Annotated in this window: 59 protein-coding genes, 1 tRNA gene and 6 pseudogenes (1 of these 66 running past the window's edge); 43 read left to right on the top strand and 23 right to left on the bottom strand. The window is 32.0% G+C overall.

The features are described 5' to 3' along the window. Nucleotides 1-242: 242 nt before the first annotated feature. From AC0L5U_RS09630 to AC0L5U_RS09645, 4 genes and pseudogenes are all read left to right on the top strand, one after another. A pseudogene (locus AC0L5U_RS09630) lies at nucleotides 243-1432 on the top strand (pyridoxal phosphate-dependent aminotransferase). Further along, complete coding sequence (gene murB, locus AC0L5U_RS09635) at nucleotides 1432-2445, top strand: UDP-N-acetylmuramate dehydrogenase (RefSeq protein WP_473416039.1); 1014 nt, start codon at nucleotides 1432-1434, stop codon at nucleotides 2443-2445. Before AC0L5U_RS09630 ends, murB begins: the two are co-directional and overlap by 1 nt. Nucleotides 2446-2537: 92 nt before the next feature. Next, on the top strand, nucleotides 2538-3071 hold the full coding sequence (locus tag AC0L5U_RS09640; RefSeq protein WP_473416040.1) for an RNA polymerase sigma factor: 534 nt from the start codon (nucleotides 2538-2540) through the stop codon (nucleotides 3069-3071). 8 nt (nucleotides 3072-3079) lie between these two features. Next, nucleotides 3080-3868: an anti-sigma factor domain-containing protein gene (locus tag AC0L5U_RS09645; protein ID WP_473416041.1), complete on the top strand. Its 789-nt coding sequence runs from the start codon at nucleotides 3080-3082 to the stop codon at nucleotides 3866-3868. Nucleotides 3869-3996: 128 nt separating this feature from the next. On the opposite strand, the gene aqpZ is transcribed toward AC0L5U_RS09645, so the two are convergent. Then, nucleotides 3997-4686, bottom strand: coding sequence for an aquaporin Z (gene aqpZ, locus AC0L5U_RS09650; RefSeq protein ID WP_473416241.1), 690 nt, complete (start codon nucleotides 4684-4686; stop codon nucleotides 3997-3999). A 150-nt stretch (nucleotides 4687-4836) separates the two neighbouring features. Between aqpZ and AC0L5U_RS09655 the strand changes: the two genes are divergently transcribed. From AC0L5U_RS09655 to AC0L5U_RS09695, 9 genes are all read left to right on the top strand, one after another. After that, nucleotides 4837-5043 (top strand): membrane or secreted protein, encoded by a 207-nt coding sequence (locus tag AC0L5U_RS09655; RefSeq protein ID WP_473416042.1) that lies wholly within the window; start codon nucleotides 4837-4839, stop codon nucleotides 5041-5043. A gap of 3 nt (nucleotides 5044-5046) precedes the next feature. Then, entirely contained in the window at nucleotides 5047-6162 is a 1116-nt protein-coding gene (locus tag AC0L5U_RS09660) for a glycosyltransferase (RefSeq protein WP_473416043.1), read from the top strand. Continuing rightward, nucleotides 6153-6698 (top strand): RNA polymerase sigma factor, encoded by a 546-nt coding sequence (locus AC0L5U_RS09665; RefSeq protein WP_473416044.1) that lies wholly within the window; start codon nucleotides 6153-6155, stop codon nucleotides 6696-6698. The genes AC0L5U_RS09660 and AC0L5U_RS09665 overlap by 10 nt, the downstream gene beginning before the upstream one ends. Nucleotides 6699-7041: 343 nt before the next feature. Beyond that, nucleotides 7042-7518, top strand: coding sequence for a hypothetical protein (locus tag AC0L5U_RS09670; protein ID WP_473416045.1), 477 nt, complete (start codon nucleotides 7042-7044; stop codon nucleotides 7516-7518). 71 nt (nucleotides 7519-7589) lie between these two features. Next, on the top strand, nucleotides 7590-7793 hold the full coding sequence (locus AC0L5U_RS09675; protein WP_473416047.1) for a hypothetical protein: 204 nt from the start codon (nucleotides 7590-7592) through the stop codon (nucleotides 7791-7793). A 14-nt stretch (nucleotides 7794-7807) separates the two neighbouring features. Further along, complete coding sequence (locus tag AC0L5U_RS09680) at nucleotides 7808-8269, top strand: hypothetical protein (RefSeq protein WP_473416048.1); 462 nt, start codon at nucleotides 7808-7810, stop codon at nucleotides 8267-8269. Between the two features lie 67 nt (nucleotides 8270-8336). Then, nucleotides 8337-8600, top strand: coding sequence for a hypothetical protein (locus AC0L5U_RS09685; protein ID WP_473416049.1), 264 nt, complete (start codon nucleotides 8337-8339; stop codon nucleotides 8598-8600). A gap of 278 nt (nucleotides 8601-8878) precedes the next feature. Next, nucleotides 8879-9757: a lipoyl synthase gene (gene lipA / locus AC0L5U_RS09690; RefSeq protein WP_473416050.1), complete on the top strand. Its 879-nt coding sequence runs from the start codon at nucleotides 8879-8881 to the stop codon at nucleotides 9755-9757. A gap of 109 nt (nucleotides 9758-9866) precedes the next feature. Next, nucleotides 9867-12065, top strand: coding sequence for an ATP-binding protein (locus tag AC0L5U_RS09695; protein ID WP_473416051.1), 2199 nt, complete (start codon nucleotides 9867-9869; stop codon nucleotides 12063-12065). Here the strand turns inward: AC0L5U_RS09695 and AC0L5U_RS09700 are convergent, their stop codons facing one another. Together AC0L5U_RS09700 and lpxK are read right to left on the bottom strand one after the other, a co-directional pair. Beyond that, entirely contained in the window at nucleotides 12066-12287 is a 222-nt protein-coding gene (locus AC0L5U_RS09700; RefSeq protein ID WP_473416052.1) for a tetraacyldisaccharide 4'-kinase, read from the bottom strand. A gap of 82 nt (nucleotides 12288-12369) precedes the next feature. Beyond that, a complete protein-coding gene (gene lpxK / locus AC0L5U_RS09705; RefSeq protein ID WP_473416053.1) occupies nucleotides 12370-13068 on the bottom strand; it encodes a tetraacyldisaccharide 4'-kinase in 699 nt (232 codons plus the stop codon). Nucleotides 13069-13114: 46 nt separating this feature from the next. Here lpxK and AC0L5U_RS09710 point away from each other — a divergent pair. The 8 genes and pseudogenes from AC0L5U_RS09710 to AC0L5U_RS09745 all read left to right on the top strand — a co-directional run bounded on the left by AC0L5U_RS09710 (nucleotide 13115) and on the right by AC0L5U_RS09745 (nucleotide 20829). Further along, a pseudogene (locus AC0L5U_RS09710) lies at nucleotides 13115-14207 on the top strand (Nif3-like dinuclear metal center hexameric protein). 2 nt (nucleotides 14208-14209) lie between these two features. Continuing rightward, nucleotides 14210-14989, top strand: coding sequence for a zinc ribbon domain-containing protein (locus AC0L5U_RS09715; RefSeq protein ID WP_473416054.1), 780 nt, complete (start codon nucleotides 14210-14212; stop codon nucleotides 14987-14989). Nucleotides 14990-15567: 578 nt separating this feature from the next. Further along, nucleotides 15568-16227: a peptide-methionine (S)-S-oxide reductase MsrA gene (gene msrA / locus AC0L5U_RS09720; protein ID WP_473416055.1), complete on the top strand. Its 660-nt coding sequence runs from the start codon at nucleotides 15568-15570 to the stop codon at nucleotides 16225-16227. A gap of 190 nt (nucleotides 16228-16417) precedes the next feature. Next, entirely contained in the window at nucleotides 16418-16954 is a 537-nt protein-coding gene (locus tag AC0L5U_RS09725; protein ID WP_473416057.1) for a hypothetical protein, read from the top strand. 143 nt (nucleotides 16955-17097) lie between these two features. Further along, on the top strand, nucleotides 17098-17904 hold the full coding sequence (locus tag AC0L5U_RS09730; RefSeq protein ID WP_473416058.1) for a leucine-rich repeat domain-containing protein: 807 nt from the start codon (nucleotides 17098-17100) through the stop codon (nucleotides 17902-17904). Further along, nucleotides 17868-18896, top strand: a complete 1029-nt coding sequence (locus AC0L5U_RS09735) for an alpha/beta hydrolase (RefSeq protein WP_473416059.1) — start codon at nucleotides 17868-17870, stop codon at nucleotides 18894-18896. Before AC0L5U_RS09730 ends, AC0L5U_RS09735 begins: the two co-directional genes overlap by 37 nt. 144 nt (nucleotides 18897-19040) lie before the next feature. Beyond that, on the top strand, nucleotides 19041-20156 hold the full coding sequence (locus tag AC0L5U_RS09740; protein ID WP_473416060.1) for an FG-GAP repeat domain-containing protein: 1116 nt from the start codon (nucleotides 19041-19043) through the stop codon (nucleotides 20154-20156). A gap of 103 nt (nucleotides 20157-20259) precedes the next feature. Further along, a complete protein-coding gene (locus AC0L5U_RS09745) occupies nucleotides 20260-20829 on the top strand; it encodes a hypothetical protein (RefSeq protein WP_473416061.1) in 570 nt (189 codons plus the stop codon). A gap of 65 nt (nucleotides 20830-20894) precedes the next feature. On the opposite strand, the pseudogene AC0L5U_RS09750 reads toward AC0L5U_RS09745, so the two are convergent. The 3 genes and pseudogenes from AC0L5U_RS09750 to AC0L5U_RS09760 form a co-directional block, all read right to left on the bottom strand. Continuing rightward, nucleotides 20895-21694: pseudogene (locus tag AC0L5U_RS09750) on the bottom strand (class I SAM-dependent methyltransferase). A gap of 131 nt (nucleotides 21695-21825) precedes the next feature. Next, on the bottom strand, nucleotides 21826-22041 hold the full coding sequence (locus tag AC0L5U_RS09755; RefSeq protein WP_473416242.1) for a CDGSH iron-sulfur domain-containing protein: 216 nt from the start codon (nucleotides 22039-22041) through the stop codon (nucleotides 21826-21828). 15 nt (nucleotides 22042-22056) lie between these two features. After that, a pseudogene (locus AC0L5U_RS09760) lies at nucleotides 22057-22215 on the bottom strand ((4Fe-4S)-binding protein); the annotation flags it as partial. Between the two features lie 145 nt (nucleotides 22216-22360). On the opposite strand from AC0L5U_RS09760, the gene kynU reads away from it, so the two are divergent. From kynU to AC0L5U_RS09795, 7 genes and pseudogenes are all read left to right on the top strand, one after another. Beyond that, nucleotides 22361-23632 (top strand): kynureninase, encoded by a 1272-nt coding sequence (gene kynU / locus AC0L5U_RS09765; RefSeq protein ID WP_473416243.1) that lies wholly within the window; start codon nucleotides 22361-22363, stop codon nucleotides 23630-23632. Next, nucleotides 23625-25023: pseudogene (locus AC0L5U_RS09770) on the top strand (FAD-dependent oxidoreductase). Before kynU ends, AC0L5U_RS09770 begins: the two are co-directional and overlap by 8 nt. A 1-nt stretch (nucleotide 25024) precedes the next feature. Continuing rightward, nucleotides 25025-25807 (top strand): SDR family oxidoreductase, encoded by a 783-nt coding sequence (locus tag AC0L5U_RS09775; RefSeq protein WP_473416062.1) that lies wholly within the window; start codon nucleotides 25025-25027, stop codon nucleotides 25805-25807. 147 nt (nucleotides 25808-25954) lie between these two features. Further along, a complete protein-coding gene (locus tag AC0L5U_RS09780; RefSeq protein WP_473416063.1) occupies nucleotides 25955-26488 on the top strand; it encodes a 3-hydroxyanthranilate 3,4-dioxygenase in 534 nt (177 codons plus the stop codon). 77 nt (nucleotides 26489-26565) lie between these two features. Continuing rightward, on the top strand, nucleotides 26566-27648 hold the full coding sequence (locus AC0L5U_RS09785; protein ID WP_473416064.1) for an amidohydrolase family protein: 1083 nt from the start codon (nucleotides 26566-26568) through the stop codon (nucleotides 27646-27648). A gap of 48 nt (nucleotides 27649-27696) precedes the next feature. Further along, nucleotides 27697-27936 carry a hypothetical protein gene (locus tag AC0L5U_RS09790; RefSeq protein WP_473416065.1) on the top strand — a complete coding sequence of 80 codons (240 nt, stop codon included), beginning with the start codon at nucleotides 27697-27699 and terminating at the stop codon, nucleotides 27934-27936. A gap of 69 nt (nucleotides 27937-28005) precedes the next feature. After that, nucleotides 28006-28650, top strand: a complete 645-nt coding sequence (locus AC0L5U_RS09795; RefSeq protein WP_473416066.1) for an O-methyltransferase — start codon at nucleotides 28006-28008, stop codon at nucleotides 28648-28650. Nucleotides 28651-28809: 159 nt separating this feature from the next. Here AC0L5U_RS09795 and tatA read toward each other — a convergent pair whose 3' ends face one another. From tatA to AC0L5U_RS09820, 5 genes are all read right to left on the bottom strand, one after another. Next, on the bottom strand, nucleotides 28810-29097 hold the full coding sequence (gene tatA, locus AC0L5U_RS09800; RefSeq protein WP_473416067.1) for a twin-arginine translocase TatA/TatE family subunit: 288 nt from the start codon (nucleotides 29095-29097) through the stop codon (nucleotides 28810-28812). 71 nt (nucleotides 29098-29168) lie between these two features. After that, nucleotides 29169-31472, bottom strand: coding sequence for a M1 family metallopeptidase (locus tag AC0L5U_RS09805; RefSeq protein ID WP_473416069.1), 2304 nt, complete (start codon nucleotides 31470-31472; stop codon nucleotides 29169-29171). Between the two features lie 108 nt (nucleotides 31473-31580). After that, a complete protein-coding gene (locus AC0L5U_RS09810) occupies nucleotides 31581-31958 on the bottom strand; it encodes a DUF6702 family protein (RefSeq protein WP_473416245.1) in 378 nt (125 codons plus the stop codon). A gap of 187 nt (nucleotides 31959-32145) precedes the next feature. Then, on the bottom strand, nucleotides 32146-32937 hold the full coding sequence (locus tag AC0L5U_RS09815; RefSeq protein WP_473416071.1) for a hypothetical protein: 792 nt from the start codon (nucleotides 32935-32937) through the stop codon (nucleotides 32146-32148). A gap of 136 nt (nucleotides 32938-33073) precedes the next feature. Next, nucleotides 33074-33874 carry a carboxypeptidase-like regulatory domain-containing protein gene (locus AC0L5U_RS09820; RefSeq protein WP_473416073.1) on the bottom strand — a complete coding sequence of 267 codons (801 nt, stop codon included), beginning with the start codon at nucleotides 33872-33874 and terminating at the stop codon, nucleotides 33074-33076. A 142-nt stretch (nucleotides 33875-34016) separates the two neighbouring features. Between AC0L5U_RS09820 and pepE the strand changes: the two genes are divergently transcribed. Next, nucleotides 34017-34724 carry a dipeptidase PepE gene (pepE, locus tag AC0L5U_RS09825; protein WP_473416074.1) on the top strand — a complete coding sequence of 236 codons (708 nt, stop codon included), beginning with the start codon at nucleotides 34017-34019 and terminating at the stop codon, nucleotides 34722-34724. 178 nt (nucleotides 34725-34902) lie between these two features. Here the strand turns inward: pepE and AC0L5U_RS09830 are convergent. Then, nucleotides 34903-34978: transfer RNA gene (locus AC0L5U_RS09830), tRNA-Gly, on the bottom strand. A gap of 48 nt (nucleotides 34979-35026) precedes the next feature. Further along, nucleotides 35027-35452, bottom strand: coding sequence for a GNAT family N-acetyltransferase (locus AC0L5U_RS09835; protein WP_473416076.1), 426 nt, complete (start codon nucleotides 35450-35452; stop codon nucleotides 35027-35029). 55 nt (nucleotides 35453-35507) lie between these two features. Between AC0L5U_RS09835 and AC0L5U_RS09840 the strand changes: the two genes are divergently transcribed. Together AC0L5U_RS09840 and AC0L5U_RS09845 are read left to right on the top strand one after the other, a co-directional pair. Continuing rightward, nucleotides 35508-35954 carry a GNAT family N-acetyltransferase gene (locus tag AC0L5U_RS09840; RefSeq protein WP_473416077.1) on the top strand — a complete coding sequence of 149 codons (447 nt, stop codon included), beginning with the start codon at nucleotides 35508-35510 and terminating at the stop codon, nucleotides 35952-35954. Nucleotides 35955-36048: 94 nt separating this feature from the next. Continuing rightward, complete coding sequence (locus tag AC0L5U_RS09845; protein ID WP_473416078.1) at nucleotides 36049-36819, top strand: M48 family metalloprotease; 771 nt, start codon at nucleotides 36049-36051, stop codon at nucleotides 36817-36819. Between the two features lie 66 nt (nucleotides 36820-36885). Here the strand turns inward: AC0L5U_RS09845 and AC0L5U_RS09850 are convergent, their stop codons facing one another. Beyond that, nucleotides 36886-37281, bottom strand: a complete 396-nt coding sequence (locus AC0L5U_RS09850; RefSeq protein WP_473416079.1) for an ankyrin repeat domain-containing protein — start codon at nucleotides 37279-37281, stop codon at nucleotides 36886-36888. Between the two features lie 239 nt (nucleotides 37282-37520). On the opposite strand from AC0L5U_RS09850, the gene gpmI reads away from it, so the two are divergent. The 4 genes from gpmI to AC0L5U_RS09870 are packed head-to-tail and all read left to right on the top strand — an operon-like array spanning nucleotide 37521 to nucleotide 41082. Further along, nucleotides 37521-39035, top strand: coding sequence for a 2,3-bisphosphoglycerate-independent phosphoglycerate mutase (gene gpmI, locus AC0L5U_RS09855; protein WP_473416080.1), 1515 nt, complete (start codon nucleotides 37521-37523; stop codon nucleotides 39033-39035). Between the two features lie 52 nt (nucleotides 39036-39087). After that, nucleotides 39088-39501: a BT0820 family HAD-type phosphatase gene (locus AC0L5U_RS09860; RefSeq protein ID WP_473416081.1), complete on the top strand. Its 414-nt coding sequence runs from the start codon at nucleotides 39088-39090 to the stop codon at nucleotides 39499-39501. Beyond that, entirely contained in the window at nucleotides 39498-40316 is an 819-nt protein-coding gene (gene map, locus AC0L5U_RS09865; protein WP_473416082.1) for a type I methionyl aminopeptidase, read from the top strand. Before AC0L5U_RS09860 ends, map begins: the two co-directional genes overlap by 4 nt. A gap of 1 nt (nucleotide 40317) precedes the next feature. Next, a complete protein-coding gene (locus AC0L5U_RS09870; protein WP_473416084.1) occupies nucleotides 40318-41082 on the top strand; it encodes a class I SAM-dependent methyltransferase in 765 nt (254 codons plus the stop codon). On the opposite strand, the pseudogene AC0L5U_RS09875 reads toward AC0L5U_RS09870, so the two are convergent. Next, a pseudogene (locus AC0L5U_RS09875) lies at nucleotides 41083-42083 on the bottom strand (FAD:protein FMN transferase). Further along, on the bottom strand, nucleotides 42084-42461 hold the full coding sequence (locus AC0L5U_RS09880; protein WP_473416085.1) for a Na(+)-translocating NADH-quinone reductase subunit F: 378 nt from the start codon (nucleotides 42459-42461) through the stop codon (nucleotides 42084-42086). Between the two features lie 169 nt (nucleotides 42462-42630). Between AC0L5U_RS09880 and AC0L5U_RS09885 the strand changes: the two genes are divergently transcribed. The 7 genes from AC0L5U_RS09885 (at nucleotide 42631) to AC0L5U_RS09915 (ending at nucleotide 50142) form a co-directional block, all read left to right on the top strand. Continuing rightward, nucleotides 42631-43281 carry a porin family protein gene (locus AC0L5U_RS09885; protein WP_473416086.1) on the top strand — a complete coding sequence of 217 codons (651 nt, stop codon included), beginning with the start codon at nucleotides 42631-42633 and terminating at the stop codon, nucleotides 43279-43281. A gap of 179 nt (nucleotides 43282-43460) precedes the next feature. Then, a complete protein-coding gene (locus tag AC0L5U_RS09890; protein WP_473416087.1) occupies nucleotides 43461-44618 on the top strand; it encodes a hypothetical protein in 1158 nt (385 codons plus the stop codon). 55 nt (nucleotides 44619-44673) lie between these two features. Next, nucleotides 44674-45453: a hypothetical protein gene (locus AC0L5U_RS09895; RefSeq protein WP_473416088.1), complete on the top strand. Its 780-nt coding sequence runs from the start codon at nucleotides 44674-44676 to the stop codon at nucleotides 45451-45453. Nucleotides 45454-45560: 107 nt separating this feature from the next. Then, a complete protein-coding gene (locus AC0L5U_RS09900; protein WP_473416089.1) occupies nucleotides 45561-46130 on the top strand; it encodes an RNA polymerase sigma factor in 570 nt (189 codons plus the stop codon). A 3-nt stretch (nucleotides 46131-46133) separates the two neighbouring features. Next, a complete protein-coding gene (locus AC0L5U_RS09905; protein WP_473416090.1) occupies nucleotides 46134-46877 on the top strand; it encodes a tetratricopeptide repeat protein in 744 nt (247 codons plus the stop codon). Nucleotides 46878-46889: 12 nt separating this feature from the next. After that, a complete protein-coding gene (locus AC0L5U_RS09910; protein WP_473416091.1) occupies nucleotides 46890-48071 on the top strand; it encodes a tetratricopeptide repeat protein in 1182 nt (393 codons plus the stop codon). A 79-nt stretch (nucleotides 48072-48150) separates the two neighbouring features. Further along, complete coding sequence (locus AC0L5U_RS09915; protein WP_473416092.1) at nucleotides 48151-50142, top strand: CHAT domain-containing protein; 1992 nt, start codon at nucleotides 48151-48153, stop codon at nucleotides 50140-50142. Between the two features lie 36 nt (nucleotides 50143-50178). Here the strand turns inward: AC0L5U_RS09915 and AC0L5U_RS09920 are convergent, their stop codons facing one another. Both AC0L5U_RS09920 and AC0L5U_RS09925 read right to left on the bottom strand, forming a co-directional pair. Beyond that, nucleotides 50179-52074: a T9SS type A sorting domain-containing protein gene (locus AC0L5U_RS09920; protein WP_473416093.1), complete on the bottom strand. Its 1896-nt coding sequence runs from the start codon at nucleotides 52072-52074 to the stop codon at nucleotides 50179-50181. Nucleotides 52075-52154: 80 nt separating this feature from the next. Beyond that, nucleotides 52155-53021 carry a DUF4846 domain-containing protein gene (locus tag AC0L5U_RS09925; RefSeq protein ID WP_473416094.1) on the bottom strand — a complete coding sequence of 289 codons (867 nt, stop codon included), beginning with the start codon at nucleotides 53019-53021 and terminating at the stop codon, nucleotides 52155-52157. Nucleotides 53022-53133: 112 nt separating this feature from the next. Here AC0L5U_RS09925 and AC0L5U_RS09930 point away from each other — a divergent pair, with 112 nt between their 5' ends. Continuing rightward, nucleotides 53134-53583: a Na(+)-translocating NADH-quinone reductase subunit F gene (locus AC0L5U_RS09930; RefSeq protein WP_473416095.1), complete on the top strand. Its 450-nt coding sequence runs from the start codon at nucleotides 53134-53136 to the stop codon at nucleotides 53581-53583. Nucleotides 53584-53682: 99 nt separating this feature from the next. Here AC0L5U_RS09930 and nqrF read toward each other — a convergent pair whose 3' ends face one another. The 5 genes in view from nqrF to AC0L5U_RS09955 are tightly spaced (at most 43 nt apart) and all read right to left on the bottom strand, a layout consistent with a single transcriptional unit that may run on beyond the window. Further along, nucleotides 53683-54990: an NADH:ubiquinone reductase (Na(+)-transporting) subunit F gene (nqrF, locus tag AC0L5U_RS09935; RefSeq protein WP_473416096.1), complete on the bottom strand. Its 1308-nt coding sequence runs from the start codon at nucleotides 54988-54990 to the stop codon at nucleotides 53683-53685. A gap of 1 nt (nucleotide 54991) precedes the next feature. Further along, nucleotides 54992-55711 (bottom strand): NADH:ubiquinone reductase (Na(+)-transporting) subunit E, encoded by a 720-nt coding sequence (gene nqrE, locus AC0L5U_RS09940; protein WP_473416097.1) that lies wholly within the window; start codon nucleotides 55709-55711, stop codon nucleotides 54992-54994. 43 nt (nucleotides 55712-55754) lie between these two features. Further along, on the bottom strand, nucleotides 55755-56399 hold the full coding sequence (locus AC0L5U_RS09945) for an NADH:ubiquinone reductase (Na(+)-transporting) subunit D (protein ID WP_473416098.1): 645 nt from the start codon (nucleotides 56397-56399) through the stop codon (nucleotides 55755-55757). A gap of 1 nt (nucleotide 56400) precedes the next feature. Further along, a complete protein-coding gene (locus AC0L5U_RS09950) occupies nucleotides 56401-57147 on the bottom strand; it encodes a Na(+)-translocating NADH-quinone reductase subunit C (RefSeq protein ID WP_473416099.1) in 747 nt (248 codons plus the stop codon). A gap of 2 nt (nucleotides 57148-57149) precedes the next feature. Beyond that, a protein-coding gene (locus tag AC0L5U_RS09955) for an NADH:ubiquinone reductase (Na(+)-transporting) subunit B (protein WP_473416100.1) crosses the window boundary here: on the bottom strand, nucleotides 57150-57671 show its 3' end. The gene runs 705 nt beyond the window's last position; 522 of the gene's 1227 nt are visible here — the last part of the coding sequence; its start codon lies off the right edge, out of view — the gene reads right to left on this strand; it ends in the stop codon at nucleotides 57150-57152.

The raw sequence follows: 57671 nt of genomic DNA on the forward strand, positions 1-57671 counted from the left end.
ATATTTACCTATTAAAAACTATAAAACCTAAGCAAATAGCTTAGGTTTTTTTGTGTCATTAACTTTTTTTGAGTTTCAACATAATCTAAAAAAACATATAAACACCAGTATTTCCCTCTAAAAAACTTAATCCTTTATATGTTTCAATTTACAAATCTTTAGAGTTACCTTGCAAGATACAGTTGTTTTTTAAAAAAATTTTAAGATAATTTTCTCAACTTTGCATACCTAATAAAAAATAAATGCCGTCTATATCAAAAAAAGGGCAGAACATGCCCGAATCTCCAATACGTAAACTGGTACCTTTTGCTGAAAAAGCAGAAGCTGATGGTAAACATGTATACTATTTAAATATTGGTCAGCCAGATATTAAAACACCAGAAGTTGCATTAAAAGCTGTTAGAGAGAATACTATTGAGATTTTATCATACTCTCGTTCTGAAGGTTCAGACTCCTTTAGAAAAAAATTGCAGCGTATTATGACTCTCATAATATTAATGTATCGCACAATGATATTATAGTCACTACGGGGGCAAGTGAGGCTATCTCATTTATTTTTGGCAGTATTATGGATCCCGGAGATGAAGTGATTATTTGCGAACCTTTTTATGCTAACTACATAGCCTTTGCAACTGGAACAAGTGTTACGGTTAAACCTATAGTTTCTAATATTGAAGATAACTTTGCACTACCAGCAATTGAAGAATTTGAAAAATTAATTACTTCTAGAACCAAAGCTATCATGATTTGCAACCCTGGCAATCCAACAGGATATTTGTATTCAAAAGATGAAATTGAGCAATTGGCAAATCTTGTAAAAAAGCATGATATGTTTTTAATTTCAGACGAAGTATATCGTGAATTTGCTTATGACGGATTTTCGCATTATTCAATTTTAGAATTAGAAGATTTAGATGAGCATACCATAATGATTGATTCTGTTTCTAAACGTTACAGTATGTGTGGCGCAAGAATAGGCTGTTTAGTGACTAGAAATGAAACTATTAGAAGTACAGTTTTAAAATTTGCTCAAGCGCGACTAAGTCCGCCAACATATGCTCAAATTGCTAGTGAAGCGGCATTAAGTACACCGCAAAGTTACTTTGAAGACGTAAAAGACGAATACATAGAGCGAAGAAACACGCTAATTTCAGAATTGAACAAAATAGAAGGTATTACAGTAGCCACACCAAAAGGTGCTTTTTACTGTATTGTTGAATTACCAATTAAAAACACAGATCATTTTGCTCAATGGCTTTTAGAATCGTTTAGCCTCGAAAATGAAACTGTTATGGTTGCTCCTGCTGGTGGATTTTATTCAACTCCTGGCTTGGGTGCTAACCAAATTAGAATTGCTTACGTATTAAAAAAAGAGCTATTAATTAAAGCTGTTAACATTATAAAACAGGCCTTAAAAGTTTACAAAAACTAATGCAAGTTGAGCAAAATATATCTTTAAAGTACTATAACACATTCGGTATTGATGTAACTGCAAAACACTTTGTTTCTGTTTCTAATATTGAAGATCTTGAAAGTATTCTTGCTTTAAAAGACTATCCTGATAAACTAATTTTAGGTGGAGGCAGTAATATGCTACTTACCCAAAATCAGGATAAACTTGTAATTCACATTAATCTTAAAGGTATTAATGTTGAAAACGAAGATGAAGATTTTGTATTTGTGAGAGCCAATGCTGGCGAAAATTGGCACGAATTTGTAATGTGGTGCTTAGCCAAAGATTATGGTGGCTTAGAAAATTTATCTTTAATTCCTGGAAATGTTGGTACTGCACCTATTCAAAATATTGGCGCATATGGTGTCGAGTTAAAAGACACTTTTGTGTCTTGTGATACCATTAGCATTGCTTCGAAAAAAACCAAAACATTTTTAAAAGATGATTGTAATTTCGGATATAGAAATTCAATTTTTAAACTTGAAGAAAAAGGAAACTATATTATATCTTCAGTACTTTTTAAATTATCAAAAAGAAATCATACACTACATATGAATTATGGCGCCATAACCTCTGAGTTAGAGTATCAAAAAGTTGAAAAGCCTAAAATTCAAGATATTTCTAATGCAGTTATTGCCATAAGAGAAAGTAAATTACCAAACCCCAAAGTAATTGGTAATAGCGGTAGTTTTTTTAAAAACCCTGTGATTTCCAAAGTTCATTTTAAAAAACTTCAAGATAATTTTAGTGATATACCTAGTTATATAATTTCAGAAACCGAAGTAAAGGTTCCTGCGGGTTGGCTTATTGAAAAAGCAGGTTTTAAGGGTAAACGCTTTGGCAATTACGGTGTCCATAAAAATCAAGCTTTAGTACTTGTTAATTATGGAGATGCTGATGGGAATGATATACTAAAGCTTTCAAAATTAATTCAAAAAACAGTTAAAAGGCTTTTTAATATTTCTATTGAAGCAGAGGTTAATATTCTGTAAGTAAATTATTTTTAAAGGTCATTCAAAAGAAATTTCTAACTTTGAAAATAATAAAACCCTAAATTTACCGATAATAACTAACACCATTTAAATTGATTTCGAACATAGAAAAAGAAATTGTTGGTTTATTAAAAACTAGCGATAAGAGAGCTATTTCTCTGCTATATGAAAATTATGCAGATGCCCTTCTAGGTGTTATAAAAAAAATAATTACGGACGACGATCTCGCTGAAGACGTACTCCAAGAAACCTTTGTTAAAATTTGGAGATATGCAAAAAAATACGATGCTACAAAGGCAAAACTATTCACATGGTTATATAGAATAGCCTACAATACTGCCATTGATAAAACAAGATCTTTAAAAAATAAAATCGAGAAGGAAGTCCAAATTGATAAATCTAGCGTATATAAGGTTACAACGAACTCTTTGAACCAAGACGTGCTAGATATAAAAAAGCATTTAGGCAGTTTGGATGAGAAGTATCAAATAGTGATAAATGCGCTATTTTTTGAAGGAATGACACAACAGGAAGCAAGTGATGAGCTTGATATTCCGTTGGGGACAATAAAATCAAGATTAAAAATAGGATTGCGAGAATTGAAAAAAATCTACGATCCTCAATAAATAAAGTCATGAATGAGAAAATAACTACTTTTTTAAATTCAGACCTATTAGATAATTATCTAATAGGTGCAACAACCATTCTAGAAACAGAAAAGGTTGAAGCTTACATTTCAAAGTACCCAGAGGTGCAGAATGCCTATAATACCTTGCAGCATAATTTAGAAATTGTTGCAAAAAGCAATGCCGTTGAAGCTCCAAAACATATTTTAGATAATATTTTAAGCGAACTAGATAATGCTCCGGTAATAGAAATGAAACCAAGCAACAAGTACAAGAAATGGTATAAATTTAGTGTTGCAGCAAGTGTTGCAGCCCTAATTTTTGCTGGAACTTCTCTTTATTTTTATAATCAAAATCAATTATTACACAATGAAACATTAATTGTGGATGAAGAAATTGGTGATTTGAGAAATGATATAGAAATGAACAACAAAAAGCTAGATGCTATTATGGCACAGTTTAAACGTTTAAACGATCCGGAAACATATAAGTATATTATGCAAGGAAATGATCGTGCTAAAAACCTAAAAACTGTAGCTTACATCAATCCTAAGGAAAAAACTTCAATGATAGATGTGGTATCTTTACCGCAATTACCAGAGGAACAATGTTATCAAATTTGGGCAGATTTACAAGGTAAAATGGTAAGTCTAGGTATTTTAACCGAAACTGACAGACAGTTAAAACGAATTCCTTTTACTGAAAATGCAAATGGTTTAAACATTACTATTGAACCAAGAGGAGGAAATACAGTAGCTTCTTTAGAAAACAGCGTTGCTGAAATAAGCTTACAATAATACACATCAACAATTCTCAAAATTGAAAAAGCCTGTTTCCTTAAGGAAACAGGCTTTTTACTCGCTATTAATAACTCTTATTAAGGGTTATTCTCTTTATACTAAAATAAAATAGTTACTTTTATTTATTATTCTTTATCAAAAAATGCTTTATGTATAAAACCTGCTACAATAGCTCCAGCAATAGGTGCTAACCAGAATAACCACAGTTGTGCAGGAAAATCTCCACCAGCAAATAATGCTTGACTAGTAGATCTAGCAGGGTTAACAGATGTATTTGAAATTGGAATACTTATTAAGTGTATTAAGGTTAAACCTAAACCAATGGCTATTGGCGCAAACCCTTTTGGAGCTCTAACATTTGTACTTCCTAAAATAATTAAAAGGAAAAATAGTGTTAATAAAAACTCAGCAATAAAAACCGACATCATACTAAAACCTCCGGGAGACAACTCTCCATAACCGTTTGATGCAAAACCACCAATATCTGTAAAATCAGATTTACCAGAAACAATAATATAAAGAACTCCAGCAGCAGCGATTGCTCCTATTAATTGTGCGATAATGTAACCTATAATCTCTTTTCCTTCAAACTTGCCTCCAGCCCATAAACCAAGGGAAACGGCTGGATTAAAATGTCCTCCTGAAATATGACCTACAGCATAGGCCATTGTTAATACAGTAAGACCAAATGCCAATGCTACACCAGCAAATCCAATACCCAATTCTGGAAAAGCAGCAGCAAAAACAGCACTACCACAACCCCCAAAAACAAGCCAAAAAGTTCCAAAAAATTCTGCAAATAGTTTTTTCATAATGTAATGTGATTTAATTAGTTAGTATTTAGATAAATCTAAATGATTAATAATGAGACACCTAATAAATTTAAAAGTCACTTATAAATAATATAAGTCTATGTGTATTATAAAATTTACTAAAAACTGTATCTTTGCAAAAAAATATTTTTAATGAAACTTTTTTTAATTACTCTTCTGCTTTTAGGTCTCGGAGTTGCTGGAATTGCAATAAAAATTTGGGCAAAAAAAGATGGTAAATTTGCGGGTACTTGTGCTAGTCAAAACCCAATGCTAAATAAAGAAGGGGAGTCATGCGGTTTTTGTGGAAAAACACCAGATCAATTTAGTGATTGTAACGAACCTCAACATTCGAAGTAGTTCATGATATTTCTTGATATTGCGCTTTACACTTTTATTGGCGTTGTTTTAATTCAAGTAATTTTCTATCTCAATATTTTCGGGAGATTTGCTTTTCTCAAACAAAAAACTTCAAATACAACTTCAAATATACCTGTATCATTAGTTATTTGTGCTAAAAATGAAGCAGAAAACTTAAAAATGTTTTTGCCTTCAGTTATCAATCAAGATTATAAAAATTTTGAAATTGTTTTGATTAATGATGCTTCTAGTGACGAAACTTTTGAGGTTATGGAAAGCTTTGCAAATCAAAATGAGTGCATAAAAATTGTAAACGTAAAGCATCTGGAAACCTTTTGGGGTAATAAAAAATACCCCTTAACACTTGGTATTAAAGCAGCTAAGCATAATTTATTGTTATTTACTGATGCAGATTGTAAACCGCTTTCAAAATTTTGGATTTCAGAAATGGTATCACATTTTACTTCAGAAAAATCAATTGTTTTGGGTTATGGTGCGTATTCTAAAATAAAAAATTCATTATTAAATAAACTGATCCGGTTTGAGACACTAACCACAGCTATTTCTTATTTTTCATTTGCAAAATTGGGTAGCCCGTATATGGGCGTTGGTAGAAACTTGGCCTATAAGAAGTCACAGTTTTTTGAGGTTAATGGATTTATGGGACATATGAATATTCGTTCTGGCGATGATGATTTATTTGTAAATGAAGCCGCGACAAACTCTAATACTGCCATTTGTTTTTCTAAAGAAAGTTTTACAACTTCGGTTCCTAAAACATCTTTTAAATCTTGGTACAAACAAAAACTCAGACACGTTTCAACAGCAAAATACTATAAGAAAAAGCATAAATTTTTATTGGCATTATTCTATATCACTAACCTACTATTTTGGGCCTTATCCATATTGCTTTTGTCTGCATGGCATGTACCAATTCTAGTGACGTGCTTCATATTATTTAGAATTATCGTTCTATATATTGTTTATGGGGTTTCTGCAAAAAAACTTCACGAAAAAGACCTATTACCTTTTCTTCCGTTTCTAGAAATCTTTCTAATTACTTTTCAATTGGCTATATTTATATCAAATAATATTTCAAAACCCAAGCATTGGAAATAGAAGATGCCATCTCTCGCGCTAAAAAAAACGACCAAAAGGCCTTTAATTTTTTATTGGATTTATATTGGGATGCTGTGTATGGTTTTCAATTGAAGAGAGTTGAAAATGAGAATGATGCTGAAGATATTACCATTCAAACATTTTCTAAGGCTTTTGATCGAATTGAAACTTTTGATGAAAATTATAAATTTAAAACTTGGCTGATTACAATTTCTAAGAATATCCACATTGATTTACTTAGGAAAGAGAAAAACTCAATTAAACACATTATTTCTAAAGATGACAATAAAGCTTTTCAGGTTTTAGATGAATCACCTTCTGTTGAAGATAAACTAATTACAGAACAGAATCTCGCTAAATTATTAAGAGATATCAAGAAATTAAAACCTCATTATCAAAAAGTTATAACCCTAAGATATTTTCAAGAGTTAAGCTATAAAGAAATTTCAAAAGAACTTAACGAGCCTATCAATAATGTAAAAGTAAAGTTACTTAGGGCTAAAAAATTACTAGCCGAAGTTATTAGAGATAAATAATTATTTGATGAATAACCAAAAACTTAATTTCTATAAAGCATCTGGAATAGCTACACCATTAAATATTTTTCTTGTTATTATTTGCTCATTAGTAACTATTCTTTTTTTAAGCTATTTCTACAGCTTAATAGTTAGTTTTATACCCATAATCTATTTAAACATTGTAATAGTTGTAATCTACGGTTTTATAGTTTCCTATACCAGTAGGATTTTCAATATCATTTTTAAAATTAGAAACCAAAAAAAGTCTATTATTATCACTTTAGTTTTAGCCCTTTTCGCTGTTTATTTTCAATGGGTGAGCTTCTTGTTTATTATTTCAAACGAAAAATTTAGTCTTTTTATGGTCTTTGAACAATTCGACTATTTTCTAAATATACTTTTTCGTCCAGATTTGGTAGTATTGAATATGATTGAAATTAACAAAGTAGGTACTTGGTCGTTGGGTTTATCTGACATAAACCTCACAGGTCTACTACTTTGGATTATTTGGATTGCTGAAGCAGCAATTATTATTTTTGGCGCATACATGAGTTTTACAAATTTTGATGAAATTCCATTTTCAGAAAGAGACAATAATTGGTTTAGAAAGGAATTTATAGATTTTGATTTTGAACATATTACCTTTAAACAGAAGTTTATAAAAAACTTTGAATTAAACCCCTCTGAATCTATTTTCGAATTATCAAGAGGAGATGGTCTAAGGCATTCTAGACTTAGTGTTTTCGGGTCTCAAACCGAAAGCAAAAGCCTTTTAACAATTGATAACGTTTTTATAACCCAAAGCGGTAGAGGGAAAAAGAGGTTACCACGGTTTTAAAACATTGTTACATTGATAATTTACACTTAAGTAAATTGAAAGAAGAATTCATACTAAAAAAGCTTCAATTTTTGATTACTAAACTAAAAAGCCTAGGACCAGGATTATTATTCGCAGGTGCAGCCATTGGTGTTTCTCATCTAGTGCAATCTACCAGAGCAGGAGCAGATTTTGGTTTAGGGTTAATTTGGGCATTGGTATTAGTAACACTCTTTAAATACCCTTTTTTCAATATGGTCCTAGATATGCTGCAGCCACAGGAGAGAGCCTACTAGATGGCTATAAAAAATTGGGCAAAGGCACTTTGATTGCATATTACCTACTTACTCTTGGAACAATGTTCGTGATACAAATGGCAGTAACTATTGTTACCGCTGGTATCGCTTCTACACTATTCTATAATTTTGAACCAATAACCATAGGAGGCCTTGATATTTCTAGTGTTCAAATATGGTCGGTTATCATTTTATGTATCTGCTTATCATTACTACTTTTAGGTAAGTATAAACTACTAGACAATCTTATTAAAGTTATTATTATTATGCTTTCCATAAGTACAGTAGTTGCTGTAACTATGGCATTATATAATAATACGACAGCACTTTCTATTGCTCAAGTTCTTCCTAAAAACAATCTAGAAATAGCGTTTTTAATTGCGTTTATGGGATGGATGCCAGGACCATTAGATATTTCTGTTTGGCATTCACTATGGACTTTAGAAAAAGAAGAACCAAGATTCATTTTCAACTAAAGGTGCGCTTTTCGATTTTAATGTAGGCTACATTGGCACTATAATATTAGGTATAGGCTTTTTGTTATTGGGTGCTTTAGTAATGTTTAGTAGTGACGAAAATTTCAGTAATTCGGCAAGCATTTTCGCAGGACAATTAATTGATATGTATACTACAAACTTAGGAGAGTGGTCATACATAATAATTGGTATTGCAGCCTTTACTACTATGTTTAGTACTACATTAACAACTCTAGATGCATCGCCGAGGGCTATGGATAGAACTTCAGAATTACTTTTAAACAAACCTTTTAAGTTTGGTTATATTTTTGGATCATTCTTTTATGCCTAGGGACAATTTATATATTTCTCTTTCTTGGTTCAGAAATGGGTTTATTAATTAAAATTGCAACTATCTTATCATTCATCACAGCCCCTTTCTATGCCATAATAAATTACAAACTTATTTCCAGTAAACATACACCCAAAACATGGAGGCCATCTAGAAACTTACACATTTTAAGTTGGTTAGGAATCATCTTTTTAATTGCGTTTAGTGTTTGGTATCTCACAACACTATAAAACGCTTTTAAAAGAATACTTTGTATCTTTGCCTTTCATTTTTTTAGGATGCAAAAAGAAACAATTTCTAACATACTACCAGAGAGACAACCCAAACCAAAATGGTTGCGTGTTAAATTACCAACTGGAAAAAAATATACCGAATTAAGAGGTTTAGTTGATAAATATAAACTCAATACTATTTGTACTTCGGGAAGTTGTCCAAATATGGGGGAATGTTGGGGAGAAGGTACTGCAACCTTTATGATACTTGGAAATGTTTGTACTCGATCATGTGGATTTTGTGGTGTAAAAACTGGAAGACCAGAAACTGTGGATTGGGATGAACCCGAAAAAGTAGCTCGTTCCATAAAAATAATGCAAATAAAACATGCTGTTTTAACGAGCGTTGATAGAGATGATTTAAAAGATATGGGGAGCATCATGTGGGCAGAAACTGTAAATGCAGTTCGTAGAATGAATCCAGAAACAACTCTAGAAACCTTAATTCCAGATTTTCAAGGCATTGAAAGACATATTGATAGAATAATCAATGTTGCTCCAGAAGTGGTGTCTCATAATATTGAAACCGTAAGAAGATTAACAAGAGAAGTACGGATTCAAGCGAAATACGATAGAAGCATGGGTGTTTTAAAGTATTTAAAACAACAAGGGCAAAGACGTACAAAATCAGGAATTATGCTAGGTTTAGGCGAAACCAGAGAGGAAGTTATTGAAACCTTGCACGATTTAAAAGCGAATGATGTTGATGTTGTAACTATCGGTCAATACCTTCAGCCTAGTAAAAAGCATTTGCCCGTTAAACGATTTATTAACCCTGATGAATTTGACGAATTTAAAGAAATTGGACTAAATCTAGGTTTTAGGCATGTAGAAAGTAGTGCTTTGGTACGTTCATCATACAAGGCTCAGAAGCACATCAACTAGATAAAGTGCAATTTATCGGAAAAAAAGTGTATTTTGTCGAATAAATATTTATATTTGTCGTCATATTGAAACTAAGATGTCCCAAATCAAAAACATATATATAGTTTTAATGTTGTTATCATTCAGTATGTTCTCTCAAACTACGCTTGAGAAGGATCCTGAAATCATTCAAAATAACATTAACTATTGGATCGAGCAATCTCAAAATGATATTTCTAACTTCAAATATTTTGAGGCTCAAAAAACTTTAGACGAAGCGTTAGCGCTTGCTGAAGAAGCAAACAATAAAAAAAGCATTGGTCTAATTCATTCTATTAAAGGTAAACTTCACCTTATTATTGAAGAAGAAGATGTTGCCATAAAATCTCTTAATAAAGCTGTAGAAATGCAGCGTATTACTAACGACAATAAAAATCTTGGTCGCTCTTTTAAAACATTTGGCGATGTTTACATGGCTAAAGACAATACTTATCAAGCTCTAGATTCATATAGAGCAGCAAAATCTAAATTTCAAGAAGAACAACTAGACTCAGAATTAGCTGAAACACTTCTGGCAGAAGGTAATGCATACTTTAAATTAAAAAACTACAGAAAAGCAAGAGAACTAGTTGAGCAAGCTTTAGTTATTGCAAGAAAAAAAGAGCTTAACAAAATTTTAAGTAGCGCTTTAGTTTGTCACGGAAAAGTATATAATGCTTTAAACGAACCAGAAAAAGCATTAAATTTCACAAAAGAAGGACTCGATTTGGCCTCTAGTAATGGCTACAGTAAGATTAAAAATAATGCCTATTTAGTACTTAGCTCTATTTATGAAAACTCACAAAGTCATCAGCTTGCCAATAATTACTTAAAATCTCATATTAATTTATCAGATTCTTTAAGAGCTATCAAACAAGCAAATCTTTCACCAGAAAAGCGTATTCAGTTTTTAATTAACGATCAAATTGAAAATAACAAAAAGCAAAAAGCAGAATTAGAAGAAGCCAATAGTAAAAATGATTTAAGCACACTTATCTCTATTTTAAGTGTTGCTTTAATTACTATTTTGTCACTTTTAACATTGTCACTTTATAAGAATAATAACATCAGGCTTAAGACTAATAATATGCTTCATAAAAAGAACAATGAGCTTATTATTGCCAAAGAAAAAGCAGAACTGGCTTCAAAAACAAAAGCAAATTTCTTATCAACAGTAACACATGAGTTAAGAACACCTCTTTATGCGGTTACTGGTTTAAGTAATATGCTTTTAGATGAAAATCCAAAACCTGAACAAATTCAGCATTTAAAATCATTGAAATTTTCAGGAGATTATTTGTTGACTTTCATTAACGATATTCTTCAAATTAACAAAATTGAAGCTAATAAAGTTGAAATTGAGCCAGAACCATTTAGTCTTAAAAAGAAAATTAATAATATTGTTCTTGCATTAAACAATTCAGCATTAGACAATAATATCACAATTCATTTTGAATACGACAAAGACTTACCCGATAATTTTATTGCAGACCAATTAAAGATTTCTCAAATTCTTATTAATTTAATAGGTAACTCCATTAAGTTTACTAAAGATGGAGATATTTGGATACGAGTTTACAAAATTGGTCAAAAGGATGATATTTACGAACTCCGCTTCGAAGTAGAAGATAACGGTATTGGTATTACCAAAGAAAAACAAGACCATATGTTTGAAAGCTTCTCTCAGGGATCTATTCAAATTAATCGTAAATACGGTGGAACTGGTCTTGGATTATCAATTGTAAAAGGATTAATTGATATCTTAAAAGGTAAAATTTATATGCAAAGTGAATTAGGAAAAGGCACTACTTTTTTCTTTGAAATTCCTTTAGAATATAATGCAGATAAGGAAAAAGCAGCGGAAAAAGCAGTCAAAAAATTAGATACTAGACCTAGTAATATAGACCTAAGTACCGTGAAGATTTTAGTTGTTGAAGACAACAAAATTAACCAAATGATAACGAAAAAGATTCTCAACAAAATGGATCTTTATTGTGAAATTGTGGATAATGGTGAAGCTGCCGTTGATAAGATTAAAGCCAATAAGTACGATATTATACTAATGGATATCCATATGCCAGGAATTAGTGGTATTGAAACAACAAAAATTGTAAGAACTTTTGATAAAGAGCTTACTATCTTTGCCCTTACTGCCGTTACAATTGAAGACAAAATGCATGAGTTTGAAGAAGCAGGGTTTACTGACATTATCCCTAAACCATTCAAACAAGAAGAGTTTGAAAAGAAACTGTTTAATGCACTTTCTAGCAAAAATACAGCAACTGCTTAATTAAGATTTTACAAAATTTAGAATTGCAGTATCAAATTGTTTTGAATCTGAAATTGATACAGTTATTGGTAAATAAAACAATTTACTTTCTAGAGATTTATATTGTTTTAATCGCATAAAATCTTTTTCTGTGGTAAGTATAAAACTTTTAGATTCAAATGAAGAAATGTTATTTGCAGAAAATTCATGATGATCTTTAAAGTTTAAATGCTCAAACTTCAAATTTTTATTTTTAAATATTTGATTAGGGGAATTGCATTAGCAATACCCGTAACTAAAGTAAACTCTGGGAGTTGATCTAATTTTAGTGATGAATGTTCAGAAACAACCGCTTCAGCATAAGAAATAGAACTAAAAAAACCTGTTGATGATTTCTTGCTTTAATTCTCCTTAAAAAAGCCTGTTTCTCATAATAACTAATGGTTGTAGGACATTTTGTAACAACAATCACATCTGCCCTTTTAACCCCACTTCTCGGTTCTCTTAAATCACCAGTAGGTAATACAATATCGTTAAAAAACGGATTCTTATAAGTAGTTAACATAATATTAAAACCTGCTTTTACTTTTCTATGTTGAAATGCGTCGTCTAGTAAAATTACCTCTGGATAATCTTCTAACATTCTTAAAAGAGTAATTCCCTCGTTTCTATTAGCGTCAACAGCAACCAAAATTTCATTCTTAAATTTTGAATAAAACTGGAAAGGTTCATCGCCTAAAACATCAACAGTAACGTTTTTATTATTCATTTGAAAACCTTTAGATTTTCTTCCATATCCCCTACTCAAAGTCGCAACTCTATAATCTTCCTTTAAAAGACGAATTAAATATTCAATCATCGGCGTTTTTCCTGTACCACCAACACTTAAATTACCCACACATATCACAGGAAAATCAAAAGAATCCGATTTTTTTATACCAAAATCATAAAGTTTATTCCTAAACCATGTAATTATATAGTAAATTGGAACAATTGGAAATAATATTTTTCTCAGAAGCTTCATTTAAGCGAAAGTATAATATTTTATCTTTGAACCAAACAAATTAATTATGATTGTACAAGACGTCATAAATCATTTAGAAGAACTAGCACCATTATCTTATGCTGAAGATTTTGATAATGTGGGGCTTTTAATAGGCGACAAAAACACAAAACTAACTGGAGTTTTAGTCACTTTAGATACGCTAGAAGCCGTTGTAGACGAAGCCATTTCAGAAAATTGCAATCTTATTGTAAGTTTCCACCCTATTATTTTTAACGGTTTAAAAAAATAACCACTAAAACATACGTAGAGCGTGTTGTACTAAAAGCTATAAAAAATAACATTGCTATTTATAGCATGCATACAGCTTTAGATAATGCGTACAAAGGTGTAAACCATATCATTTGTAATCAATTAGAACTCAAAAACAAACGCATTTTAATTCCGCAAAGCGAAACTATTAAAAAGTTAACCACTTACGCTCCAAAGGCTGAAGCAAAAAGCCTTAGAACTGCTTTATTCAATACAGGCGCAGGGAGTATTGGTAACTATGATAATTGTAGTTTTAATGTTGAGGGTAAAGGTACTTTTAAAGGAAATGATATTTCCTCACCAACAAAAGGAAAAAAAGGAGAAATACATACAGAAGCCGAAACCAAAATCACAGTAACATTTGCTAAACACCTGGAATCTAAAATACTGCAAACCTTTTCAATACGCATTCTTACGAAGAAGTTGCATACCAAGTGGTTACTATCGAAAATAAAAACCAGCACATCGGAATGGGTATGATTGGAGAATTAGAGAAATCAATCTCAGAAACAGATTTTTTACATCATGTAAAAACTAAAATGAAAACCGGTTTTATTCGTCATTCTTCATTTTTAAATAAAAACATAAAAAAAGTAGCAGTTTTAGGAGGTTCAGGAAGTTTTGCTATTAATGCTGCAAAAGCCGCTGATGCAGATGCTTTTATTACGGCCGATTTAAAATATCACGACTTTTTCACAGCTGAAAACAGCATTCTTTTAGCCGATATTGGACATTATGAAAGTGAGCAATTCACAAAAAATGGTTTAGTAGAGCATCTTACAAAAAAAATTACTAATTTTGCAGTCGTTTTATCAAAGACAAATACCAATCCTGTTAAGTATTTTTAAGTATGGCTAAAAAGAAAGAAGTTAGTGTAGAAGATCGTTTAAGAGCATTATACGATTTACAACTTATAGATTCACGCATTGACGAAATCCGTAATGTACGTGGAGAACTGCCTTTAGAAGTAAGAGATTTAGAAGATGAAGTTGCTGGATTAAGCACAAGACTAGAGAAACTTGTAAACGGTTTAGAGGTTATAGACAATGATATTTCTTCTAAAAAGAATTTAATCGAAGAGTCTAAATCACTCATTAAGAAATATGGCGAGCAACAAAAAAATGTTAGAAATAACAGAGAATTTAACTCCCTTTCTAAAGAAGTAGAATTTCAAGAATTAGAAATTGAATTGGCCGAAAAGCATATCAAAGAATTTAAGGCACAAATAGAGCAGAAAAAAGAAGTTATTTCTGCTACAAAAGACCAATTAAAAGAGCGTGAAACACACTTAAAACATAAAAAAAGTGAGTTGAATGCTATTTTAGCTGAAACCGAAAAAGAAGAGCAAGCGCTTATCGGAAAATCTGATGCTTACAAAGCTCAAATTGAAGAGCGTCTGGTAAAAGCATACAATAGAATTCGTAAAAATGTAAAAAACGGATTAGCTGTTGTAGCTATTGAAAGAGGTGCTGCTGGCGGGTCTTTCTTTACTATTCCACCGCAAGTTCAGGTAGAAATTGCAGCTCGTAAAAAAGTAATTACAGATGAGCATAGTGGACGTATTTTAGTAGATGCAGCTTTAGCCGATGAGCAAAAAGCTAAAATGGAAAAAATGTTTTCAAAACTGTAAAACAATCCATAAACATATAGAAAAGAGCCTTCATTTTTAGTGAAGGCTTTTTTTATGCACTTGTAGTTTGAATTATTGAATTTATGAACACAAATGATTCACTATATATTTTGCATTGTGTCATTCTTACGAAGTCAGGAATCCACTAACAAATATTTAGCTCTAATAAAGTTATCTAGCCAATTTGCATAAAAGCAAAGAGATGCACTTTAAATATCTTACGAGGGTTAGTTTTCAGTAGGCAGTATTTAGTAAAGAGTTTTGTATTATTTAAAGATGTTTAGACAATTGAAAAACCTTTGAATAAAAAAATAAAGCTGTAGAAAATCAACACTCAAGTTCGGACACAGTCCGAATCATAAATCCGCAGAAATAATGAGTGAAATAATGTAGTTGCTAAGCGCAGCTTCAAGCGCGTGATTCTGAGAGCGAATACACTTAAATAATTTCCTTAAATTTATTTAATTTTTTGGTTTGGCATTTATCTCGAAATATTTACAAGACATTATAATTAGTTTTACACATAACAGTTTAAGGTTTTGTATTTTTATACGTCTATTAAAAGAAAAAAATATCCCATGAAAAAAATCATCCTCCTTTTAGTTCTAGCACTTATATTTAGCTGTAAAAACTCAGCACAAAACAATAAAGAACAAGAAGCGGTAACAAAAGCTAAACCAATTGAAGTCCCAATTAAAAACGGAAAAGCCAGAGCATATTTTGCAAGCGGTTGTTTTTGGTGCGTTGAAGCTGTTTACGAAAGCATAAAAGGCGTAGACGAAGTGATAAACGGCTATTCAGGCGGGCATTCAAAAAATCCAAGCTACCAAGCCAGTAATACAGGGCGTACAGGACACGCCGAAGCAGTAGAAGTCATTTACGACCCAAAAGTAGTTAGTTTTGAAACTTTAGTAGACGCCTATTTCGCATCACAAAATCCAACTCAAGTAAACGGACAAGGGCCAGACAAAGGTTCTCAATACCGCTCTATTATTTTTTATCAAAACGAAACACAAAAGAAAATAATTTTAGAGAAAAAAGCAGCCTTAGCAAAAAAACTAGACGCTAAAATTGCAGCAGAAATATATCCATTTCAAAAATTTTGGAAAGGAGAAGAGTATCATCAAAACTATGAGCGCTTACATCCAAATAATGGGTACATCCGTAATGTGTCAATTCCAAGATTAAAACGGTTTCAAGCTAAGTTTCCTAAAGAATTACTGAAAGAAAATCATTAAGTCGGGTTGGTTTTCAAACCAAAATACTTTAAAAACCCTAGTAGCTTTCAATTGATTTTTTTGTTTTTTCTTACAAAAAATTCAATTATTTTTACAGGATTACAACGACAAAAAAGGTTTTATATCCTTACTTATTTACGGGATATGAAACATAAAAGTAATTATATAACGAGTTGTAGTACATTTGAGAATGAAGAACACCTTAACAATTTTCTTGCTTTTGATTTTAGCTTTAAGTTGCTCAAAAAATGATTTCGAAAACACCAATATCGATTTTGAGTTGGATAAAGAAACGTATCGGTCAAATGACAACTTTAAATTGACCATAAAAATTTACCCAACCGAGGTAGAAAAAACTATTCGATTTTATAAAAATTTAAGCAATATTAAAATTTCATTTTTATCTAAAGCAGAAGGATTTGAATTTCATCACGAATTAAAAAAACGATTTATTGAAGGTCCACCTATATTTGGAGACGACAGCGAATATATTGATGAATATAGCATTTCAAAGGAAAAACCTTTTGAAAAAATATTTTTGGGAACCATATCTGAATCGGTAAACGAAATTGTATTTGAAATACCTGAATTGAACATAAAGAACAAAATAGATAAATACTTTATACTTAAAAATCCAATTATTTTAATAAAAGGAAATTGCAGAACTGTTTATGGAGGAAAGGACAAACCTTTTATGTCAAAGGAAATAAAAGTAGTATTGGAATAAAAAACGTACTACAACAAAGTATATAAAAAATTGCTATTTTGTGCTTAACCAATATGAGTTGCTTTGTTTGCTTGTATCTGATTTTCCTACGGAAAATCCTCGCACACAACTTTTCATATACGTAACCGTTGCCAACAATTAAAATGAACGACAGATATAAAAATCATCAATTTTTTTCACCAGAACATATTTACGATTATGTGAACATACAACAGTATGATAATCCAAAAATAAACTCTGAAAATATCCGAATTGGTAGTTTATCTTTTCAATGGCACGTTTCAACCAAAAAAGAAAAAGAAAGAGTAAAAAGCGAATGGGTAAAAATGATTCCCTCGCTGGAAAAAGTAAAACGAATTTCTATCGCTTTTGGAATTAATCAAGAGTTTCTTGACATTTTTTGTGAGTTACCAAATCTTACTGACTTAATAATTGACGGTTCAAAAGCAACTGACTTAAATCCAATTTTAAAACTGACAAAACTAAAAAGATTGGAATTAGAGAGGTTTACTCAATTAAAAGATATTTCGCCAATAACGAAAATTGAACTGACTCATTTAAGAATTGAAAACTCTTTTAAAATAGATAATTATGAAAAAATAGGAGAAATATTTTCTCTTATTGGACTTTCATTAAACGGAGATGCTTTTGCACCAAGGAATTTGCGACTTAAAAGTTTAGAACCTTATGAAAAACTTATAAACCTAAAACATTTGGATTTGAATTCCTCTTCTGTAATAGATAAGAATTCTTATAAGAGTTTGTTATCGATTAAGAATTTAATCAGGTTTGATATTTTGGTAATTGTACCTAAAGAAATTAAAGAAGAAATATTACAGAAACATAAAAAACTGAACTCTGGAAATTTTGTAGATTGGGATGATAAGAACAAAAAAATCTATGATGACAAAGATTGGGAAATAAAAAAATTAGAAGAACTGAAAAAATAACTGTTGGCAACACCGTATATAATTTATTGCTGGCTTCTTACCTAATTGCGAAAGTCCTAGCGGACTTTCTATCTGTGATTTATTTGCTAAATTCGTTGCTAAACCACGCAACTAATCTTATACAACAACGTTACCAACAATTAATAATGATGAAAAATTCTTTGACTTTGACAATCGTAATTATAATGTTTAGCAGCGTGATTTGCTTTGCTCAAGAGACAGTACTTTACAAACAAATCGATTCTACCAAATTATTTTTAGAAATATATTATCCAAATAATATGGGAGAAGGAAAAGAATATCCTGCAATGATTTTCTTTTTTGGTGGAGGATGGATAGGTGGCGATAAGTCTCATTTCTTAAATCATGCTAAGTATTTTTCCAAAAGAGGAATTGTTTGTTTTCTTGCTGATTATCGAACGAAAACCAAAAATAAGACAACACCCCTTGAATCGCTAAAAGACGCTAAATCTGCTATTAGATATATAAAAACAAATGCTTCTGATTTTGGTATTGATTCAAACAAAATAATAGCTTCCGGTGGTTCATCTGGAGGTCATCTTGCAGCTGCAACAGCATTAATAAACGGTTATAGTGAAGATACTAATAATCAAACTACCGATTGTAAACCAAATGCTCTTGTGCTTTTTAATCCAGTTATTGATAATGGACCAGGTGGTTATGGCTATGAAAGAATTGGAAAGGAGTACAAAAAGTTCTCACCCCTACATAATATAAATGAGGGAGCTCCACCTACAATTATATTGGTTGGAACTAAAGACAAGCTCATCCCAGTAGAAATAGTAGAATATTACAAAACCGTAATGGAAAAAGTTGGGAGCAGATGCGATTTGAAACTGTATGAAGGAAAAGGTCATGGATTTTTCAATTATAGCAATTTTGAATATTACAAAAAAACACTAATTGAAGCTGATAAATTTTTATTATCACTTGGATATCTGAAAGAAGAACCTATTATTAAAATAGAATAATAACAGTTGGTAATAATGGCTATAAGTAATTGCTCGTTCTCACCTACTTTGGAAATCCCTGCGGAATTTCCAACTTGGTGTGTACTTGCAAAGTTAAATACTAAACCACGTAACTTTCCATATACAAACACGTTAGGCACAATTATGAAAAAAATACGAACACCAATAATATTACTTACTTTATTGACGATCTCGTTAAATGGATTTGCTCAAGAAGTGACATTTTTTAATGCTGACGGATTTTTTTCCATCGGAACGCAATCAAATCGAACTGCCTCAATAACGTTATCAGACATTGACCAGGATGGAGATTTAGATGCACTCGTAGCTAATGGAAGACATTGGGCGGAACAAAACTATATTTACTACAATGATGGAAAGGGAGGTTTTAAAGTAGCCCAACCTATTGGAAGATTTCTTGATGCTACCTATTCTGTGAAAAGTGCTGATTTAAACAATGATGGGTTTATGGATATTGCCGTAGCCAATGACAACAATCCCAATAAAATATACTTTGGTTTATCCAATCAAAACTTTAACAATGAAACCAATTTTGGTTCAATATCACCTTCAAGAAATCTTGAAATAGCAGATATTGACAATGATGGAGATTTTGACCTAATATTATCAAACAGAAAAGCCGAAAACGAAATTTGCCTGAACAACGGAAAGGGCAACTTTGAAAACATCATCACTTACGGCAACCAAACAGACCAAACTATTCAAACTAAAGTTATAGATATAAACAAAGACGGATTTTTGGACTTAATTACAGCAGAAAGACAGAGTAGGAATAAAGTTTATATAAATGACGGTAATCAGAATTTTTCAAAAGTAATAGAATTCGGCAATGAAGAAGACGAATCCCGTTCTATCGACGTCGCAGATTTGGACAATGACGGATTTTTAGACATCGTAGTAGGAAATTTAGGCTCTAAAAACAGCATCTATTTCGGAAACAAAAAGTTAGTATTTAATCGAATTTATGATTTAAAAACTGAACATTCAACTTCATCGATTAAAGTAGTTGACTTGAATAAGGACGGATATCTTGACATCGTTGAGGGAAATTCAGAAGAGCGAAATTATGTCTATTTAGGTCAAGAAAATGGCGAATTTATAGAAATTGGTCTACGAGAAGACATAGAAGACGATACTTATAACATAGAAATAGGAGATTTAAATAACGATGGATTTCCTGATATAGTGGAGTCGAATTCCGGAAGTTGGAATTTATATTACAGAACTCGAAAAAAATAACTGTGGCTACAACATATATAACACATTGCCAAAATTTGGCTAACTTTAAACCCTCCCCTACTAATAAACTTCAGTTTCGACTGAAAAATATAAAACTACTAATATGGCAACGTGCCATATACAATGCCGTGGTGGTAATATCCAAAACGACGTAATTTTGAACTTTTTTAAAAATACTATTTTAATAATCTTAATCTTTTACTTGACAAATTGTGCTAGTAGAAATGAATTTGGGATAGTTAGACCAAATAAGATTAAATTTTCCAACAAAAATTGCATTGATAAAAGAGTTTTTGAGAAAGTAGATACAAGCGTAATATATTTATCGGAATTAAAAACTTATGATAATGGAAAAACATTTAAGAATGGATATAAATTCTATGCTGATAACAAAATAGCATTTTTTATCAATATAAAAATTGACAGCATAAATTCATTAAATCCAAAAAAAGCGCAAATGGGATTCTATTCTACGTGTTTTGAAACAAATAACATTCAAATTGCTTATTATCATGTGCAATCTGGAGTTTTTAAATCAAAAGAAGAGTTTGAAATAATAAATGATACATTAATTGTAAAAACCCTAAAAAGTCCACAAACATCTGAACGAATTGAAAAGTATTATAAACTAAAATTGGCAACTAAGGAATTAATTTATAAACCTGACTGGTAAATAAAAAATACTACTTACAACATGAGTATATAACTAATAAAAAGTCTACTTTACTAACAAAAAAACTAAACCTTTGTAGCCTTTAAAGTAAAAATCAATGGATACAATTTATCTTTTGTCACAAACATACCAGATTCATTCTTTATCAAATTAGGCAACACATCATAAGGACTTTCATCAAATTCGTTTAAACACTCAATATGTAATCCAGCTTCAGTTAAAGCATTAATTACCTCGCTCAAACCATGATTCCAACCATACTCCTTACTTATCATTTTTGAATCTTGATTTGCATAAGTACCTAAATATTCTTCGTAAATGGCCTCATCTTGCATGTAGCCATATTTCATAATCGGTTTTTCACCTAAATAATCAAACATCCAAACTATTGGGTGGAATTCTGCCATGAAAAATACGCCACCCTTTTTTAAACGTTCAGCAATCATTTTACCCCAAGGTTTTAAATCGGGTAACCAACCTATCACACCATAACTGGTAAACACAATATCAAATGTATCTTTTACAAATTCCGAAGTATCCAAAACATTGCAACATACAAATTCAGCATCAAGCTTTAATTCATCATTTAATTTTTGCGCCAACTTAATGCCTTCATCACTTAAATCTACACCTGTACATTTCGCTCCTAGCCTACTCCAACTCATCGTATCTTGCCCAAAATGACATTGCAAATGCAACAAAGATTTTCCGCTTACATCTCCCAAAGCCTCCAATTCATAAGCCATTAATGAAGATTTTCCTTTTTAAAACTTTCTATGTCATATAGCTCACTTTTGGCATGAACTTTGACTTTATCATTCCAAGTAGCTTTATTAGTATTAAAATATAATTTATTTGAATCCATTTCTGTAAGTTAAACATCTATAGAGCGACCAATATCGTAATTAATTTACATAGTTTTTTCCGCATTTGCGTCTATATATATTAAAAACGCCTCAGTTAATTTCTGAAGCGTTTTTTCCTTTTTGAAAGTATTTATCCTTTAAACTCAGTTTTTACATGTGCGCCGTCACAAAAAGGTTTATTATTTGAGGCACCACATCTGCAAAAAGCAGTAGTTTTATTTTTTATTTCCTCTTTTCCATCATTATGTATCACTTTTAAAGTACCATAAACTAGTAGTGGGCCATTTTCTAAAACCTCAACTTTGGTATCGAGTGTTTCTGTTGTTTTATCATCTTCATCATTCATATAAAAACTCAATGCGCCTGTCGGGCATTGTTTTACCTGATTTACTAATATTTCGGTTTCAGCAGCATCAATCTTAACCCATGGCCTTAATTTTGGTCTAAACACATTTGGCAGTCCTCTGGCACAAATCCCTGAATGGATACATTTATCTGGTTCCCAAACAATAGTTACTTCTCCATTTGTATATTCTTTTTTCTTCCCATAACTTCAATATTTTCTTAAATATACAAAAAAATTGAGCTGAAATTTACTGAGTTTACTAGCTTCATTACTATGTTTTAAATTCTTATTTTTGTTTGAACCCGAAAACAGAAACACTTTGTCTGAATACCAATTAGGTCTAGAATTTGCATTAGATCAAGATAAAAAAGATGTATTAGCAGTTTACAGAAATCAATTTCATTTGCCGAAAGATAAAAACGGAAATGATTTGATTTACATGACAGGAAACTCTTTAGGCTTGCAACCAAAACAGACCAAGGCTTATGTAAATCAAGAATTAGAAGATTGGGCAAGTTTAGGTGTAGAAGGTCATTTTGAAGCCAAAAACCCTTGGTTGCCGTATCATGAATTTTTAACTGAAACTATGGCAAAAGTGGTAGGTGCAAAACCTATTGAAGTTGTTGTGATGAATACACTAACAGCAAACCTCCATTTTTTAATGGTATCATTTTACCAGCCTACCAAAACACGCTATAAGATCTTAATTGAAAGTGATGCATTTCCTTCGGATAAATATGCTGTTGAATCTCAATTAAAACATCATGGTTTTGATCACAAGGAAGGATTGATACTTTGGAAACCTCGAAAAAGCGAAGAGCTATTAAATTATGACGATTTAGAAGCAATTCTAAAAGAGCAAGGCGATGAAATCGCTTTAATAATGATTGGAGGCGTAAACTATTACACAGGTCAGTTTTTCGACTTAAAGCGAATTACAAAACTTGGCCATAAGTATGGATGCACAGTTGGTTTTGATTGCGCACATGGTGCAGGAAACGTACAATTAAATCTACATGATTCTGGAGCAGATTTTGCCGCCTGGTGCACTTACAAATATTTAAATTCAGGCCCTGGAAGCTTAGCAGGTTGTTTTGTACACGAACGGCATGCACATCGCAAAGACTTAAACCGATTTGTAGGTTGGTGGAGTCATAACAAGAAAACACGTTTTAATATGCGTGGCGAATTCGACCAGCTTCCAGGAGCTGAAGGTTGGCAATTAAGCAATCCACCTATTTTATCCATGGCAGCGATAAAAGCTTCATTGGATGTATTTAATGAAGTAGGTTTTGATAATTTAATAGCTAAATCAAAAAAACTAACAGGTTATTTTGAGTTTTTATTAAAGCAATTAGGAAAAGATACTATTAAAATTATCACGCCAAGTAACCCTGAAGAACGTGGATGCCAATTATCTATTCAAGTCAAAAATGCCGATAAATCTTTGCACACCAAGTTAACCGAAGCTGGAGTAATTAGTGATTGGCGAGAACCAGATGTAATTAGATGTGCACCTGTACCGCTTTATAATTCTTTTGAAGATGTATTTATGCTGGTTAAAAAAATGAAAGGTATATTAAATGAGTAAACAACAAAACATTCTGATTATCGGCGCAGGACTCTGTGGCTCCTTACTCGCACTAAGATTAGGACAAAAGGGCTATAACGTTTCTGTTTACGAAATGCGCCCAGATTTACGAAAAGTAGATATTAGTGCAGGACGTTCCATAAATTTAGCATTTTCAGACCGCGGTAACAAAGCCATGAAACTAGTAGGTCTAGAAGAAAAAGTAAAATCACTTTGTATTCCGATGAACGGACGTATGATTCATGATGAACATGGCAACACATTCCAATCAAATTATAGCGGTCGTGAGCATGAATATATCAATTCTATTTCTCGTGGCGATTTAAATGCGTTGCTGTTAGACGAAGCCGAAAAACACGAAAACGTCACTATTTATTTCAATAAAAAGTGTAAATCTGTGGACTTTGAAAAAACTACAACACTTTTAAAAGATTATAATACCAAAGATGAATTTGTAGAAGATGCGGATATTATTATAGCAACTGATGGTGCGGGTTCAGCAATGCGAAAAAGTTATTATTTAGGCAAAAAAATTCTTATTCAGTTTTTCACAAGCCTATTTAACACATGGTTATAAAGAATTAAGCATTCTACCTAAACCAAATGGCGACTATAGAATCCATAAAAACGCTTTACACATATGGCCTCGTGGCAGTTTTATGCTTATTGCTTTACCAAATTTAGATGGTAGTTTTACGGTAACGCTTTTTTTAAGTTATAATGAAGGCGAATACAATTTTAATAATTTAACAACAGAAGATAAAGTATTGGAATTTTTCCAAAACCAGTTCCCAGATGCTTTAGCTGTTATGCCAAATTTACTTGAGGACTTTTTTGAAAACCCAACGGCTCCTTTAGGAACCATAAAATGTTCGCCCTGGCATTATCAAGGTAATACGCTTTTAATGGGCGATGCAGCACATGCTATCGTGCCGTTTTACGGACAGGGAATGAATGCCTCTTTTGAAGACGTAGTTGAGTTTGACAAAGTACTAGACCAAAATTTAGGCGATTGGGAAACTATTTTTAAAGTTTATGAAAATACTCGTAAAAAAGATACAGATGCTATTGCAGATTTAGCTATTGACAACTTTCATGAAATGAAAGGGCATGTAAATCATGCTGTTTTCAAAGAAAAGCGTAAATTAGAAATGGCGTTAGAAAAAGAGTTTCCAAATACTTATTCCTCTAAATATTCATTAGTAACTTTTAATGAAGCTATTGGTTATAGAGAAGCTATGTTAAGAGGAAGAGCTCAGGATAAAGCTATTTTGAATCTGCTTTCAGACAAAAAAATTGATATAAGCGGAAATCTAAAAGACATTTTAGAAAAAGTAAAAATAGAAACAGAAGCTATTCTTGAAGATGATAGAGTCGCTAAATTGAGATAATATGAATTTAAACCTAAATAACAAAAATGCATTAGTTTGCGGTAGCACACAAGGCATAGGAAAAGCTACAGCAATTGCCTTAGCGCAAGAAGGTGTTAACGTAACTCTTGTAGCTAGAAACAGAGAAAAACTAAAGGCAGTTTTAGCAGAATTACCAAAATACAGAAATCACAGCTACATTGTTGCAGATTTTTCTAACCCAAGAGAATTACAAGAGCAAGTTATTAAGTTTATTGAGAGGGAACATGGGTTCCATATTGTTGTAAATAATACTGGCGGACCGAGAAGTGGTGCTATTCTATCTGCTAGTTTGGAAGCTTTTGAGAATGCTTTCACAATGCATTTAAAGTGCAACCATCTTTTAGCACAAGTAACTGTTCCGTTTATGAAATCCGAAGGTTTTGGTAGAATTATCAATGTAATTTCAACTTCTGTAAAAGAACCTATTCCTGGACTTGGGGTAAGCAATACAACTCGAGGTGCTGTTGGTAATTGGAGTAAAACATTATCTGTTGAAGTTGCTGAATTTGGCATAACGGTAAATAACGTACTTCCTGGTTTTACTAATACTGAGCGCTTAAATGAAATCATAAAAATTAAAGCAAATATTGAAGAAAGCTCTATTGAAGAAATGACAGAAATTATGAAAAATTACACACCTGTAAAGCGCTTTGCGCAACCTGAAGAGACTGCAAATGCTATTACATTTTTAGCTAGTGAAGCAGCTGGATATATAAATGGTGTCAATCTTCCTGTGGATGGTGGACGCACAAAATCTTTGTAAATAAACCCTCCCCAACCCTACCAAAAGGGAGGGAGAAATTAGCGCAATCTATATATCTTTTTTTATCTTTAAACTATAATTAACAACAACTCAAATCCCCGTTTTGAGTTTCCCGATAAATATCGGGATTTAGAGGGCCTTTTAACAATGAGTAAATTATTTCCTCCGATAAATTTTAAAGCTTGGATTGAAGAAAACAGACATCTTTTAAAACCTCCTGTGGGAAATAAAGTGGTTTGGAAAGATGGCGATTTTATTGTGATGGTTGTTGGTGGACCGAATAGTAGAAAGGATTATCATTATAACGAAACACCTGAGTTTTTCTATCAGGTTGAAGGCGATATTGTATTAAAAGTGATTGATAAAGGGACTCCGAAAGACATCCATATAAGAGAGGGTGAAATATTTTTATTGCCACCAAAAGTACCACATTCTCCGCAACGAGGTGCTAATACTGTTGGGTTGGTTATTGAATATCCTAGAGAAGAAGGTGTTAAAGATGCGTTGCTTTGGTTTTGTGAAAATTGTGTAACAAAGCTTTATGAAGAAGATTTTACTCTAGATAATATTGAAACGGATATGCCTAAGATTTTTGATGAATATTACGGCGATAAAAACAAACGAAGCTGCCCGAATTGTGGTGAAGTCATGCAGCCTCCGAAGAAAGTTAAAATAGATTAATTAATGATGGATCCTGAAATAAATTCAGGATAACAAATAATACAACTTAAAGATTCCTGACCTCTCAGGATAATAAAATGAAACGTAAACTCAGAATTAACGGTCATTCGCATTTACTACCTTACCCAGAAGAAATTCCAGAATTTATGCGAGAAAAAGGCATTTTTTGGGTAGACAAGGACAGGAAATTTATGCTTCAAAAGGGCTGGAAACGCCCTGTTACAGACTCTAGCTTTTTCTTAAATGAAAAACTGGAATGGATGGAACGTAACAAACTAGACCATGCTGTTGTTTTAAATTTATCACAGCTCTATGGCAATGGTTTACGTGTTGAAGAAATGAAAAAGGCATTACGCTTTCAAAATGATTTTAATGCTAAAATTCAGGATGACCATCCTAGTAAATTTACTTGTGGATTTGTAGTACATCCAGGTTTTATTAGAAGTGCTTGTTGGGAAATTGAACGTTGTGTAGAAACTCATGGCATGCGGTTATTGTGTTTACCAACACACTACATGGATACTATTGGTACTTGGCGGTGTATTTTTGATGAAGAAAACGAACCTATTTTTGAACTTGCTGACAAATACAATTTGGCAGTTGAAATTCATCCTTATGATGGCGAAAAGTTTATAAAACTAGAAAATACCTCATGGCGTTTTCATTTAATATGGATGTTAGCACAATGTGCAGATGCCTACCATTTTCTAACTTTGAATGGTTATCAAGAAAAATTTCCAAATATGCGTACTTGTTTTGCTCATGGCGGACAATTGGCTCAAATTAATTTAGGAAGACGTATTCAAGGTTTTGATGGTAGACCAGATTTATTTGAAGGCAAACACCACCCTAGAAAAGCTGTGGGGCATAAAAATATTTTCTTTGACACTTTGGTACATGATACTGGTGGCTTAGATTTATTATTACGGAATCATGGCGCTAAACAGGTTTTAATGGGGCTTGATGACCCATACCCTCTGGGAGAAATGGAAAGCGAACCTCAATCTTCTTATCCTGGAAAATTACTAGACTTGGCTATTGAAAGAAATATTATTACAGAAAGCGAATATGATGATATATGGGAAAATAATGTATTACAATGGTTGTTTGGAAATGATGAAGTTGGTAAAAAGAATTTGGTTAATAAAATATTGCCTTAAATTGTTTTAATTTTCTTTCCTATATTTAACATCTAATCAAACTAAATTATGAGAAAAATTGGATCTTACATGGCTTTTTTTGGCCTTTTTGCTATTGTTTTAAACTTTTTTGATAGAGTACCATCTTTACTAATGTGGATATATACTTGGGGAGATACTACAGCCTGGATTATAAAAATTGGACTTGTTGTTGTTGGTGCTATATTATTTTTTATGGGAGGAAAAAATGATGGTACCGAAACTGGCAATCCAAACCCTGACGTTTCTGAGCCAAAAGCAGAAAACTAATTCTACACTTATTTTCTTAGAATTTAATATAACTTTGTTTTAAATAAATTTAAAACGAAGCGTAATCTTATGAATTTTATTTCCGACGAACTTGATGATTATGTTGTAAAACACTCTGAGGAGGAGCCCGAATTATTACTACAACTGACAAGAGAAACCTATCAAAAAATATTACAACCTAGAATGTTGAGCGGACATTACCAAGGGCGTGTTTTAAGTATGATTTCTAAATTGGTTAAGCCAAAAAATATTTTAGAGATTGGAACTTACACAGGATATTCTGCATTATGCTTAGCTGAAGGTTTACATCCTAAAGGGGAACTGCACACCATTGATGTGAATGAAGAATTGGTTGATTTTCAGCGCAAGTATTTTGACAAGTCTGAAAATGGTAATCAAATTGTTCAGCATTTGGGTAATGCTTTAGAAATTATTCCGAAGCTTGATAAAACTTTTGATTTAGTTTTTATTGATGCTGATAAAGAAAATTATTCTAATTATTTTAAAATTATTATTGATAAGCTAAATTCTGGTGGTATTATTTTATCTGATAATGTGCTTTGGAGTGGAAAAGTTTTAGATACTACATTTAAAAAAGATGATACTTCTACACCTGCGCTAATTGCTTATAATAAACTTTTAAAAGATGATAAACGTGTTGAAACTGTGGTTTTGCCTATTAGGGATGGATTGACTATTAGTAGGAAGTTATAAAAAGTGGGTTTTAGCTTACAAGAATTATAAAACATATATCAAAAACACAACTTTAGCAGATAAGTGCGTTAAGGATTGAAGCGGCATCCTTTTTTGAGGCACGAGAAAAAGATATAGCGGAAAGCCTGACCCGAAAGGGTAACGCCCAAATAAAAACTATTATAATTTACGCTTAACAGAACCTGTAAAATCTTCTAGATTGTCTTTTACTTTATCAAGTTCGTTTTTTACGTCTTTAGTGATACTCGTATCTATGCCATGATTTTCGGCACTTTTTGTGATTTCATGTTTAATATCATTGGTGGCATCTTTAAGTGTGCGCATACCTTTACCCAAGCCTCGAGCAATCTCAGGAATGTTTTTTGCACCAAATACGAGAACCGCTACCACGAGTATAACCATTACTTCTGGCGTACCAATAAATAAAAATATTGCTTGTTGTATCACTTTACAAATATAGTAACTTGTTTTGTTAGAATAAAAAAAGCCGATTTTAAAAAATCGGCTTTTTGAAAGTTTTATCCTTTTACTTTTTGTTTGAATTTTTCGAACTCGCCTTGCTCTATTTTCTTTGGCCAAGAGTTATTGGTGGTGTCTACATCTGCAGTTTGTAGATTAGGGTCAATCGTTATACTTACAATTTCTTTATCACTTGCTATTGCTTTTGTGACTTCGTTATCATTAAATCTCCATATTTGTGCTGGATAAGTTTCCATTTTTTTAGAACCATCTGCATAGGTAAATTCCACGATTATGGGCATTACCAAACCGCCCGGTTTCTCAAACGTAATATTATAAAAATACTTTGGTGTTTTTATGTTTTGGCGTTCGGTTTCAGAAAAATTATCCATCAGATATTCTTTTACTGTTTTTGCTTCTGTTGCCATTTCATCTTTCATAGATTTTTTAAAATCTTCGCTACCTTCTTCAACCATATATACTAATGGTCTTAAATCTTTTTTCTTGATACCACGCTCTTTCATAACCTCTTTCATATAAGCATTTGGTTCTGAGGATACATAGTATTTTTTTACATCTTGTATACCTATATCAACCCAATCGGTGGTGTAAAACCATCCCCTCCAATACCAATCTAAGTCCATTGCTGAGGCATCTTCCATGGTTCTAAAAAAATCTTCTGGTGTTGGGTGTTTGAACATCCATCTTTGCGAATATTCTTTGAATGCATAGTCAAATAAATCACGTCCCATAACAGCTTCTCTTAATATGTTAAGTGCTGTTGCAGGTTTCCCGTAAGCATTATTTCCAAATTGATAGGTATTTAAGCCTTTAGTCATTATTGGTGCTATGTAATTTTGATCTCCACCCATATAAGGTACAATCTTTTCTGCTGGTCCTCTTCTATGTGGGAATTCGGTATCTCCTTCTGCTAGTGCATCTGGATATGCTTCAGCAAAATCAATTTGCGCTACATATTGCGCAAAGCTATTTAAACCTTCATCCATCCAAGTCCATTGACGCTCATCACTATTTACAATCATTGGGAAAAAATTATGCCCTACTTCATGTATAATAACTCCCATCATACCATAACGTACACGAGAACTATACGTGCCATCCTCTTTTGGGCGGCCGTAGTTCCAGCAAATCATTGGGTATTCCATACCTTGATTTTTAGCATGAACTGAAATGGCTTTATGGTATGGGTAATCAAACGTCATTCTAGAATATGTTTTTAATGTACTAGCTACCGCCTTTGTAGACCAATCTTCCCAAAGTGGATTTCCTTCCTTTGGGTACATTGATACTGCCATAACATCTTTATTGCCAATTTTAACGGCCATCATATCCCAGATAAATTTTCTTGATGTGGCAAAACCAAAATCACGAACATTTTCTGCTTTGAGTTTCCAAGTTTTTGTTGCTGTAGACCTGCTTTTTTCAGCAGCTTCTGCTTCGGCTTGAGTTACGATTAACACAGGTTCTTTGTATGATTTTTTGGCTTGTTCATAACGCTGCATCATCGTTTTAGAAAACACTTCTTTTCTATTGGTTAATTTACCAGTACCATCTAAAATATGATCTGCAGGTACGGTTATATTAACTTCGTAATCTCCAAATGGCAATGCAAACTCATCGCGTCCCCAAAATTGAGAATTTTGCCATCCTTCAACATCACTATATACAGCCATTCTAGGAAAGAACTGTGCTATAACGTAAGCTCTGTTTCCATCTTTAGGAAAAAATTCATAACCAGAGCGTCCTCTTTTTAAAACATGGTCGTTAATATTATACCACCATTTTATGGAGAAAGAAAATTTATCGCCACTCGCTAATGGCTTAGGCAATTCTACACGCATCATGGTGCGGTTTGTCATGTGTGGCAATCCATTACCATTAGTATCTTTAACTGCCTCTATATTAAAACCTCCATCAAATGGTTGAGATAAATAATCATCAGCAAATTGTTTAGGCAACATTACAGGATCTACAGAACTACTTTCTATTAGCGGCGATTTAGAATCTTTAGCCCTTTTGTTTTGATCTAATTGCACCCATAAATATTTTAAAACATCGGGAGAGTTATTTGTATAAGTAATAGTTTCAAAACCGGATAGTTTTGCGTTTTCATCATCTAAAACTATATCCATTTTATAATCTGCCTGCTGTTGATAATAGGCATGACCAGGAGCACCAGAAGCAGCTCTGTACATGTTTGGAGTTGAAAACTCGTCATACAATTGCTTAAATTTGTTAGTGTTTTGATGACCTTTTTGAGGTGTTGTATTTTCTTGCTCTTGTGCATTAACACTAGATGAAATAAAAACAACCGATAGAAAATAGTACAATAAGTGCTTCATTAGATAGTCTTATAATTTTTTAAAAAAAGTTTATGTGATAACAAATTTTAACAATTTAACACATAAAGCATCCAAAAATAACACTTTTAAGAAGTTTTAAACTTTAATTTAATTAAAATTTAACAGTGCAGTATCATTTTGTTTAGTAAGAATGTAACTCTTTTGTTTTGAGTTTATATTTAATTTAATTATGTTTTGTTGTTCTGAAAGTATTCCAAAGAGAGTTTGGTTTGTGATTTCAAATGCATTTATAGCTTCTACATTTTCAATTTCTAGATAAGATTTTACAATTCCTGAGTCTATTTCTTTTCCTATAAAAATAAAACTTACTTGCTTATCATTAATCTTTATTTTGATTTTAGAATTCAAATACCTTTCTATATATAAATCGTTTGTTCTTGAGTTTTCATCATCAAGGGTAATATCAGCATCGTAACGCTCTCTTAGTACACTTTCAAGATCATCAATAAAAATCCGCGTAATTATTTGTACTGATTTTTTTCAGACAAGTACTCTATTTGTGTATTACTGATATAGTACTTATGAAGAGACATAAAAGAGGATAATGTCACAAAAAGTAAAACAGGTAAGACGAATTTGTAGGGTTTCATAATTTTAATAATGTAAAGCTAATGTAATTATTTTTTGAGTTTCAAAACCTATGCCAAAACATTTAATCTTTCTCTTCTTTTTGATTGGCTTTATATTGCTTAAGTTTTTCTTTTAGAAACTCCAACACTTCTAAATCTGCCTTTCCTTCACATTTTGAATAGAAGTTTTGATCCATTTCGCAGAAATAGAAAAAATCTGCTCTAAACTCTTCTTCTAGAGGGATGATATTGAATAAACTTTCAGATAATTCACTACGAATTTTTCTTAATAAAGCATCATTCTTCTCATGTTTAACACGACTTTTAAGCATTTTAGTTCTACCAGTAATACCATTAATTATTGGGTTTAATGGTATAGAACCTGTTAGTGCGCCAAGTAACATCTTTGGCTTAAACTCTCCGGCTTCACTCAGTCGCCTTTCAGTTTGTGTAGCAGGTTTACCTGTATATCCTGGGATACCTAAATCATAAAAATTGATGGGTGCTTTACCATCAACATTGCCAATATCAGATAATAAATCTCCTGAAAGTACCTTACCAACTGTTACTTGATTTAAAGTATTTATTTGCTCTTCCAATACTACTGAAACCGTTTTTGAAAGCAGCATTACTTTAGAAATAATAATCTCTTTTGGTGTATGAAGCAACGAAGAAAAACTTAGCGTATCATTTAAACTTACAGGAATTTTAAATACTCCAGCCTTATCAGTTATTGTGAATTTTTTTGCTGTTTTATTAATAACATGGATATCTTCAATATTTAAAGTACTTTCAATTTTACCAACAATTTCAACCGTTTGAGATTGAATTGATTGACCTATAAATAAAATTATAATAACCGATAAAGACTTCAATATTAATTTTTTAGGCTGTAAATAACGCCAGTAAAGTCTTAAATAAAATCAAAAGTGTTTGTAAAGTTTTGTTAAATGGACAATAATTGTTTTGCAACCCAAATAAATTTTAAAATGATTGTCACTAATTTGAAGTTTATTTATTAGTCTTCATAAACTCAATACTTTTTTGATTTAAAAGTTCTAGAAACTCTAACTCTCTACCATAATTAAGTAACGAAAAATCAAAATCTCCACTTTCTACAAAAGCAATAAAATCCTCTACCCTATGCTCTGGAATTTTAAAGTTATCCACCAAAAACTCTGATGCGAAGTAATATTTTATAGCTTTTGCAGGTACTTTAGGCACATTCAATGCCTTTTTATTTTTCGCTTCAGAGCGAAAAACTGGTAATAGTAACTGGTCTACCACATTTACAATATTTAATCCATTGTAAAGTCTATTTTTCTCTGTATTTACAGACATGTTCTTCACTTCAGTTTTATAATCAATTTCAAAATCATATTCACTACTATGCTTTACTCCAAAATACAACGCATCTAGCTTTGGATTAAACGTTTTAGAACCATCAATATCAGTTTTTAAATTACCAGATAAACCCTTAGTTTTAACTATAATTTCATCCAATTTATTAATTTCTTCAATTAAAAAAACTTTCATATTTCTAGAAGCTACAATAGCTTCATTCACTTTAAAATTTAAATTCTGAAATTGTAATGCACTTACTTCTATAACATCATTTAACGCTACAGCAATTTTAAACTCACCTTTACTATCTGTAACAGTTCCTTTATCAGAAGACGCATTAAAAATAGTAATACCCGAAATATCGCTATGTTCTACCACTATTTTTCCTTGAACATCAGTCCTAGAAATAGTTTGAGAATTAACGGTTATAGCTAATAGCACTAATAATAAGAGAAACACATTTTTCATAGGTTTTGATTTTAAATCGAAATATTATATTAATTGTAGTATTTCTTTTTTATTAAAAATACGACTTAAAACTGATTTTTTGAAATATCAAGAACTAATTATCCTTAAAAAATGTTTAGTTTTATCATAAACCTTTTTTATAATGCGCCAAATAATTATCGCAAGTACCTCAACCATACATGGTAGCGAGTATCTAGAGTATTTATTAGATGAATTATCTATACATTTCAAGCACAGTAAAACTATTATTTTTATACCATATGCAAGACCAAGCGGCATCTCACATGATGATTATACTGCAATTGCGTTAAAAGCATTTTCTAAAATTGGCAAAACTGTAAAAGGACTTCATACTTTTGATAACCAAGTAAAAGCCATTAAAAATGCAGAAGGTATTTTTGTTGGTGGTGGTAATACCTTTGTTCTAATCAACCAACTTTATAAAAACAATTTAATTTCAACTTTAAAGACAGTTATAAACAACGGCAGACCCTATTTGGGCACTAGTGCAGGCAGCAATATTTGTGGCCTCACTATCAAAACCACAAACGATATGCCCATAATTTACCCACCAAGTTTTAACGCTCTAGGTTTAGTGCCTTTTAATATTAATCCGCATTATCTAGACCCAGATACCAAAAGTAAACACATGGGTGAGACCAGAGAAACCAGAATAAAAGAGTTCCATAATTTTAACACTCAGCCCGTTGTTGGCTTGCGTGAAGGCAGCTGGCTTCATGTTAGCAATCAAAATATCATCTTAAAAGGAACACTTTCTGCAAGAATTTTTGAGTACAACAAACCACCCTATGAAGTCGAAAGTGGTATTAATTTAAACAATTTAAAATAAAAAAAATATGGTCGTGCCACTAAAGAGGCTGGCTATCCGCTGCAATTCCTCGTACCTCCTGCGTCGGGCTGCGGGCTTTCCACTACTATCCCTCACGTAGGCAAATATGCAAGCAACAACCATACACATAAGTAAAACCCATTTGCATAAAAAAAGCCTCATATTTCTATGAAGCTTTTGGAGCGGGAGACCAGGTTCGAACTGGCGACATTCAGCTTGGAAGGCTGACGCTCTACCAACTGAGCTACTCCCGCATTAACGGCGACAAATATAGATAATCTATTTATTGAAATGCAAAAAAATTATAATTTCTTTAGAAAATGGTAACCCAAAATCTTAAACCCCTCATTAAAATAAAACTTATGCGACAAATGGTTTCCAACATAAGTATTTAACTCTATAGCTTCACAATTTTTAGATTTCACATACTTATAAATCCACTTAAAAAACTGTTTACCAAGACCTTCTCCTCTATACTCATCTTCAATGTAAACATGGTCTACCTCAACACTTTTTCCTGAATAATGTCTTGTACAAAACCATAAGCCACATACACCAATAATTTTAGTATCACTAATAATAACCGCACATTCATAATTTTGCGTAGCCATTTCTAAAAATCGTTGTTTCAAAATAACACTAGAAACCTTGTAATTATCTAATTTTTCGACTAATGGCACTACTTTTTCAATCTCATCCATTTTTAGGATTTCAAAACTATAAGACATTTTATTATTTTTAAATTTGAAGATACTTCATAAAAACTAAAAATAAACAAGAATTTTGAAACATAATTATTCCATAAAGCAAATAAAAGCCAAAAAAACATATACTGTAAGACATCCCATATTAAGAGCCAACAAACCCATGTCAACCTGTGTTTTTAATGGAGACGAGTTAGATACAACAATTCATTTAGGACTATTTTCGAATGATGAACTGATTGGTGTTGCATCATTAATGGAAAATAAAAACAAGCTGCTTGTTGAATCTCCTCAATACCAACTTCGAGGAATGGCTATTTTAAAAGAATATCAATCTTTAGGTTTAGGACAAATGATATTATCACGTGCTGAACACTTACTAAAATCAAAAAACATAGCTTTAGTTTGGTGTAATGCTCGAGAAGTAGCCTTAAACTTTTACAAACGTAACGGTTATTGCACAATTGGAAAACCATTTGAAATTACTGAAATTGGGAAACACTATGTGATGTATAAAAACCTATAACACTAATTTTAAAGCAAAGTGACAATTTCACAAAATATGTGTCACAAAATTATAAGCCAAAATTTTGTAATTTAATACCCTAAAACCACTTACAATGAGAGGAAAAAATTTTAAAGTCAGATTATTAATAGGCGTGGCAATTGCCTTGTTTTTTGTTTTAAAACGATGCAGTCAACGTGAAGAAAACCCGTATACTGGTAGAATGCAAACCATATCTATGACACCAGATAAAGAGATTGCTATTGGTTTACAAAGTGCACCACAAATGGCTCAACAACACGGAGGCTTACACCCAGACAACCGTTTACAAGCTATGGTTGATAATGTTGGCAACAAACTAGTTAATAACAGTATCGCAAAACAAACACCTTATAAATATGAATTCCATTTGTTGAATGATCCTAAAACAATTAATGCTTTTGCGCTACCAGGGGGTCAAGTTTTTATTACTTATGCACTATTTTCTAAATTAGAAAACGAAGATCAACTAGCTGGAGTTTTGGGACATGAAATTGGTCATGTTTTAGGAAGACATAGTGCTGAACGCATTGCTGAAAGTGAATATTGGCAAGGTTTAGCCACAGCAGGATCTGTAGGGGCAGATATGGGTGGTTTAGTAGGTGGTATTGGTCAACAAAAACTTTTAACCAATGGAAGAGATGATGAATTAGAAAGTGATGATTTAGGTGTAAAGTTTATGATTAAAGCGGGTTACAATCCAGAAGAAATGATTGGTGTAATGGAAATTTTAAAAACTGCTGCAGGCCCAAATAGAGTTCCTGAATTTAAAAGCACCCACCCCGATCCAGATAATAGAATAGAAAAAATAGAGGAAGCTATAGAAAAATATAGAACGCAACTATAACAATAAAAGCCCTCAAATGAGGGCTTTTTTGTGTGACTAATTCAAAATAATTATTATAAAATTTAATTATTTTTTCTTTTTAGAAAGCGCAGCTTTCAAAACAGCTTCAGCATCAGCAGCTTTATGAATTTTAGCATACTTAATAGCTGTCATACCTTTTTCTGATTTTACTTTTAATTTAGCACCTTTAGCTATTAAAAGTTTTAAAATTTTAGTTCTATTGAACTTTGCCGCATACATCGCAGGTGTTAAACCATTAGATCTTTGGTTAACGTCTGTACCTAAATCTATCAATTTTTTTACAGTTTCAAAATCACCTTTAGCGATTGAAACACAAAAAGGATTCACTCCTGTTACAGCTTGAATTTGTGTTGAATGATTGGATTCTAAAGTTGTTTTTGCGTTAACACTTAAAATTGAAAAGCATAACGCGATTGCGGAAATAATGATTGTTTTTTTCATGATGAATGAATTTTGATTTGATGAATGATTTATTTTTTGATTATACTAAAGAGACGACTAAAAATTTAATTTGTTACACTAAAAAATATTAAATAACATTTTTTTAACTTTTTTATCACAAAACATTAAGAAATATAATCTCACCAAAACATTCATTATTTTATCGATTATTTCAAAACTATTAAGAAGGGGAATCCCTTTAAAATTCATATCTTTGCAGCTTAAAATTCAGTAAAAAAATGAACAAAAAAGTCATCCTAATGATACTAGACGGTTGGGGAAAATCTCCAGACCCAAAAGTTTCTGCAATTGATAATGCAAATACTCCTTTTATAGATAGTTTATACACAAAATACCCAAGCGCATCTCTAAGAACTGATGGTTTACATGTTGGTTTACCAGAAGGGCAAATGGGGAATAGTGAAGTTGGGCACATGAATTTAGGTGCTGGTAGAATCGTCTATCAAGATTTAGCTAAAATTAACCTCGCTATTGAAAAAGACACCTTAAAAGATGAAAAAGTATTAGTTGATGCCCTTAAATATGCTTCAGATAACAATAAAAATGTTCACTTTTTAGGATTATTAAGTAACGGTGGTGTTCATGCGCATACAAATCACCTCAAAGGCTTTATTGATGCAGCAAATAAAGCTGGTGTTAACTCTTTTGTACATGCTTTTACTGATGGTCGTGATGTTGACCCTAAGTCTGGCAAAGGTTATGTTGAAGATTTAGAAAATTACATAGAAGGTACAACCACAAAAATAGCAACTATAACAGGGCGTTATTATGCAATGGACAGAGACAAACGTTGGGAACGTGTAAAATTGGCATATGATGCTATTGCAAATGGAGTTGGTACTTTTACAAGTAACCCAACTGCATCTATTCAGGAAAACTATGACAATGCAGTTACCGATGAATTTATCAAACCATTAATTGTTACAGATACTAACAATAACCCTGTGGCGAAGATTCAAAAAGATGATGTTATTATCTTTTATAATTTCAGAACAGATAGAGGCCGTGAATTAACAGAAATGCTAAATCAAATAGATTTCCCAGAGTACAATACAAAAAAAATTGACTTGTACTATGTAACCATCACAAATTATAGTGATGATTTTAAAGGCATTAAAGTTATTTTTAATAAAGATAATATTACTAACACTTTAGGTGAAGTACTTTCAAAAAACAATAAAAAGCAAATTAGAATTGCCGAAACTGAGAAATACCCGCATGTTACATTTTTCTTTTCTGGTGGACAAGAAACACCGTTTGAAGGCGAATCACGAATTTTAAAAAACTCACCAAAAGTTGCTACTTACGATTTAAAACCTGAAATGAGTGCTTATGAATTACGAGATGCTTTAGTTCCTGAATTGCAAAAAGGAAATGCAGATTTTGTATGTTTAAATTTTGCAAACGGAGATATGGTAGGCCACACAGGAATTATGGAAGCGGCTATTAAAGCTTGTGAAGCAGTAGATATTTGCGCAAAAGATGTTATAACTACTGGACTAGAAAATGGTTACACTACCTTACTTATAGCAGACCATGGTAATTGTGAAACTATGATAAATCCTGATGGATCGCCACATACAGCCCACACCACGAATCCTGTCCCTATCATCTTAATTGACAATGAATTAAAACAAATTAAAGATGGTGTTTTAGGAGATGTTGCACCCACAATTTTAAAGCTCATTGGAGTAAAACAACCAAAAGCCATGACGCAACACGCTTTGGTTTAATAAGATAGAACAAAAAATAATTACCTTTGCAGAAATTTAACCCTAAATCAAAATGAATTTTAGTGATACTCGTTTAATAGCTGTTGATTTTGATGGCACCATTGTGGAAGATGCTTATCCTAGAATTGGAAAGCCACAAATGTTTGCCTTTGAAACCTTAAAAAAGTTGCAAGATGAAGGACATCGTTTGATTTTGTGGACATACAGGTGTGGTGATAAACTAGATGAAGCTGTTGCCTTTTGTAAAAAAAACGGTATAATTTTTTATGCCATCAATCAAAGTTTTCCCGAAGAAGAATACACACCTGATGTGAGTAGAAAAATTAATGCAGATTTATTTATAGACGACAGGAATATTGGTGGGTTTTTAGGATGGGGACAAATTTATCAGATGTTAATTGATACTAATGAGAGTCCATTGCCAGTAAAAAAGAAAAAGAGTTTTTTAGATATTTTTAGATCATGATTAAAGTAAAAACTAGAGAAGAAATAGAATTAATGCGCGAAAGCGCATTGATAGTATCTAAAACTTTAGGAGAACTAGCTAAAGCTATTAAACCTGGTGTAACAACTTTAAAGCTTGATAAAATTGCAGAAACCTGTGTGAGAGATCATGGCGCAATACCTGGTTTTTTAGGATTATATGATTTTCCTAATACACTTTGTATGAGTCCTAACTCACAAGTAGTTCATGGTATACCAAACAACGACCCTTTGGTTGAAGGAGATATTATTTCAATAGACTGTGGTGCACTAAAAAATGGATTTTATGGAGATCATGCCTATACATTTGCTGTTGGAGAAATTGATCCAGAAACCGAAAAACTTTTAAAAATAACCAAAGAATCTCTTTATGTAGGCATTAGAGAATTTAAAGCCAATAATCGTGTTGGTGATGTTGGTTATGCTATTCAACAATACTGTGAAGCCCATGGATATGGAGTAGTTAGAGAATTAGTGGGTCATGGGCTAGGAAGTAAAATGCATGAAGATCCCGAAATGCCAAATTACGGGCGTAGAGGTCGTGGTAAAAAATTTGTTGAGGGTATGGTTGTCGCTATAGAGCCCATGATAAATATGGGAACGCAGCGTATCAAGCAACATAGAGATGGTTGGACTATTACTACCCAAGACAACAAACCTTCTGCTCATTTTGAACATGATGTCGCCTTAGTTGATGGCAAACCTGAGTTATTATCAACATTTGCTTATATATATGATGCCTTAGGAATAACTTCTAATGAAGAAGACGAATTCAGACAAAAAGCTTTAGTGCTTTAAAATGAAGCGAGTTTTTAAAACTATTCTTAATATAATACCTAGACCGTTACTTATAAGGTTAAGCTACATTGTTCGTCCTATTTTAGCTTTCTTTCTAAGAGGAAATAAATTTATTGATCCAATTGATGGCAAAAGTTTTAGAACTTTTTTGCCGTATGGTTACGGAACTCAGCGAAAAAATGTTTTATCTCCTTCTACTCTTTCTCTTGAGCGCCATAGATTACTTTGGTTATATTTAAACAATGAAACCAACTTTTTTACTGACAAATTAAGAGTATTGCACTTTGCTCCAGAGCAATGTTTTTTAAAACGCTTTAAGAAACTAGAAAATCTAGATTACACTACTACAGATTTATTATCGCCAATTGCAGATGTAAAAGCAGATATTTGCAATCTTCCGTTTGAAGACAATAGTTATGACTTTATACTATGTAATCATGTTTTAGAACATATTCCAGATGACACTAAAGCTATGGAAGAACTATATCGTGTCATGAAACCCGGAGGATTAGGAGTATTTCAAATTCCCCAAGATTTAAATCGAGAAGTTACTTTTGAAGATAATAGTATTACAGATAAAAAAGAACGTGCTAAGATTTTTGGACAATATGATCATGTTCGTGTTTATGGTCTTGATTATTTTGAAAAACTAAGGAGTATTGGTTTTAAAGTTAAAGAAGTTGATTATACTTCTTCATTTTCTCACGAAGAAATCACAAAATACTGTTTAGCAAATGGTGAAATTATTCCTGTTGTATCTAAATAACTATTCTTCAGGAAAACCATTTAAACCTAAAGTTTCCAACTCTTTATTATCATTTTCAAAAATTAAAAACACCTTTAATTCGGTGTTAGATTTTAAAAACGTTTTAACTTTTTCAATACCCATAGTTTTGAATGCTGTAGCATAAGCATCGGCTGTCATGCAATCTTTAGCAATTACAGAAATACTCAATAAGTTTGTTTTACTTGGGTATCCTGTTTTAGTATCAATAATATGGGCATACTTATTTCCATTATCATCAACTTTAAACTTTCTGTAAGTTCCAGAAGTTGCCATTGCTTCATCTTTTAAAACAAACACTTTATCCCAACTTTTTGTTCCATCAAAATTTGGGTTCTCAACACCAACAGTCCATCCTGATTTTTTTCTATGTTAATACCTTTTGCATTTAGCTCTCCCCCAATATTTACCATATAATTACCCACCTTTTTATTCTCTAAAAATTCTGCAATAACATCTACGGCATAACCTTTGGCAATAGCATTAAAATCTATAAATGTACTAGGTTGCTTAACGATTCTATCCTCAGTAATTGAAACTTTATTGAAACCAACAGATAGCATTAAATTATCAATTTTTAGACTATCTAAATTTGCTATACTACCTTCAGGGCCAAAATCCCATGCATTAACTAATGCTCCTATTGTGGGATCAAAAGCACCTTGAGTTTCTTTATAAATGACTTTTGCTGCCCGAAAAACATTTTCAAAATGTTCATCAATTATAACCAATTCATTCCTATTTATTTTTGAAATATCAGAATTTGCCTGATAGGTAGACATTGATTTATTTATAACATAAAACAAACTATCAAACTGTTTTTGATAATCATTTTCAGAATCATAAGTAACCTGATAAAATGTTCCAAAAATTGAGCCTTCAATTTTAGTGTTTTTTAAAACTTGAGTTTCAACTTTATTTGCTTTTTGTTTACATGAAGAAAAACAAATCACAAAAAAAGAGAGTATTAGTAGTCTTTTCATTTAATTCAAATTAGTTTCTAAAACTTGAATACCATTATATTCTAACAAATATTCTTCTCCCATAAAGACAGGTAGTGATTCTCCATTTATGTTACCAATTCCAACACCAGCATAAAGTACTTTAGCGTCTTTTTCTCTAGCATGTTTTTTAAAAGATTCCATCCAAACCACATCATAATTATTAGGGTTTTCTGGTAAAATCACAGCACGTACTATTACAAAAAAGTACTGACTATTTTTATCAATACACACAAATTGCGGATGCTTTTTTAGCTTACTATTTACTGCTATAAACTCAAAACCTCGTTGCTCTAAATCCTTCCCAACATGGTTCATTGCCAAATTATGTAATTCCTGTTCTGTAAGTGGTTTACTCATACTGCAAAAATACTACAAAAGATATTTTTATGATGACATTTTAAAACTATTTAGATGTACTAGAAATAACCACAAACTAAATCACATGAAAACCTAGAGAAATTAATTTACAAGCACAAGTAACAATTTTAATTAAAAACAAAAACCATTAATTTAAAAATCAAACAAAATGAAAAGAGTTTATGCAACAGCAATCGTAATTTTAAGTATTGTATTTACAGTTAATGCCCAAGACATTAGATTTGGCGCAAAAGGAGGTGTTAATATTGCCTCTGTAACTGGAGATATAAACAAATCCAAAAGTAGAACCGCATTCCACATTGGAGGTATGGCAGAAATTCCAATAAATGCAGAATTTTTTGTACAACCAGAACTTCTATTTTCTTCACAAGGCTATAAAGTAGATAATGGTACTGGCGTATTAAATTACATTAGCCTTCCTGTTATGGGTAAGTATTTTGTGAATGAAGAATTTAGTATATTAGCTGGACCTCAAATAGGTTATTTGCTTTCTGCCACAATAAAAGTAGATGAAGTAAATAATGGCGGCGGTGGCGGTACTGAACCGTTACCAAATACTGCGACCAAAAGTGCAAATGCTAAATCATCAAGTAACGCAAGTAGCTTATTGGATAATGATATAAAAGATTTTTTTAACAGCACAGATATTTCATTTGGTATTGGGGCAGGTTATAATCTGCCGAATGGTATTAATTTATCTGCCCGCTATAATTTTGGGTTATCAAATATTTCTAGCGATAGTAGTGAAAGCATTAAAAGTAGTGTATTCATGTTATCAATAGGATACTTCTTCATGTAAAACTTAACAGATATTATCACTTAATTTAATTTTTAATTTAGTCAATAACATGCACAATTTCTATTCATTTTAAAAATAGAATGTGCATGTTTTATTTTATATAATTAAAAAAATGATGACATTTTAAAATAGTTATGATGTGCTAGTATAAACATATAATTAACCTTAATACTCGCCTTATGAAAACGTCTATTTACTTCAGTTTCTTTATAACAGTTTTACTTTTTTCTTGTGGACAAGAACAAAAAGAAAATAACAATTATGCAGATTTTGATTCTAATTCTGAAGTTTATTATGATACGGAAGAAAATCCAAATGATAATTTTCAACCTCCAACAAAAAATTCTTCCAAAAAAGAAAACCTTAAGGGCTATAAAGTCATGAGTAAACAATTTGGCATGCCTGTTGGAATAATGCCTATTCCAAGTTCTTGGGAAGTAAAAAACAATCGTAATGAAGGTGTTTTATTTGAATCCGCCGATGGAGTAAAAGTTTACGGAGAACGTTTTATTTCTCACTTTTATTCCAACAACCAAGAGTTAAATTATTATGCCCAACAAAACGGAAGTAAAATAAAACCTGTTAAAAATTTACAACGTGTTATAAAAGAAGATATCCTTCCTTATGCTAAATCTCAAGGCATTCGTTTGGTAAATCAATTTCCGCTTCCTCAATTAGCTCAATTTGACAAGCGTTTTGATAGTTATTTGTTTAAAGGTATACCTGAGAACAAACAATTTCAATGCATCGCTACAGAATGGATTGATAAAGATGGCGGTAAATCTATTGGTATCATTCGCTATTTCGTTAACCAATACCCAACAACTGGAGGTATGGATTGGGGGTATACCTTAAATTCCATGGGTGCTTCTGTAGAAAACTATGAAGCTGCTAAAAAAGCATTTATAAACTCGTTGGTAAACTTCCAAATAAATCCGCAATGGGTTGAAGCTAATAACAGATATTATTCGCAACAGTCTCGTCAAAGTAATGCAGGTCATCAACAACGCATGGCTGCACTTAGAGCACAAGGGCAAGCTAGCAGAAATATTAGTAATACTTACAGCTCAATTTCTGATAGCAATCATGAAAGCTGGAAACGCATAAATGGAATGAAAGATGCTGGACACGCTAATAGTATTAATAGTGGAGTTTGGGAGCGCAGCACTATTTCTAATCCTAACACAGGACAAAGTTATCAAGTTGAAGGACAGTACAATCAATACTATATGAATAACAACAATGAATATATAGGAACTGACAATACCTTATATAACCCCAATTTAGACCCAAATATGAACAATCAAGATTGGACACAATATAACAATGGAAATTAAATGATGACATTTTTGTTTGTAAGCGATGATTATAAAACGAGTAATAAATAGAACAATGAAAGCCATAAAAATATATAGTCTTTTAGCACTAATAATCTTATTAGCATCTTGTAGTACTAATGATGATGGGAATAATAATTTTGCGAACGCAACATCACAACAAGGTTGTATAAATGTAGTTGGACCAACTGCCGTATATTGGGATTATGCTCATGGTATTCCCGCTCCTTTTAACAGAGTACCTTTAATTACGAACCCAGGAGGTAGGTTTAACCACCAAGCTGTATTTACAAATATTTCGGTTTCAATTCCTCAGGGTTATACTGCAACTCAAATTTTAGAACAAAACTTTACTTACGGTGTAGATTTAAGAAGGAGCAATAATAACCAAACTGAAGTATTATGGCGGTATTATCCTGTAACTACTTTTCCTGCCAATTTATCCGTAGATCAAATTAGAGGCATCGTTATAAATCAGTTAATGGTAAACGAATTTGGTTTTAACGGTACTCCAACTGTAGATTGTGCACCACCTAACCAAGTGGCAGATTTTGGAGGTGGCGTTGTACGAACATTTAGTTCACGGGCTATAAGATTTCAAAATACTAGAGCCATTATTTGGATAGCTGTAACTCCAACTCCACTAACTGGGTTTTCTGTTACGGTATCTGTATCTGCAGCTCCGATAAATGAATTTGACGCCATAGCAATGGATGTATTTTTTCCTTTAAGTTTTGAATTATTGATAAGAGATAAAGACTCTCTTTCAGACAGAGATAGAGATGGAACTCCAGATATTGACGACCCTGAACCAGATAATCCTAATGTTAGCTAAAAGTTTTAAACGTAGATTAAAAGTTGATAATCGAATTAATAATCATTTAATAGTGAAGTATTTGTTGTAAAATGAAATAATTGTATATTTCCTGTTGCTATTAATCGATGGGAAAAACAATACACTTACTTAATCAGTCTCAACTTGTAGACGGCATGAAATCTAATGATTCTGATGTCTTAAAACATGTTTACACAACCAATTATCCTAAAGTTGAAGCTTTAGTTTTAAAAAATAGTGGTTCTGTAGCCCATGCAAAGGATGTTTATCAAGATGCTTTCATTACGGTGTGGACAAACATTAAAAACGACAAATTTGTACCACAAAACAGTACTGCTTTGCAGGGTTATTTATACAGAATATCAAAAAACAAATGGACAGATGTTTTAAGATCAAAATCTTTTAAAAACTCTAAACCATTACTAGTTGAAACATTAACAGAGGTGAAAGACGAAGAAGCACATAATGATGCTGATAATACTAAGCTAAAAATTGCCATGAGTGCCTTTGAAAATTTAGGGCAACCATGCAAGCAACTTTTGAAAACATTTTACTTTGAAAAAAAATCGTTAAAAGAGATTTCTCAGGAATTAAAAATTGAAGAAACTACTGCTCGAAATAAAAAATACAGATGTATGCAAAAACTAAGAGCCGTAGTTCTTGCCTCAAAACAATAAAAATTGAACAATAATAGCGACATATCAGAAGAATTATTAGAGACCATAGAGCGTTATCTAAACAACGCTTTAAGCACTCAAGAACTGAAAGACTTTGAAAGACTTTTAGATATAGATGATGATTTTAAAGCTCAAGTAGAAGATATTAGAACCATGCTACTTGGTATAGAAGCTCAAGCATTAAAAGAGGAGCTAGACATATTTCATAAATATCTCCCTAAAACAAAAGTCCAAAAAGAATTGGCTTCTCAAAAAGTTCGTTTTTTGAATTATAGTAAAATTGCTGCAGCTGCAGCAATACTAATTGCTGTAGGTAGTATTTGGTTTTTTAGTAGTGCTCCAAACCAGAGACTATATGCTAAGCATTTTAAACCAGATCCTGGTTTACCTACTACCATGAGTAGTACTGATAATTTTGATTTTTATGATGCTATGGTTAATTATAAACATGGCGATTATAACTTAGCAATTGAAAAATGGCGTGTACTAAGTGAAGTTCAACCTGAAAATGACACATTAAACTATTTTATAGGTGCAGCTTATTTGGCAAATAAAAATGAGGCTGAAGCCATACCGTTTTTAGAACGTGCTACTGCATCTAAAGATGACTTTACATTTTTAGACGATGCCTATTATTATTTAGGTTTAGCATACCTAAAAGAAGGAAATATTGAATTAGCTAAAAAGCAACTCAGTTTAAGTAATACTGATTCAGCTAAAGAAATTCTCTCAGAATTGACAGATTAAAAACTAATTATTATGAGCCGGTTATTACCATACTTCAAGTACTGCCTTTTTGTAATAACCCTTTTTCTTTCAATACAAATTCAAGGGCAGAATGATCGTATTTCTAGCATTTCTTACATTCAAAAATTAATTAAAAATGATTCTTTAGATAAAGCAAAAAAAGAGTTAAAAACACATTTAGATTTTTATCGGGCAACAAAAAAAACAGACAGTTTAATTAAATACGTATTTCTTGTTGGGAGCTATAAACTTGCAAACAAAAACTATGATGTAGCCATAAAAAAAGCCGAAGCTTTTGGAAAAGAATTAAAACAATACAACAGCCCGTATATAGATAAAGAGGCGCTTCTAGAAATTGCCTGGATTTATGATGACGCTGGTTACACACAGAAATCTATCGAAATCGTTGAAGAAGCCCTTGAAATAGCGAGGACCATTAAAGACCAAAAAAAAGCTGGCTTGAACAGTATTTTTCATAATATTGGTTATTTATCTGCTAACCTTGGGAACTATGATAAAGCAAAACGGCACTATCTAAAAGCTACTTCTATGATGGAAGATTCCGAGAAAGAAGATTATGAATCTTTCCATCAAACCTATAATGCTTTAGGCGGAATGATGTGGCACACTTCACAATTAGATAGCAGTCTATACTATTTTAACAAATCGCTTAAAATGCTCGATAGTACTGAACAAACACCTATAAATAAATATTATAGGAAAGCGTTAGTGAACATGAATATTGCCGTATTGAATCAAGGTTTGGGTAAAATAGACAAAGCCATAGAATCTTCAAAAGAAGTTATTGATGGGTTTCAAAGATACTTAGATATTTCTAATGATGAATCTAGAAAACTCAGAGCCTTAAAACATCAACTTGCGGCAATAGACAACCTAGGCACTTTTTACCATTCTATAGGAGAATTTGATAGAGCTGATAAATTAGTAACTTATTCATACGGTAAAAAAATTCAAAGTTTAGCGCCAGAAGATAATGATATTACCATATCTACAATTATAAGCGCTCAAGCAAAAATTGGTATCAGAGATTTTAAAGGTGCAGAAAAATTGATAGATCTTGGTATTAATAGAATTGAAACAAGTAAAAACCCTCAACTTTACTGGTATGCTAGTGCTTTATCAACTAAAGCGGTAATAAGTGATGAACTAGGAAAAAGAAAATGCAAGCACTAATTATGATAAAGCTTACAACGTATTTAAAGAAGCTTTAGGCAATACTTATAACCGAGATTTACTTGATGTAATCATTAATATGTCGCAATTTCATGCCTCAAATAATAATCCTAATAAGGCTATTTCTTTAGCGGAAGAAGCATATAATTTTATTCAGAATAGCGATTTTAAATCAACCATCCAAGAATTTCACCATCTAGTAAATGTAAGTGAAGTACATTATAAATTAAAAAATTACGATAATGCCATCTCATTTAGTAACGATGCTATTAACTATTTAAATGATTTGGATGTTGACAAATCCAGAGACTCTGTTCAAATTCAATACAGAAAGCCAAAAGCCTTATTAATTAATGCTGAAGCTAAATACAATTTAGAAGCTAATAAATCTGAGGAATTCTTGCTAGGTCTTCTCAATCAAATAAATAATAGTATTGATATTTTAGAACAACGCAAAATAAGTATAAAAACATTTGATGATTTAAACTTACTTATAACAGAAAATAGTGAGCTTTTTAATTTTTCAAAACAACTACTTTTAGACTTATATAATAGCACCAAAAATGAAACTTACTTAAACCAATTACTAACCATTCATGAGTCAAGCCTTTATAATCGTATTCGATCTCGCTTAAATTTAAAAAGTAATATTGCTTTTACAGGAATTCCTAAAACCGTTTTAGATCGTGAATCTTTTTTAAAAAATGAACTCAGTACTTCTGTAGTCAATAATACGGATGGTAATTTTAATAGATTTTTTAAGGCGAATTCAAATTGGAATTCATTTCTAGACTCTATAAGAGAAACATATCCCAAATATTTTAAAATGCGATATGCAACTATTGAAGAACCTCTAGACAGTTTGCAGCAAAACATACAAAAAAACACTACTGTTGTGCGTTACCTTTTTATTGATAACGTTTTACATGCAACTGTAATTGACAATACAGAAAAACAGATTTTTAAATTAGATAGTAAAAACGTTGAAGATTACACACTTCAATTAGCAAATCATCAATCTAGTTTATACGCTACAAGCACAAAACTGCATCAATTATACAAACAACTTTGGAAACCTTTTGAAAAACATATTACTACCAAAAATGTAATTATTATCCCAGATGGTGCTTTATTTAATTTAAGTTTTGAAAGTTTGACTACTTCTAAAATAAATTCATTTAAGGAATTGACAACAAAGAGTTTACTTTCAAAACACAGTATCTCATACAATTACAGTTTACTATTACTTAAAAAAAATACTAAAACAGTAAACTATAAAAAAGATTTTATTGCTTTTGCACCAGAGTTTAATGATAAAATGAAAACGGATTATAAAGTTGCTATCACAGATTCAATTAGTATAGATAAAACATACCTGAATTTATTACCTCAACCCTTTAGTGTAGACCTAGCAAAAGAATATTCAAGATTATTTAACGGCGATTTTTTTATCAATGAAAATGCCTCAAAACAAATTTTTAAAAATGAAGCTAATGAACATAAAATAATACACATTGGTACTCATGCTGAATCTAATAATATATCGCCTGAATTATCTCGATTAATTTTTGCAAAGAATAGTGAAGACGAAGATAACTCGTTATACACTTTCGAAATTTACAACGAAAACCTTAACTCTAATTTAGCAATTTTAACAGCTTGTGAAACAGGAAAACCTACCTATCAATCTGGAGAAGGTATGATTTCTTTAGCACATGCTTTTAATTATGCTGGTAGTGAAAGTATTTTAACTAGTTTGTGGAAAATTGATGAAAAATCAAGTTCGCAAATCATCAATTTGTTTTACAAAAACATCAAAAAAGGTTTACCAAAAGATGAAGCACTACGCCAAGCTAAATTAAATTATATCTCTACTAAAGAAGGACGTGTTATTGCACCACAATATTGGGCTGGACTAGTTTTAATTGGAGATGCTTCTCCGATAGACTTAAATAATCCTCTGGACTTAATATGGTATATTCTTTTTGGAATTATTGCAATTATTATCGCTTATGCAGTCTTTCGTAAAAAAGGAAAGTCTAAAAAGTTTATTTTTAAAAGAAACTTTTAGACTTTATTTAATTTTCTAAATTGAATTTCAATCAAATTATTCAATTATAACCTTCTGAGTTTTTACAACAGTATTTGACTTATCCTTAATTTGAAGTACATAAAAATTGGTTGGAAGAGAACTCACATTTATTCTAGCAAGCGAAGTCTCTAATTTTCCTTCTAAAACTTTTTGTCCTAATTGATTCACTAGTTCCCAACTACCATTTAAACTTTGTGGTGCTTTAATATTTAGCACATCATCTACAGGATTAGGATATACTAATAATTCGTCCGTATTATAATCGTCATTAGAAAGCGTAGCTCCAGGGCCATTTAAGTACAATGTGTTGTTTTGGCAAACAACATCAAAAGTATAAGGTGTTCCTCCAAAATTAGTTGAGATTTGTGCAGGAAAATCACAACTTGAAAGTGTTGTAGCTTTTAAAATTTGAAAACTAGCATCATTAGCAGGTAAATAACCTAAATCAATTTCAATATCTCCATCTAGAATAGCAGTATCAGTTACCAATATTTGATCATATTGAGTACCAACGTTTGGCCCATCAATTTCAATATTAAATGTTGCTGTTGATGATGTTTCAAAGTTACCTGTAATGTTTAAAATCCCAGGAGAACTTCCAGGATAAACATCTCCTCCTAGAACATATCCAACTGGAAACCCGATAGTGCCACTTCCTCTATAACTTCCCGTATATTGACTAAAAACATTTACTCCAGTAGTTAAACCTCCACTTATAGCCAATGTTCCAGTTTCGCAAATAACTTTACCATTATTTACCAAATTCGTTAAACTAAATGTTGATGTACCAGTACTATTATCTTTTTTAACTGTAGCTCTTATTCCAATTTCGAAATCATGTAATGTACCGCTGCTATAACCTATGGATACGTTATTACCAACATTATACTCTGTATCATTAAACAATCTTATCTTCCCATTGTTAATTTCAAGATTACCTTGATCATGATTAATAACCCCTCTAAAACTCCAAATCTCAACATTTCCATCTATTTTCTTTAATCCAGATCCCATATTAATTGTCCCATAGCTAATTAATAAAGATTGCGTAGTAGGGACTGATTTTGATAATTCTCCCGCATTCCAAACTATTGTTCCATCTGGATTGTTATAAATGGTAGACACCATACTTAAATCTCCGTTAATAGCCAAGGTATTATTCTTTCCAACTTTTATATTGTATGCAGTTGTTATTCCTGCCCCATCAGTACTGGCATATCCACCAGCTCCTGGTAAGTTAAAAATGAGTAATGAATTTGCAGGTGGTACGCCATTAGGATCCCAATTGGCTGGATTGTTCCATAAGCCATCTCCGCCTTCTCCATCCCATTGAATGGCAGTTGTATAATTAATATCTGTTACAACGTATGATAAACCATCCGTTTCACATTGCGTACCCAACGTTACCTCAAAACCCGTACTAGGACTATCAGATGCAAAACCTGTTGTAGATGTACCACAAGATCCTTGGTCCCCACTAATAAATTCAAATTCATCACCTATTTGAGGCACAAATCCATTAAAAAAGATATCAATAGATCCATTAAAATAATAATTTCCAGAACCAGGCTCAATTGAAACTTGATCTGCTCTACCATCGCTACCTATACCAATACTGAGCGTACTTGAAGCATCTACTGTAAAATCTCCATATAAATATAAGGAACCTCCAAGAAAAAGATTAGAATTATTGCTCAATTGTACACTCCCAAAAGTTTCTCCATTTCCGTAGTAGTCAACAAATGAGCCTTCAATTAAAATATCCTCACCTCCAGTAGGAACTTCACCTGTATCCCAGTTTAATGGATCATCCCAAGAATATCCATCTCCACCACCTGTAAACATTACTTGACCATTTAAGGTTGAAATTGATACTGTTAAAAACAGTATGTAAAATAAAATTCGTTTCATAATTAATAGCTTTATATGATTTATATATAACTACATCGAAACGAATTAAAAATGTGAGCAGAATATTAAAAAAATTAATACTATTTAAAGCGAACAAACTTGGAACTCCCAAATGTATAGTTAGAAACTGGTATTATAACATCCTTTTCTAAATGATACCAAGGAGAAATTTCTGAATCCTCTAAATTCTTAACCAGATGTACGCTTTGTGCTGGTGTATTTCCTTGAAATAACAAATATAGCTTCTCGCCTTTTTGGTTAACAACTTCATCACAAATCATAACGATATGACCAGGAGAGCCTCCTTTTATAAGCATATCTCCTAATTTTAAATTTTTGGTATCATTAATTTTTGGTAATTCATTGTAAAGTGAAAGTGTACCAGAATACATATAAATAAGATTCAAGTATTTATAGAAGTTTTCTTTGGAATGATTTTTACTCGCCGTTTTATGAAAAGACACTTTATTGCCTTTAATTTTTGGTCTGTAACCTTCAGCATATTTTATCCAAGAGCAATAATGACCACTTGTAAAATTGAATCCTATTTCATCTTTTCTTTTATTATCCCATAAATATTCACTTCTTATTCTAATTAGGGCATCAGCACATTGTTGCAAACCATTTTTAGGCACAGGAATATCTAAAATACCAATATGCCCATGTTGCCAATAATATTCAGAATTGTCATAATTAATAATTTTACTTCCAAATGGTTTCAGTTTGTAATTCCGAAGATAGTCTTGAAAAGAACCTTTTGGATACACAACCCTATTGCAACCCTTTGGAATATTTACCCGTGATGAAATTGTAAGACTGTCCTTATTTATTAAACTAGGTGGTTTAATTGCAGCAGCAATAGTAACGGCTTTTCCAGTAGGTTTAAATTGCATAAATAGTACAATCAACAATGCTGAAACAATGATAATCCTTAACATGTTTTTCATAAAAAAGTAACGCTTTAAACAAACAGATTAGTACCTACTTATGAAAATTTTAAGAGTAATTTCACAGTTGATTCTAATATTTTTATTAATTTGAAAGTAAAATTTATTGCTCATGACAACTACTCCTCGTTTAGAAGCAGCTTTAAAAAAGCTTTATACTGCTTTTCATAATGATGAACTAAATCCTGAATGTTGCAAACAATGCGCAGTTGGAAATATTTTGGATAGAACCGATAGTTGGAAACACTTATCAGATACTCATGGTACTTTGGAGTTGAACTATGTTGGTAAAGTACATCAAAATTTGGGGCGAAATTTTAATGGTTATTCGCCTTTGGAATTACTTAAAATTGAAAATCTATTCCTGAATGCTTGTGGCTTTCAATTGCCACTTCATTATAAAAATAGTAAACCTGAAAACCCTACTAATAAAGATGTTTTATTCAATGGACTTTCAGCAGTTATAAATTATTTATGCGAATTGGATGGTGCTTCTAATGTTATGGATTACACTATATTATTCGAATTAGAAAATGAGAAATCAAGTTTTGAATTAGTTTAAAATAACATCATTAAAGACATAAAAAAACCAACTCAAATTGAGTTGGTTTTAATTTTATATGAGATGCTAAAATAAATTTAGCATGAAAATGTTTAGTGTCTATCCTCCAAAGTCATCAAATCTGATATGCTCATCTGGTATTCCAAAATCTTCACCCATTTTCTGAACTGCTTTGTTCATTAATGGAGGTCCACAGAAATATAATTCAATATCTTCTGGAGCTTCATGCTTGCTTAAATAGTTATCTATTACACAATTGTGAATAAACCCAACAAAGCCATCTCCAGGCGCATCAATATCTTCTTTTACTTTCCAATTATCTTCTTCCATAGGTTCAGATAATGCTAAGTAGAATTTGAAATTAGGAAACTCTTTTTCTAATTGCTCAAAGTGATCTAAATAAAATAACTCACGCTTAGAACGTCCACCATACCAATAGGTTACTTTTCTACCTGTTTTTAAAGTTTTAAATAAATGGTATAAGTGAGAACGCATTGGCGCCATACCAGCTCCACCACCTACATATAACATTTCACTTTCAGACTCGTTAATGAAGAACTCTCCATAAGGACCTGAAATAGTTACTTTATCACCTGGTTTTTGGTTAAAAATATAAGATGAAGCAATACCTGGATTAACATCCATCCAGCCGTTTTTAGCACGATCCCACGGCGGACAAGCCACACGAACATTCAACATAATTTCGCGCCCTTCAGCAGGATAAGAAGCCATAGAATAAGCACGTTCTATAGTTTCAGTATTCTTCATTACTAAAGGCCATAAACCAAATTTATCCCACTCTGTTTGGAATTTATCTGGTGTATCGTGTTCTTCTGGATGCGCTGTAATATCCATATCAGAATACTTAACTTCACATGGAGGAATTTCAATTTGAATATATCCACCAGCTTTATAACCCATATCTTCAGGAATTTCAACAACAAATTCCTTAATAAATGATGCTACATTATAGTTACGCACAACAGTTGCTTCCCACTTTTTAATCCCAAAAACTTCTTCTGGAATGGTAATATCCATGTCCTGCTTTACTTTAACCTGACATGATAATCTAGCACCATGTTGTAATTCTTTTCTTGAAAAGTGAGGTGTTTCCGTTGGAAGCGCTTCTCCTCCACCAGATAAAACATGACATTCACATTGAATACATGTACCACCACCACCGCAAGCAGATGGTAAAAATATTTTTTGAGCACCTAATGTAGACAGTAAACTACCCCCAGAAGCTACCTCTATTTCTCGTTCGCCATTAATCGTAATCTTAACTGGTCCAGATGGCGATAATTTTTGTTTTACAAAAAGCAATAAACTAACTAGTACTAGCGTAATTAATAAAAACGCTACAACCGTTGCTATAATCGTTCCTGTTGTTCCTGCTGCTAAAATCATACTACTCAATTATTTTAGTGTTATCAGCTAATTCCTTAGCTTTTTCAGTTTCTAATTTCTCAACCTCTATAGACATATCTGCAGCTGGTTGCTCTTCTTCATCTCCACCAGTTAACATTCCTCCAAAACTCAGGAAACCAATTCCCATTAATCCTGTAATGATAAATGTAATTCCTAATCCTCTTAAAGGTGCTGGTACATTGCTGTAACGTATCTTCTCACGAATTGCAGCAATAGCTAAAATTGCTAAAAACCAACCAATTCCTGAAGAAACACCATAGTTAAATGCTAAGCCTAAAGTTTCAATTTCACGAGATTGCATAAATAATGAACCTCCTAAAATAGCACAGTTTACGGCAATAAGTGGTAAAAATATTCCTAATGAATTATATAGTGAAGGCGAAAATTTCTCTACTACTATTTCTACTAATTGTACCATGGTTGCAATAGTTGCAATAAACATGATAAATGATAAGAAACTTAAATCATAATCGGCATACTCTTCTCCTAACCAAGATAATGCTCCTGGTTGCAATAAATACTGATCTAACAACCAGTTTAAAGGTACTGTAATTGCCAATACAAATATTACTGCTGCACCTAAACCAACTGCTGTTGCAACTTTTTTAGAAACGGCTAAGTATGAACACATTCCGAGGAATACTGCAAATACCATATTATCAATAAAAATCGATTTAAAAAACAACTCTATGTGTTCCATTTTATTTTTTTTAATTCTTTTAAGAAAAACTGAAGAGGATTTTTTAATCCTCGATTAATGCTTTATTTCTACTACGTTGTACCCAGATTATTAAACCAACAACAATTAATGCCATTGGAGGCATTAACATAAACCCGTTGTTTTCATAGCCAATAGCATACACTCCTGTTTTCTCAATAGGATCTCCTAATACAGGGAAACCAAATAAAGTTCCTGAACCTAAAAGTTCTCGGAAAAATCCAACTATGATAAGAATAAGAGCATATCCTAAAGCATTACCAATACCATCCAAAAATGATTTCCATGGTCCATTTGCTAAAGCAAAAGCTTCAAAACGACCCATGATGATACAGTTTGTAATAATTAAACCAACGAAAACTGATAACGTTTTACTTAACTCATAAGCAAAAGCTTTCAATACTTGGTCAACAATAATTACCAATGCTGCAACTACAATAAGCTGAACAATAATTCTGATTTTTGAAGGAATGATATTCCGCATTAAAGAAATAACTACGTTTCCTATACCTAATACAAACATTACCGCTATACCCATTACCAAAGAAGCTTTTAGCTCCGCTGTAATTGCTAAAGCTGAACAAATACCCAATACCTGAATAGTAATTGGGTTATTATCCGCTAACGGGTCTGTGATTAACTTTGCGTCTTTTTTTGAAAGTAGTCCCATATTATTTTAACGTTTTGAAGTAAGGTAAGTATAGTTTTAAATCTTTCTTTATCATCGCCGAAACACCATCTCCAGTAATTGTTGCACCAGCTAACGCATCAACTTCATGATCATCTTTTATATCGTTTTTAGGATCGTTATTTCCTTTAGCGACAGAAATACCTTTGAAAGCACCTGACTCGGTTAATAAACGCTCTCCATAAAAATCATCCATAAAATAGCGTTGTTTTATATTTGCTCCTAAACCTGGAGTTTCTCCTGCATGGTCAAAAAAAGCACCTTTTACAACCATTTGTTTGTCCAGAGCAACATAACCCCAAATAGCGTCCCAAAGCCCTTTACCTCTTATTGGAGCAATGTAAAATGTTTCACCATCCTTTTCTCCAACAAATAAAGGTAAACGTCTTGTTCCTCCATTTTTAGCTTTTGCCTGTTCTTTTTTAATATCTATTAAGTACGCCTCATTATCTTCTTTAGCAATGCCATTTTCAATAACCAATTGTTTCTTAATGTATTCTGAAAATTGATCTGCAACTTTATCAGTTCCAACAAAAGTAATATCTCCTGTACCTTCATTTCCATTTACACCCATAGCATACAAAATATTCTGCTGCTTTTCCATACGTTTATTCTCATCTATATTAGGTCTTAAAGATGCTGCTGTAAACGCTAACAACGAACCTACAACCAGTACCATTGCTACGGCAAAAATTATAGTATATGAATTTTTATCTGTGTTAACTGCCATAATTATGCTGTTTTAACTTTTAAACGTTTCATTCTTTTCTTCACGTTTCCTTGTACCACATAATGGTCTATTGTTGGTGCAAATACATTCATCAACAGAATTGCCAACATCACACCTTCTGGGTAAGCTGGATTGAATACACGAATCATAATAGAAAGAAATCCTACTAAGAAACCATAAATCCATTTTCCTTTATTAGTTTGGGATGCTGTTACAGGATCGGTAGCCATAAATACGGTACCAAAAGCAAAACCACCAATGATTAAATGTTGCCAGAAAGGCGTACTCATTAATCCGTAGAAATTACTACTTTCAGTAATCCATCCAGAAGCTACAACTTGATTGAAAATTAATCCCATTACAACTGCTCCAATAGCAGAAGATAACATGATTCTCCAACTTCCTATTTTAGCGAATATTAAAAACAAACCTCCTAAAAGAATTAATAAGGCTGAAGTTTCTCCAACCGAACCAGGTATAAAACCTAGAAACATATTTATGACTTCATGTCCAGCCTCATTACC

The sequence above is a fragment of the Jejuia sp. G7-7 genome, from assembly GCF_055808955.1.

Coding starts and splice junctions, on each gene's coding strand:
- msrA (WP_473416055.1), top strand. CDS start 15,568: ATGAAAAAAATCATCCTCCTTTTAGTTCTAGCACTTATATTTAGCTGT.
- AC0L5U_RS09745 (WP_473416061.1), top strand. CDS start 20,260: ATGGCAACGTGCCATATACAATGCCGTGGTGGTAATATCCAAAACGAC.
- AC0L5U_RS09805 (WP_473416069.1), bottom strand. CDS start 31,472: ATGAAGCACTTATTGTACTATTTTCTATCGGTTGTTTTTATTTCATCT.
- nqrF (WP_473416096.1), bottom strand. CDS start 54,990: ATGATTTTAGCAGCAGGAACAACAGGAACGATTATAGCAACGGTTGTA.
- AC0L5U_RS09670 (WP_473416045.1), top strand. CDS start 7,042: ATGGTCTTTGAACAATTCGACTATTTTCTAAATATACTTTTTCGTCCA.
- AC0L5U_RS09910 (WP_473416091.1), top strand. CDS start 46,890: ATGAGCCGGTTATTACCATACTTCAAGTACTGCCTTTTTGTAATAACC.
- AC0L5U_RS09655 (WP_473416042.1), top strand. CDS start 4,837: ATGAAACTTTTTTTAATTACTCTTCTGCTTTTAGGTCTCGGAGTTGCT.
- AC0L5U_RS09885 (WP_473416086.1), top strand. CDS start 42,631: ATGAAAAGAGTTTATGCAACAGCAATCGTAATTTTAAGTATTGTATTT.
- pepE (WP_473416074.1), top strand. CDS start 34,017: ATGCGCCAAATAATTATCGCAAGTACCTCAACCATACATGGTAGCGAG.
- AC0L5U_RS09835 (WP_473416076.1), bottom strand. CDS start 35,452: ATGTCTTATAGTTTTGAAATCCTAAAAATGGATGAGATTGAAAAAGTA.
- AC0L5U_RS09870 (WP_473416084.1), top strand. CDS start 40,318: ATGAAGCGAGTTTTTAAAACTATTCTTAATATAATACCTAGACCGTTA.
- lipA (WP_473416050.1), top strand. CDS start 8,879: ATGCAAAAAGAAACAATTTCTAACATACTACCAGAGAGACAACCCAAA.
- AC0L5U_RS09900 (WP_473416089.1), top strand. CDS start 45,561: ATGGGAAAAACAATACACTTACTTAATCAGTCTCAACTTGTAGACGGC.
- AC0L5U_RS09730 (WP_473416058.1), top strand. CDS start 17,098: ATGAACGACAGATATAAAAATCATCAATTTTTTTCACCAGAACATATT.
- lpxK (WP_473416053.1), bottom strand. CDS start 13,068: ATGAAGCTTCTGAGAAAAATATTATTTCCAATTGTTCCAATTTACTAT.
- AC0L5U_RS09785 (WP_473416064.1), top strand. CDS start 26,566: ATGAAACGTAAACTCAGAATTAACGGTCATTCGCATTTACTACCTTAC.
- AC0L5U_RS09845 (WP_473416078.1), top strand. CDS start 36,049: ATGAGAGGAAAAAATTTTAAAGTCAGATTATTAATAGGCGTGGCAATT.
- AC0L5U_RS09880 (WP_473416085.1), bottom strand. CDS start 42,461: ATGAGTAAACCACTTACAGAACAGGAATTACATAATTTGGCAATGAAC.
- AC0L5U_RS09795 (WP_473416066.1), top strand. CDS start 28,006: ATGAATTTTATTTCCGACGAACTTGATGATTATGTTGTAAAACACTCT.
- AC0L5U_RS09945 (WP_473416098.1), bottom strand. CDS start 56,399: ATGGGACTACTTTCAAAAAAAGACGCAAAGTTAATCACAGACCCGTTA.
- AC0L5U_RS09915 (WP_473416092.1), top strand. CDS start 48,151: ATGTCGCAATTTCATGCCTCAAATAATAATCCTAATAAGGCTATTTCT.
- map (WP_473416082.1), top strand. CDS start 39,498: ATGATTAAAGTAAAAACTAGAGAAGAAATAGAATTAATGCGCGAAAGC.
- AC0L5U_RS09775 (WP_473416062.1), top strand. CDS start 25,025: ATGAATTTAAACCTAAATAACAAAAATGCATTAGTTTGCGGTAGCACA.
- AC0L5U_RS09715 (WP_473416054.1), top strand. CDS start 14,210: ATGGCTAAAAAGAAAGAAGTTAGTGTAGAAGATCGTTTAAGAGCATTA.
- AC0L5U_RS09660 (WP_473416043.1), top strand. CDS start 5,047: ATGATATTTCTTGATATTGCGCTTTACACTTTTATTGGCGTTGTTTTA.
- AC0L5U_RS09740 (WP_473416060.1), top strand. CDS start 19,041: ATGAAAAAAATACGAACACCAATAATATTACTTACTTTATTGACGATC.
- AC0L5U_RS09920 (WP_473416093.1), bottom strand. CDS start 52,074: ATGAAACGAATTTTATTTTACATACTGTTTTTAACAGTATCAATTTCA.
- AC0L5U_RS09860 (WP_473416081.1), top strand. CDS start 39,088: ATGAATTTTAGTGATACTCGTTTAATAGCTGTTGATTTTGATGGCACC.
- AC0L5U_RS09890 (WP_473416087.1), top strand. CDS start 43,461: ATGAAAACGTCTATTTACTTCAGTTTCTTTATAACAGTTTTACTTTTT.
- AC0L5U_RS09790 (WP_473416065.1), top strand. CDS start 27,697: ATGAGAAAAATTGGATCTTACATGGCTTTTTTTGGCCTTTTTGCTATT.
- AC0L5U_RS09755 (WP_473416242.1), bottom strand. CDS start 22,041: ATGAATGATGAAGATGATAAAACAACAGAAACACTCGATACCAAAGTT.
- AC0L5U_RS09930 (WP_473416095.1), top strand. CDS start 53,134: ATGACAACTACTCCTCGTTTAGAAGCAGCTTTAAAAAAGCTTTATACT.
- AC0L5U_RS09645 (WP_473416041.1), top strand. CDS start 3,080: ATGAATGAGAAAATAACTACTTTTTTAAATTCAGACCTATTAGATAAT.
- AC0L5U_RS09850 (WP_473416079.1), bottom strand. CDS start 37,281: ATGAAAAAAACAATCATTATTTCCGCAATCGCGTTATGCTTTTCAATT.
- gpmI (WP_473416080.1), top strand. CDS start 37,521: ATGAACAAAAAAGTCATCCTAATGATACTAGACGGTTGGGGAAAATCT.
- AC0L5U_RS09895 (WP_473416088.1), top strand. CDS start 44,674: ATGAAAGCCATAAAAATATATAGTCTTTTAGCACTAATAATCTTATTA.
- AC0L5U_RS09695 (WP_473416051.1), top strand. CDS start 9,867: ATGTTGTTATCATTCAGTATGTTCTCTCAAACTACGCTTGAGAAGGAT.
- AC0L5U_RS09780 (WP_473416063.1), top strand. CDS start 25,955: ATGAGTAAATTATTTCCTCCGATAAATTTTAAAGCTTGGATTGAAGAA.
- AC0L5U_RS09925 (WP_473416094.1), bottom strand. CDS start 53,021: ATGAAAAACATGTTAAGGATTATCATTGTTTCAGCATTGTTGATTGTA.
- AC0L5U_RS09950 (WP_473416099.1), bottom strand. CDS start 57,147: ATGGCAGTTAACACAGATAAAAATTCATATACTATAATTTTTGCCGTA.
- AC0L5U_RS09725 (WP_473416057.1), top strand. CDS start 16,418: ATGAAGAACACCTTAACAATTTTCTTGCTTTTGATTTTAGCTTTAAGT.
- AC0L5U_RS09820 (WP_473416073.1), bottom strand. CDS start 33,874: ATGAAAAATGTGTTTCTCTTATTATTAGTGCTATTAGCTATAACCGTT.
- murB (WP_473416039.1), top strand. CDS start 1,432: ATGCAAGTTGAGCAAAATATATCTTTAAAGTACTATAACACATTCGGT.
- nqrE (WP_473416097.1), bottom strand. CDS start 55,711: ATGGAACACATAGAGTTGTTTTTTAAATCGATTTTTATTGATAATATG.